General features: G+C 58.9%; 50 protein-coding genes and 1 pseudogene (2 of these 51 cut by a window edge). 28 read left to right on the plus strand and 23 right to left on the minus strand.

Annotation, left to right across the window (positions count from 1 at the left end; all coding sequences use genetic code 11):
* From R8871_RS05365 to R8871_RS05380, 4 genes are all read left to right on the plus strand, one after another.
* Positions 1 to 631: the 3' portion of a LysR family transcriptional regulator gene (locus R8871_RS05365; protein WP_175049379.1), read on the plus strand. The gene continues 287 nt to the left of window position 1, outside the view; 631 of the gene's 918 nt are visible here — the last part of the coding sequence; its start codon lies off the left edge, out of view; its stop codon occupies positions 629 to 631.
* Positions 632 to 851: 220 nt separating this feature from the next.
* Complete coding sequence (locus tag R8871_RS05370) at positions 852 to 1,901, plus strand: Ldh family oxidoreductase (RefSeq protein WP_175049380.1); 1,050 nt, start codon at positions 852 to 854, stop codon at positions 1,899 to 1,901.
* Between the two features lie 141 nt (positions 1,902 to 2,042).
* On the plus strand, positions 2,043 to 3,323 hold the full coding sequence (locus R8871_RS05375; protein ID WP_175049381.1) for an MFS transporter: 1,281 nt from the start codon (positions 2,043 to 2,045) through the stop codon (positions 3,321 to 3,323).
* 49 nt (positions 3,324 to 3,372) lie between these two features.
* Positions 3,373 to 4,104 (plus strand): ABC transporter substrate-binding protein, encoded by a 732-nt coding sequence (locus tag R8871_RS05380; protein WP_175049382.1) that lies wholly within the window; start codon positions 3,373 to 3,375, stop codon positions 4,102 to 4,104.
* 457 nt (positions 4,105 to 4,561) lie between these two features.
* On the opposite strand, the gene R8871_RS05385 is transcribed toward R8871_RS05380, so the two are convergent.
* Both R8871_RS05385 and R8871_RS05390 read right to left on the minus strand, forming a co-directional pair.
* On the minus strand, positions 4,562 to 5,161 hold the full coding sequence (locus R8871_RS05385) for an NADPH-dependent F420 reductase (RefSeq protein ID WP_175049383.1): 600 nt from the start codon (positions 5,159 to 5,161) through the stop codon (positions 4,562 to 4,564).
* A 103-nt stretch (positions 5,162 to 5,264) separates the two neighbouring features.
* Positions 5,265 to 5,999, minus strand: coding sequence for an SDR family NAD(P)-dependent oxidoreductase (locus R8871_RS05390; RefSeq protein ID WP_175049384.1), 735 nt, complete (start codon positions 5,997 to 5,999; stop codon positions 5,265 to 5,267).
* A 130-nt stretch (positions 6,000 to 6,129) separates the two neighbouring features.
* Here R8871_RS05390 and R8871_RS05395 point away from each other — a divergent pair, with 130 nt between their 5' ends.
* From R8871_RS05395 to R8871_RS05405, 3 genes and pseudogenes are all read left to right on the plus strand, one after another.
* Entirely contained in the window at positions 6,130 to 6,705 is a 576-nt protein-coding gene (locus R8871_RS05395) for a TetR/AcrR family transcriptional regulator (protein WP_175049385.1), read from the plus strand.
* Between the two features lie 580 nt (positions 6,706 to 7,285).
* Complete coding sequence (locus tag R8871_RS05400; protein WP_407673103.1) at positions 7,286 to 8,809, plus strand: sensor domain-containing diguanylate cyclase; 1,524 nt, start codon at positions 7,286 to 7,288, stop codon at positions 8,807 to 8,809.
* A gap of 143 nt (positions 8,810 to 8,952) precedes the next feature.
* A pseudogene (locus R8871_RS05405) lies at positions 8,953 to 9,580 on the plus strand (tyrosine-type recombinase/integrase).
* A 695-nt stretch (positions 9,581 to 10,275) separates the two neighbouring features.
* Here R8871_RS05405 and R8871_RS05410 read toward each other — a convergent pair.
* From R8871_RS05410 to R8871_RS05420, 3 genes are all read right to left on the minus strand, one after another.
* Positions 10,276 to 12,573: an NADP-dependent malic enzyme gene (locus tag R8871_RS05410; RefSeq protein ID WP_175049386.1), complete on the minus strand. Its 2,298-nt coding sequence runs from the start codon at positions 12,571 to 12,573 to the stop codon at positions 10,276 to 10,278.
* Positions 12,574 to 12,609: 36 nt separating this feature from the next.
* Positions 12,610 to 13,971 carry a C4-dicarboxylate transporter DctA gene (gene dctA / locus R8871_RS05415; protein ID WP_175049387.1) on the minus strand — a complete coding sequence of 454 codons (1,362 nt, stop codon included), beginning with the start codon at positions 13,969 to 13,971 and terminating at the stop codon, positions 12,610 to 12,612.
* Positions 13,972 to 14,146: 175 nt separating this feature from the next.
* The gene (locus R8871_RS05420; RefSeq protein ID WP_175049388.1) at positions 14,147 to 15,313 is read right to left on the minus strand and encodes a mandelate racemase/muconate lactonizing enzyme family protein; all 1,167 of its coding nucleotides are present in this window, start codon (positions 15,311 to 15,313) and stop codon (positions 14,147 to 14,149) included.
* A 129-nt stretch (positions 15,314 to 15,442) separates the two neighbouring features.
* Between R8871_RS05420 and R8871_RS05425 the strand changes: the two genes are divergently transcribed.
* The 6 genes from R8871_RS05425 to R8871_RS05450 all read left to right on the plus strand — a co-directional run bounded on the left by R8871_RS05425 (position 15,443) and on the right by R8871_RS05450 (position 20,552).
* Complete coding sequence (locus R8871_RS05425) at positions 15,443 to 16,402, plus strand: LysR family transcriptional regulator (protein WP_175049389.1); 960 nt, start codon at positions 15,443 to 15,445, stop codon at positions 16,400 to 16,402.
* 413 nt (positions 16,403 to 16,815) lie between these two features.
* Positions 16,816 to 17,106: a hypothetical protein gene (locus R8871_RS05430; protein ID WP_175049390.1), complete on the plus strand. Its 291-nt coding sequence runs from the start codon at positions 16,816 to 16,818 to the stop codon at positions 17,104 to 17,106.
* Between the two features lie 366 nt (positions 17,107 to 17,472).
* Positions 17,473 to 18,300: a hypothetical protein gene (locus tag R8871_RS05435; RefSeq protein ID WP_175049391.1), complete on the plus strand. Its 828-nt coding sequence runs from the start codon at positions 17,473 to 17,475 to the stop codon at positions 18,298 to 18,300.
* A 433-nt stretch (positions 18,301 to 18,733) separates the two neighbouring features.
* Positions 18,734 to 19,168, plus strand: a complete 435-nt coding sequence (locus R8871_RS05440) for an ArsR/SmtB family transcription factor (protein ID WP_246287403.1) — start codon at positions 18,734 to 18,736, stop codon at positions 19,166 to 19,168.
* A complete protein-coding gene (locus R8871_RS05445; RefSeq protein WP_217468885.1) occupies positions 19,165 to 19,647 on the plus strand; it encodes an SRPBCC domain-containing protein in 483 nt (160 codons plus the stop codon). The genes R8871_RS05440 and R8871_RS05445 overlap by 4 nt, the downstream gene beginning before the upstream one ends.
* A 455-nt stretch (positions 19,648 to 20,102) precedes the next feature.
* Positions 20,103 to 20,552, plus strand: coding sequence for an ester cyclase (locus tag R8871_RS05450; protein WP_175050008.1), 450 nt, complete (start codon positions 20,103 to 20,105; stop codon positions 20,550 to 20,552).
* A 200-nt stretch (positions 20,553 to 20,752) separates the two neighbouring features.
* Here the strand turns inward: R8871_RS05450 and R8871_RS05455 are convergent, their stop codons facing one another.
* Positions 20,753 to 21,646, minus strand: a complete 894-nt coding sequence (locus R8871_RS05455; protein ID WP_175049392.1) for a LysR family transcriptional regulator — start codon at positions 21,644 to 21,646, stop codon at positions 20,753 to 20,755.
* 115 nt (positions 21,647 to 21,761) lie between these two features.
* On the opposite strand from R8871_RS05455, the gene R8871_RS05460 reads away from it, so the two are divergent.
* Positions 21,762 to 22,592 carry an SDR family oxidoreductase gene (locus R8871_RS05460; RefSeq protein ID WP_175049393.1) on the plus strand — a complete coding sequence of 277 codons (831 nt, stop codon included), beginning with the start codon at positions 21,762 to 21,764 and terminating at the stop codon, positions 22,590 to 22,592.
* Positions 22,593 to 22,745: 153 nt separating this feature from the next.
* On the opposite strand, the gene R8871_RS05465 is transcribed toward R8871_RS05460, so the two are convergent.
* Positions 22,746 to 24,029 (minus strand): adenylosuccinate synthase, encoded by a 1,284-nt coding sequence (locus R8871_RS05465; protein ID WP_175049394.1) that lies wholly within the window; start codon positions 24,027 to 24,029, stop codon positions 22,746 to 22,748.
* Positions 24,030 to 24,173: 144 nt separating this feature from the next.
* Between R8871_RS05465 and gcvA the strand changes: the two genes are divergently transcribed.
* Complete coding sequence (gcvA, locus tag R8871_RS05470; RefSeq protein WP_175049395.1) at positions 24,174 to 25,073, plus strand: transcriptional regulator GcvA; 900 nt, start codon at positions 24,174 to 24,176, stop codon at positions 25,071 to 25,073.
* Positions 25,074 to 25,278: 205 nt separating this feature from the next.
* Here gcvA and R8871_RS05475 read toward each other — a convergent pair whose 3' ends face one another.
* Together R8871_RS05475 and R8871_RS05480 are read right to left on the minus strand one after the other, a co-directional pair.
* Positions 25,279 to 25,737, minus strand: a complete 459-nt coding sequence (locus R8871_RS05475) for an MEKHLA domain-containing protein (RefSeq protein WP_175049396.1) — start codon at positions 25,735 to 25,737, stop codon at positions 25,279 to 25,281.
* Positions 25,738 to 25,861: 124 nt separating this feature from the next.
* Positions 25,862 to 26,839: a helix-turn-helix transcriptional regulator gene (locus R8871_RS05480; protein WP_175049397.1), complete on the minus strand. Its 978-nt coding sequence runs from the start codon at positions 26,837 to 26,839 to the stop codon at positions 25,862 to 25,864.
* Between the two features lie 195 nt (positions 26,840 to 27,034).
* Here R8871_RS05480 and R8871_RS05485 point away from each other — a divergent pair, with 195 nt between their 5' ends.
* The gene (locus tag R8871_RS05485; RefSeq protein WP_175050009.1) at positions 27,035 to 27,742 is read left to right on the plus strand and encodes a glutathione S-transferase family protein; all 708 of its coding nucleotides are present in this window, start codon (positions 27,035 to 27,037) and stop codon (positions 27,740 to 27,742) included.
* Here the strand turns inward: R8871_RS05485 and R8871_RS05490 are convergent.
* Positions 27,724 to 29,664, minus strand: coding sequence for an SMP-30/gluconolactonase/LRE family protein (locus R8871_RS05490; RefSeq protein WP_175049398.1), 1,941 nt, complete (start codon positions 29,662 to 29,664; stop codon positions 27,724 to 27,726). The genes R8871_RS05485 and R8871_RS05490 overlap by 19 nt on opposite strands.
* A 268-nt stretch (positions 29,665 to 29,932) precedes the next feature.
* Between R8871_RS05490 and R8871_RS05495 the strand changes: the two genes are divergently transcribed.
* Entirely contained in the window at positions 29,933 to 30,472 is a 540-nt protein-coding gene (locus R8871_RS05495) for a hypothetical protein (protein WP_175049399.1), read from the plus strand.
* A gap of 105 nt (positions 30,473 to 30,577) precedes the next feature.
* A complete protein-coding gene (locus tag R8871_RS05500) occupies positions 30,578 to 31,309 on the plus strand; it encodes a hypothetical protein (RefSeq protein ID WP_175049400.1) in 732 nt (243 codons plus the stop codon).
* A 140-nt stretch (positions 31,310 to 31,449) separates the two neighbouring features.
* Here the strand turns inward: R8871_RS05500 and R8871_RS05505 are convergent, their stop codons facing one another.
* Positions 31,450 to 33,213, minus strand: a complete 1,764-nt coding sequence (locus R8871_RS05505) for a serine hydrolase (protein WP_175049401.1) — start codon at positions 33,211 to 33,213, stop codon at positions 31,450 to 31,452.
* Between the two features lie 5 nt (positions 33,214 to 33,218).
* Between R8871_RS05505 and R8871_RS05510 the strand changes: the two genes are divergently transcribed.
* Positions 33,219 to 33,596 carry a hypothetical protein gene (locus R8871_RS05510; RefSeq protein ID WP_175049402.1) on the plus strand — a complete coding sequence of 126 codons (378 nt, stop codon included), beginning with the start codon at positions 33,219 to 33,221 and terminating at the stop codon, positions 33,594 to 33,596.
* A 263-nt stretch (positions 33,597 to 33,859) separates the two neighbouring features.
* A complete protein-coding gene (locus R8871_RS05515; RefSeq protein WP_175049403.1) occupies positions 33,860 to 34,735 on the plus strand; it encodes a LysR family transcriptional regulator in 876 nt (291 codons plus the stop codon).
* Positions 34,736 to 34,856: 121 nt separating this feature from the next.
* On the opposite strand, the gene R8871_RS05520 is transcribed toward R8871_RS05515, so the two are convergent.
* Complete coding sequence (locus tag R8871_RS05520; protein ID WP_175049404.1) at positions 34,857 to 35,303, minus strand: hypothetical protein; 447 nt, start codon at positions 35,301 to 35,303, stop codon at positions 34,857 to 34,859.
* Between the two features lie 727 nt (positions 35,304 to 36,030).
* On the opposite strand from R8871_RS05520, the gene R8871_RS05525 reads away from it, so the two are divergent.
* A complete protein-coding gene (locus R8871_RS05525) occupies positions 36,031 to 37,395 on the plus strand; it encodes an alpha/beta hydrolase family protein (RefSeq protein ID WP_175049405.1) in 1,365 nt (454 codons plus the stop codon).
* 690 nt (positions 37,396 to 38,085) lie between these two features.
* On the opposite strand, the gene R8871_RS05530 is transcribed toward R8871_RS05525, so the two are convergent.
* From R8871_RS05530 to R8871_RS05545, 4 genes are all read right to left on the minus strand, one after another.
* The gene (locus tag R8871_RS05530) at positions 38,086 to 38,739 is read right to left on the minus strand and encodes a hypothetical protein (RefSeq protein WP_175049406.1); all 654 of its coding nucleotides are present in this window, start codon (positions 38,737 to 38,739) and stop codon (positions 38,086 to 38,088) included.
* Positions 38,740 to 38,978: 239 nt separating this feature from the next.
* A complete protein-coding gene (lhpH, locus tag R8871_RS05535; RefSeq protein WP_175049407.1) occupies positions 38,979 to 39,986 on the minus strand; it encodes a trans-3-hydroxy-L-proline dehydratase in 1,008 nt (335 codons plus the stop codon).
* A gap of 315 nt (positions 39,987 to 40,301) precedes the next feature.
* Positions 40,302 to 41,255 carry a PDR/VanB family oxidoreductase gene (locus R8871_RS05540; protein WP_175049408.1) on the minus strand — a complete coding sequence of 318 codons (954 nt, stop codon included), beginning with the start codon at positions 41,253 to 41,255 and terminating at the stop codon, positions 40,302 to 40,304.
* 1 nt (position 41,256) lies between these two features.
* On the minus strand, positions 41,257 to 42,306 hold the full coding sequence (locus tag R8871_RS05545; protein WP_175049409.1) for an aromatic ring-hydroxylating dioxygenase subunit alpha: 1,050 nt from the start codon (positions 42,304 to 42,306) through the stop codon (positions 41,257 to 41,259).
* Between the two features lie 100 nt (positions 42,307 to 42,406).
* Between R8871_RS05545 and R8871_RS05550 the strand changes: the two genes are divergently transcribed.
* The gene (locus R8871_RS05550) at positions 42,407 to 43,342 is read left to right on the plus strand and encodes a LysR family transcriptional regulator (RefSeq protein ID WP_175050010.1); all 936 of its coding nucleotides are present in this window, start codon (positions 42,407 to 42,409) and stop codon (positions 43,340 to 43,342) included.
* A gap of 96 nt (positions 43,343 to 43,438) precedes the next feature.
* On the opposite strand, the gene R8871_RS05555 is transcribed toward R8871_RS05550, so the two are convergent.
* Both R8871_RS05555 and R8871_RS05560 read right to left on the minus strand, forming a co-directional pair.
* Positions 43,439 to 43,894 carry a cupin domain-containing protein gene (locus R8871_RS05555; RefSeq protein WP_175049410.1) on the minus strand — a complete coding sequence of 152 codons (456 nt, stop codon included), beginning with the start codon at positions 43,892 to 43,894 and terminating at the stop codon, positions 43,439 to 43,441.
* Positions 43,891 to 44,163: a DUF2164 domain-containing protein gene (locus tag R8871_RS05560; protein WP_175049411.1), complete on the minus strand. Its 273-nt coding sequence runs from the start codon at positions 44,161 to 44,163 to the stop codon at positions 43,891 to 43,893. The genes R8871_RS05555 and R8871_RS05560 overlap by 4 nt, the downstream gene beginning before the upstream one ends.
* A gap of 395 nt (positions 44,164 to 44,558) precedes the next feature.
* Here R8871_RS05560 and R8871_RS05565 point away from each other — a divergent pair, with 395 nt between their 5' ends.
* Together R8871_RS05565 and R8871_RS05570 are read left to right on the plus strand one after the other, a co-directional pair.
* The gene (locus tag R8871_RS05565; protein ID WP_175049412.1) at positions 44,559 to 45,404 is read left to right on the plus strand and encodes an MBL fold metallo-hydrolase; all 846 of its coding nucleotides are present in this window, start codon (positions 44,559 to 44,561) and stop codon (positions 45,402 to 45,404) included.
* A gap of 246 nt (positions 45,405 to 45,650) precedes the next feature.
* Positions 45,651 to 47,621, plus strand: a complete 1,971-nt coding sequence (locus R8871_RS05570; protein WP_175049413.1) for an alkaline phosphatase family protein — start codon at positions 45,651 to 45,653, stop codon at positions 47,619 to 47,621.
* 116 nt (positions 47,622 to 47,737) lie between these two features.
* Here the strand turns inward: R8871_RS05570 and R8871_RS05575 are convergent, their stop codons facing one another.
* The 5 genes from R8871_RS05575 to R8871_RS05595 form a co-directional block, all read right to left on the minus strand.
* A complete protein-coding gene (locus R8871_RS05575; RefSeq protein WP_175049414.1) occupies positions 47,738 to 49,165 on the minus strand; it encodes a purine-cytosine permease family protein in 1,428 nt (475 codons plus the stop codon).
* A gap of 251 nt (positions 49,166 to 49,416) precedes the next feature.
* On the minus strand, positions 49,417 to 50,577 hold the full coding sequence (gene argE / locus R8871_RS05580) for an acetylornithine deacetylase (RefSeq protein ID WP_175049415.1): 1,161 nt from the start codon (positions 50,575 to 50,577) through the stop codon (positions 49,417 to 49,419).
* Positions 50,570 to 51,247: a DUF1028 domain-containing protein gene (locus R8871_RS05585; protein ID WP_175049416.1), complete on the minus strand. Its 678-nt coding sequence runs from the start codon at positions 51,245 to 51,247 to the stop codon at positions 50,570 to 50,572. The genes argE and R8871_RS05585 overlap by 8 nt, the downstream gene beginning before the upstream one ends.
* A 10-nt stretch (positions 51,248 to 51,257) precedes the next feature.
* Positions 51,258 to 51,695: a RidA family protein gene (locus R8871_RS05590; protein ID WP_175049417.1), complete on the minus strand. Its 438-nt coding sequence runs from the start codon at positions 51,693 to 51,695 to the stop codon at positions 51,258 to 51,260.
* A 53-nt stretch (positions 51,696 to 51,748) separates the two neighbouring features.
* Complete coding sequence (locus R8871_RS05595; protein WP_175049418.1) at positions 51,749 to 53,107, minus strand: flavin-containing monooxygenase; 1,359 nt, start codon at positions 53,105 to 53,107, stop codon at positions 51,749 to 51,751.
* Between the two features lie 272 nt (positions 53,108 to 53,379).
* Between R8871_RS05595 and R8871_RS05600 the strand changes: the two genes are divergently transcribed.
* The 4 genes from R8871_RS05600 to R8871_RS05615 all read left to right on the plus strand — a co-directional run.
* Positions 53,380 to 54,306, plus strand: coding sequence for a LysR family transcriptional regulator (locus R8871_RS05600; RefSeq protein WP_093646132.1), 927 nt, complete (start codon positions 53,380 to 53,382; stop codon positions 54,304 to 54,306).
* 183 nt (positions 54,307 to 54,489) lie between these two features.
* Entirely contained in the window at positions 54,490 to 55,656 is a 1,167-nt protein-coding gene (locus R8871_RS05605; RefSeq protein ID WP_175049419.1) for an SRPBCC family protein, read from the plus strand.
* 32 nt (positions 55,657 to 55,688) lie between these two features.
* A complete protein-coding gene (locus tag R8871_RS05610; RefSeq protein WP_175049420.1) occupies positions 55,689 to 56,870 on the plus strand; it encodes an ABC transporter ATP-binding protein in 1,182 nt (393 codons plus the stop codon).
* Position 56,871: 1 nt separating this feature from the next.
* Positions 56,872 to 57,671: the 5' portion of an ABC transporter substrate-binding protein gene (locus R8871_RS05615; protein WP_175049421.1), read on the plus strand. It continues 247 nt past the right edge of the window; only the first 800 of its 1,047 coding nucleotides appear in the window; its start codon is at positions 56,872 to 56,874; its stop codon lies off the right edge, out of view.

The raw sequence follows: 57,671 nt of genomic DNA on the forward strand, positions 1-57,671 counted from the left end.
GATTGCGTGCGTGCCCTCGGCCGTGCGTTATTTCCTTCCCGAGGCCATTGCGGTCTATCACCAGCGTTATCCCGGCATCCGCCTGCGTTTGATCGACGAGCCGTCGTCGATGGTTTTTCTCGCTGTCGCGCGCGGCGAAGCCGATTTCGGTCTGACTTACGTCGGCACACAGGAGCCGGACATCGAGTTCACGCCGCTCCTCGACGACCCTTTCGTCCTCGCCTGCCCGCGCGCTCATCCACTCGCCAGGCGCAAGTCCGTCGCCTGGGCGGAACTCGCCGGCCTCGACTATCTGGCGATCGCACAGGGCAGCGGCAATCGCGCGGTCATAGAAGAGGCGCTGGCGGGCGTCACTGACAGGCCGAAATGGTTCTGCGAAGTGCGTCATGTGCCAGCTCTCGTGAGCCTGGTGGAAGCAGGACTTGGCGTGGGCGTCGTGCCTCGCCTCGCCATGCCTCGTGGCCCTCACAAGGCGCTCACGAGCGTCACGCTCGTCGATCCGCCAATCCGGCGCACGCTGGGCGTACTCCAGCGTCGCGGACGCGGCTTGTCTTCTGCCGGACGCTTCTTCCTTCAATTGTTGACGGAGCTTCGCGCATCCGATGCGCTGCCCGCAAACACTGGCGCCTAACGGACGCTCCACGGGCTGAACCGCTTTCAGTTGCTGTGACCGGCCACGCGTGCGTTACACCGGTTGCAGCCCGATTCGTGCATACGACGCACCAATCGAACGAAAATATGCGTTTGTCACGCGGGTGGCGCCTGCCCGATCATGTGTGAAACACAAGCGCTGTGCTGTCGCAGCCGCTTGAACCGCACTGTTTTTTTGATCGAAGGAGACGACCCGTTCCATGACTCAACCCACCACCACTTCTGGCATAGTCAGCAAGGCGCAATTGACCGAGCTGACAATCGAAGCACTCTGCGCGCTCGGCCTCGATCGCGCCGATGCCACCGACACCGCCACCATCCTTGTGCTCGCCGACCTGTTCGGTTTGCGCACCCACGGCACGAGCCGAATCGAATCGTACGGCGCTCGTCTGCGCATCGGCGGCATTAATCCCAAGCCGTCGATCAGTTCCCAACAAGTCGGCCCGGCGCTTCATCGCCTCGACGGCGACAACGGTGTCGGTCCGCTCATCGGCTATCGCGCACTCGATCTGGCGATGACGGCCGCGCGCGAGAATGGCATCGCGTGCGTGTTCGTGCGAGGCAGCAATCACTTCGGCCCGGTGTCGCCGTATTCGTACCTCGCCGCCATGAACGGGTTCGCCAGCATCATCGGCAGCAACGCGACGACGACGATCGCGCCGTGGGGCGGCACCGACGCGCGCCTGGGCAACAGTCCCGTCGGCTTCGGTGTCCCGAACCCGGAAGGCCATCCGTTCATTCTGGATATGGCGATCAGCGTCGCAGCGCGCGCAAAGATTCGCAACGCCCTCAAGCGGGGAGAACCGATTCCCGGTGACTGGGCGACCGACGCTCAAGGCAAGCCGACCACCGACCCGAAAGCCGCGCTTGATGGCTTCCTGCTGCCGATCGGCGGCCACAAGGGCTACGGCCTCGCGCTGGTCGTCGATCTGTTCGCGGGGCTGCTTTCAGGAGCGGCCTATCTGACGCACGTGAAGTCGTGGGAGGATGACCCTGAACAGCCGCAGAATCTTGGCCACTTCTTCATCCTGATCGATACAGCCAGGCTTGGCAGCGGTACGTGGCTCGCCGCACGTATGGCCGACTATGCGGCAATTCTGCACGGCTCCAAGCCCGCGAACCCGGATGCGCCTGTGATCGTTCCCGGCCAGATCGAACTTGGCCAGTTAGAACGCCAAACGGCCGCAGGCATCGACATCGGCGCGGCGCAGCTCGCGATGTTGCAAGCGGCCGCGCGGCCACACGACTGAAGCGGCGATTCGTCCGCTATGCCGCACTCCTGCGACTTTCCCAACGCGCAGGTTGCCGGCGAGCAATGAGACTTAACGGGCCGGACAGCGCTATCGGGCGCGCGGTCCGTCTAAAACATAAAAAGCTCGAAGGAGGGACAGGTGACAAACATTCGTTGGCGTATCGTCTTGCTGCTGTTCATCGCAGGCTTCATCAACTATCTCGACCGATCGGCTCTATCCGTCGCTGCGCCCGCCGTGATGCAGGAATTGCATTTGTCGCCGAGCAGCCTTGGACTGTTGTTCTCGACGTTTTTCATCGGCTACGCGGTCTTCAATTTCATCGGCGGCTGGGCTGCGGATCGCTGGGGCGGCAAGCGCGTTTTTTCAGGAGCAATCCTGACGTGGTCGTTGTTTTGCGGCGCGACCGGCCTCGCGACGGGCTTCGGGTCGCTGCTGGCGATCCGTACTCTTTTCGGCATGGCCGAGGGACCGCTTGCGACGACGATCAACAAGATCGTGAACAACTGGTTCCCGCATAAGGAATCGGCGACCGCATTCGGCTTTGCGAATTGTGGTCTGCCGCTGGGTGGCGCGGTTGCGGGGCCGGTGGTCGGCCTGCTCACAGCGGCCTACGGCTGGCGCGTCGCGTTCGCGGGAATCGCGTGTCTCGGATTGCTTTGGCTGGTTTTCTGGCAGTTCATGGCGACCGACAGGCCGCACCAACATCCGCGCATATCCGATGAAGAACGACGGCTGATCGAATCCGACCGCAGCGTCCCGGAAGATCCGTCGGACGTCAAGCACCTTGGTTTCTACCTCAAGCAACCCGCCATTCTCGCGGCGATGATTTCGTACTTCGGTTACAGCTACATCCTGTTTTTCTTCCTGACATGGTTCCCGAGCTTTCTGATGCTGGATCGTCATTTGAGTCTGAAAAGCATGAGTCTCGCGACGGTGTTGCCTTGGGTGCTGGGATTCGTCGGGTACGGACTGAGCGGTGTGCTGTCCGATCTGATCTTTCGCCGCACAGGCAATGCGCTGCGCGCCCGCAAGTGGGTGCTGATCGTATGCCTCGGCACCGCGGGTGTCTGCGTCGCGCTTGCTGGCGCCGTGACCACAACCGTCAGCGCGCTGGTGCTGATGGCCATTGCCGTGTTTGCACTATATTTGAGCGGCAGCACATACTGGGCGCTGATTCAGGACACGATTCCCGGTCCGAAACTCGGCAGAGTCGGCGGATGCGTGCATGCCATCGCGAACTGTGCCGGCATCGTCGGTCCGACTGCAACCGGATTTCTCGTCCAGCAAAGTCATACGTTCTTCAGCGCGTTCGTCCTCGCTGGCGGGATAGCGCTCGCCAGCGTGCTCGCCGTGACGATACTGCTGCGTCCGCGATCGTCGGCTCGCATCGAGTCGAACAGCGCGCGCGTCTGCGGCTGAACGTCCATGTCGATACACGAAGTCCCAATTCCTAACTCTATTCGTCTCCATGAAACCCGATCCGTCCATCATTCGTGCGTTCATACCCACCGGCAAGCTGCGGGCATCGATCAATCTCGGCAATCCGATTCTGGCGGCCAAAGACCCATCAGGCGAACCGACCGGTGTTTCGGTGGATCTGGCGCGAGCGTTTGCGGCAACGCTCGGTGTAGAACTGGAGCTCGTGGTATTCGATGCGGCGGGCAAGTCTGTTCAGGCGGTCAGCGATGAGCGAGCGGACCTCGGCTTCTTCGCCGTAGATCCACGACGAGGAGAAACCATCGCGTTTACCGAGCCGTACGTTTTGATCGAGGGCTATTACCTGGTCCGCGATGCATCGCCGATCCGCCGTAACGAGGACGTCGATCAGCAGTCAGTGCGTGTGGCCGTCGGAGAGGGAAGCGCTTACGACCTGTTCCTGACTCGCGAGCTGAAGCATGCGCAGATCGTGCGCGCACCAACGTCGCCGACGGTCGTCCGAACATTCCTCGAACAGGACCTCGAAGTCGCGGCAGGCGTCAAGCAGCAGCTCGAGGCCGACGCACGTCAAGCGCCCGGCCTGCGTCTGCTCGACGGGCGCTTCATGGTGATCCGCCAGGCGATGGGCGTGCCGAAGAGCCGTGGTACAGCGGCCGCAGATGCATTGCGTGCCTTCGTCGAGGAAGCGAAAGCATCCGGGCTCGTCGCTCAAGCACTCGCTCGGCACAAGATCGCCGGCGCATCAGTTGCGCCCGCGGCGTAAGCGAGCTCAGGCGCGCTACGTATGCGGGAAGGCGGTTCGATTCCGCGCGCCTAACGCGCCAGTCTGGGTCGGCCCATTCTTGACGTGGCCGGCAGACACGCCCCGTTGCTGCGGATCGCGCCGCCTTGGTTTCAACGGCAGGTATCAGGGGCGTACCTGACGCTCAAACGTCGGCACGCTGCGGACGATGGACAGCCGCTTCTGGCCGAACAGAGCCTGACGACGATCGGCTTAGTTCGACCCCGAGCCGTCATTCGGGTCACCATGTTGACAACGGCCACTTTCCAATTCCGAACGGACATCTGCCCGCATCACGTCTGCAGTACGGGCGCTCGCGGCCGACGGGTCGCGAGCGGCCATCATGCACTCGCTCAGAAGTACCAACGGAATCTCGGTCAAATCACCAGCACGCGTTTGGCGATGCGCGTGGCCGCTGTGACTTCGTTGTGAGGCGCCGCTATTTGAACTTGACGAGATCCTTGAAGATCAGTTGACCCCATGTATTCCCCCTGCCTTGGACAAGCAAGCCGCCATCCTTGAGCGGTCCTAGCGCAATCGGCGCGAAACCGAGTTGTTCGGCCAAAGCAGCGACCGGTGCCACCGCATTTTCGTCATCGCTCGACAAAAAAACGACGCGGCTTCCGCCATTCACGCTCGGATCAGCGGCCAGGACGGCAGCAGGCAGATGGTTAAAGCCCTTTACGAACCTGGCGCCGGTAAACGCCTTGGCGACAACCGCGGCCGGCGGCTGACCTTCCAGGTCTTCAACGGGAACACCAAAAGCATTTGTCGTGTCGATGATCGTCTTGCCCTGCCAGGTCGTGATCTGCTTCGCGACTTCGCGGTGTTCCCAAAACGGAACCGCCAGGAAGATCGTGTCGGACGCGATTGCATCCTGCAGCGTCCCGGGAACAATGGTGGGGCCGATCGCTCGTGCCTGCTGCATCAACGTCTCGGGAGGGCGCCGGCTGGCGACGGTCACATTGATGCTCTTTCTTGCAAACGCTCGGGCGAGCGCCTGGCCTACCGCGCCAAAGCCAATAATCGAATAGTTCATGCGAACTCTCCATTCAGTATTATAAGGAATCCATATTTATCGACAAAAATCAGATCACCTTCATCGAGTTGACAGGTCCTTCTACACGCTTTTCGGCGCGATTTCAGATGGCCGAGAAGCCGCCGTCGACGGACAACTCCACCCCATTCACGAAGCTCGAATCGTCTGAAGCAAGAAACAGCGCGACCGTCGCAATTTCCTCAGGACGCCCCATCTTTCCCCGCGGGATCAGGGATTCGAACATGCGCTTCGCCTCCTCGGTGAGAACCTGGTCCTGCATCGGTGTGGCGATCGGCCCCGGGCTCAGCACGTTCACCCGGATATTCCTGCCCCTCAGTTCGTTAAGCCAAGTGCGTGCGAATGAGCGCAACGCCGCCTTGCTCGCCGCATACACGCCATAACCAGGGAAACCTTTCACCGAAGCAACTGACCCGGTCATGAAGATCGACCCGCCATCGTTGAACAGCGGCAACGCCTTCTGAACCGTAAACAGCGTTCCGCGCGTATTCAGACTGAAGGTCGCATCGAAGTGCTGCTCGGTAATCTCGCCCAGAGGGACGGCTTCGCCCGTGCCGGCGCTCGCGAACAGGATGTCGATCTTGCCCTTTTCCCGCTTGACTGTATCGAACAGGCGGTCGAGGTCGTCTAGATTGGCCGCGTCGCCACGTACGCCGGTCACGTTCCGGCCAATCACCTTGACGGCCTCGTCGAGCGCCTCCTGCCTCCGGCCCGTGATGAAAACATAGGCGCCTTCTTCCACAAACCGCGTGGCGCTCGCCAGCGCCATGCCGCTCGATCCACCCGTGATGACTGCAACCTTACCCTCAAGCTTTCCCATGACATCTCCTTTCGTGGTGTCAGACAGCGCCTCTGTTCCAATCTGCACAAATGTGCTGTATCTTGTGGATCACTGATCCGGATACAGGTTCATTATATTCGGATCGCCGATCCGTTTGTCAAGGCAATTTATGCGAGCTGACGCCAGAAAGAATTACGACCATCTCCTTGCAGTCGCGCGTGACGTCGTCACCGAGCATGGTGCCGACGCGTCCATGCGAGATATCGCCCGCCGGGCCGACGTCGGATTGGCCACACTATTTCGCCATTTCCCGACACGAGAAGCCTTGTTCGAAGCGTTGCTGCGCATGAACGTGGACGAACTGATACAGCAGGCAGCCGAACTCGAAACGTCGAATCCACCTGACGAAGCGCTGGTGTCCTGGTTTCGCGATGGGGTGGCATTCGTTCGCAGCTATAGCGGTATTTGCGCCTTGTTTGCGACCGCGCACGCGGACCCGGACTCCGCGCTTCACGCTTCGAGCACAGCGCTGCGTTCGGCGGGCGCGCGACTACTGCTCCGCGCTCAAGCCGAGGGAACGGCGCGCGCCGATATTGATGGGGTCGACCTGTTCGCCCTGATGTCGGCGCTCGGCTGGCTCGTCGGCCAGCCCGGATTCGCGCCACGGGGGGATCATCTCTTTCACGTTATTACGAGCGCTATCCTGACAAATCGGCCTGGCAACGATATCAAGAAGGCAACGTAACCGAGTCCAACGAATTGTTGTCTGCATTGCGTCGGATGGCGTCCTCTATGACCGACGCCGGCGACACTATGCGCAGAAGTCTTGGCAAAGGTGACGAATGCAACTGATCGTATCGGGAGTTTTGAGCGGCTGTTGACGAAGGCGATAAGACGTTGGAGCGGCTGAGCTGTCGCACTACCCAGCGACCGCACATGACCGAACTCGTGCATTCGTACTGTGCACCACCGGTTCATTCAATCCTGGCCGTGCTGCAGCGTTCTCTGGACCTGAGAAAGAAGCCAGAGGACAATCCAGATCCGCGCGAGGTACAGCGTGTGTTACTCAGTTGGGGCCGAGCGACGGCCAAGCCTGCCGGGGCAGATCTCTAGTTGCTCCCACCGGCACATAACCAATGTCAACGGCAGCGGTAAAAGTGGACCAAGGCCTCTACTTTTTGCTGTCTTTGCCGTAAACCCGGTCATCGGCTATCCACGACACTCGGGCATTCCTTTGCCGCAGGACTCCCTACACCGAGTCGATAATCTCGCCACGACTGCGGGACGACGACGTTTGGACCGAGCGCACCCACCACAACGTGACCGTGTCTGTTTCTATTACCACCGGAAAACTGGCTGTTCTCGCAGGCCGACATCCCTTGATTGTCGGTGCACTAGGTAGCCTGATGGCACTAGGCGTGATGGCAATCAGTCTGGTCACACTTCTGGCCTCTCGTGACGCCGCTGTCGAACATGCTCATGAAACCTCCAGAAACGTTACCGCCGTTCTGGTCAGCAACATCGCCCGGACGATTGAAACGTCAGACAATTCACTCCGTGCCTTGATTGCCGCGCTGAACAAGCCCGCTGTCCAAAGCATGGATGCGGACCTGCGTCACGAATTGCTGTTTGACCGGACCGCTGCCGAGTACGTTACCGGTATGGGGGTGACGGATAATAAGGGACGATTAATCGACGGCTGCTGCTCCAGCTCCCATACTTGGGATTTCAGCGACCGGGATTACTTCATTGCTCATCGCCAGTCGGCGAATGTCGGACTGTATGTGTCATCAGTCTACCGGGCACGGTCGCGGCCTGGCGCGCAGTCAATTGCGATGACGAGAAGGATGAGCCAGCCCGACGGGTCATTCGGCGGAGTAGCGATTGTTGCCATTGATGTCGAATACTTTAAACAACTTCTTGCAAAACTGGACGTGGGGCCAAACGGCATCACTGCGATCGTTCGTACGGACGGTACGCTGGTGGCCAGAAATCCCCCAATCAGCCAGTCAAGGCTGGTCAATCTGGGTAAGTCACCGACGTTTCCGCGTATGGTGAACCATGATTCCGGGTTCTATTCTGCTCCCTCGATCTCGGACGGGGTCCTGCGCCTGTATACATTTCAACGTGTTCCCGGGACGCCGCTCATCGCCGTTGTCGCGCCGGCGGAAAGCGACGTGCTGGCGTCCTGGAAGCGACTGTCATGGATAGTCGGAGTCTCAGCCTCGTCGCTTAGCCTTGCGTTCTGCACGGTGGTCTGGCTCCTTGCTTTTGCGCTGCGGGACCACGCAAAGACTCAGGTACTGCTTACGGAGCTAACGCAAACCGATCCGCTGACAGGGCTCAGGAACCGCCGCGCCCTCGACGAGGTCCTCGAAAACGAGTGGCGAAGACTGCAGCGCAGCGATGGTTCCTTGTCGCTGCTGTTCGTCGATGCGGACAACTTCAAACAGTACAACGACAGGCATGGTCACGCTCAAGGTGACATTGCACTGAAACATCTCGCGGAATGTATCAATCGACACGTGCGTCGTCATGGCGATCTCGCCGCGCGATACGGCGGGGAAGAGTTTGTTGTCGTGCTGCCCGATACGGACAAAACGGGAGCGGCTCAGATCGCTGAAGCTATACGTCAGGAAGTTGAGCATGGGCGACCGACAGTACCATCTGGGACAATTCCACCGTTCACGGTCAGTATTGGGTGCGCGACCGGTCGACGCTCACTTCCATCGTCAGTGGATGAATTAACGAATTCAGCTGATCTGGCGCTGTACGCGGCCAAAAGGAGCGGGAGGAACGCCGTCGTCTCCGCAGGCGATACTGCTGCATCGCCTCAGCCGCAGAGCTGATTGCACTCCTTGACTGTGCCTGTCTCATTCTGACGTCCGAGCGGTCAGTCGTGGAAGAATCGCGACCGACCGATTAGGGTCGGGTAGTGACCGTTCGCAGCCAGCGCGGACTGATCCCTCCCTTCACTTGAAAGGAGAGGATCGTGGAAACCGCTAAAGTCACTTGTACGGCGAGAGTACCGTGGAACAAGGGTAAGCTCACAGGGCAGAAACCTCCGCTCAAACTGCCGGAAATCTGGGCGATTCGTGTCCGGCTCCAGCTATCCGGGCAGCCTCGCGACCTTGCGATGTTCAACTTGGCAATCGATAGTAAGTTGAGAGCTTGCGATCTGGCCAAGCTGCGGGTCCTTGACGTATGTCACAGCCAACATGTTTCGCCGCGGGCAAGTGTGATGCAGCAGAAAACGCAGCGGCCGGTTCAGTTCGAAATCACCGAGCAAACCCGCGAAAGCGTCGAGGCCTGGATCAAGGCAGCGAAGCTGGCGGGTTCAGATTTTCTCTTTCCCAGCCGAATTCACGGGTCACCACATATTTCAACACGGCAATATGCGCGTGTCGTACATCTTTGGGTCGCGCCAATCGGACTTGATGACGCAGCCTACAGAACGCACACCATGCGCCGCACCAAGGCGTCGTTGATCTACCGGCGCGCCAAAAAATCTCAGGGCGGTGCAACTGCTTCCCGGCCACACCAAACTTGAAAGCACGGTTCGATATCTGGGCATTGAAGTCGACGACGCGCTTGAAATGGCTGAACAAACCGAAGTGTGAGCCGCCCCCGGCGAGCGAACGGACGCTTGCCGGCCAAGAGGCGACATTCGCCGGTCGCGATCCCCGGACGTTCAGAAGTCGGCTCCACCCACTAAACAGTCGCGCGATCGGCTACGGTGAACGTTGCTTCATTGACTCCAGCGGATTTAACACAAATGGACACGACGCGCATTGGCGCGGTATGGTGCATTGCCTGGATTGAATAGGCAACAAGTCGTTCGGGTAAGCATCCTTCAATGCGGCTAGGATTCCTATGAGAATAACGATGAGTTTTTGGAATGGGGTCGCCACGGCTTTGGTTCTGGCGTCGGTTTGTTGTTCGCCCTTGATTGCAACGCACAAAAGCGTGTGGGTGTCTGCGTCGCAATTCTTTTTAGGGGCGGGATTTATTGTCCTGGGAGCTTCCGAGGATCGCCTTACAAAATTACTGCGAGCATTGCTAGCCTGCTTCGGAATTTTTTATATTGGGGTCGCGATTTATCGATGGGCTGGCATTTCGTGAAGTAACAATCCTACTTTCTTGATGGGCATATCGGCCGGTTAAGCTTGTAAAGCAGTCGTTGCGAGCTGACTCGATGAATGTTCGAAACGGGTCGAACTGAGCCCGACGAGGACCGGCTCTAGTCGACCCTGAGCAGCCCATCGGAGTCTGCTCCCCGAACGGCCAAAGTTGAGGTTTGACCAGACCGTCGCGCCTACTTGAGCGCAATCACATCCGCTACCAGCAGAGCCGTCATATTGACGATTCGACGCACCGTTGCGGAAGGGGGTAGCACATGCACCGGTTGCGCCGCACCCAACAGGATCGAGCCAATTGCGACATTGTTGCCCGCAGCCGTTTTCAGCAGGTTGTACGAGATGTTGGCCGCGTCGATGTTCGGCAGCACGAGCAGGTTCGCGTCACCTTCGAGCGTCGAAGCCGGCATCACTTCGCGGCGCAGCTTGTGGTCGAGCGCAAGACCACCATGCATTTCCCCGTCCACCTGCAAGTGTGGCGCGCGTTGGCGCAGGATTGCCAGCACGTCTCGCATCTTCTGCGCCGACGGCGCGTTACTCGTGCCGAAATTCGAATGGGACACCAGTGCGATCTTCGGCTCGATGCCGAAGCGCAGCACTTCGTCGGCGGCCATGATCGTGATTTCGGCGAGTTCCTCGGCTGTCGGATCGACGTTCACGTGCGTATCGACGAGGAAAATCTGTCGACCCGGCAGCACCAGTGCGTTCATCGCTGCGTAGACACTGCAGCCTTTCTTCTTGCCAATCACCTGATCGATGAAGTGCAGGTGCCGGTGCGTCGTGCTCACCATGCCGCAGATCATGCCGTCCGCCTCACCCCTCTTTACCAGCATGGCGCCGATAAGCGTCGTGCGGCGGCGCATTTCGAGCTTCGCCATCTGCGCCGTGACGCCTTTGCGCGACATCATCTTGTAGTATTCCTGCCAGAAATCGCGGTAACGCTCGTCGTGGTCAGTATTCACTACCGTGTAATCCTGCCCCGCGACCAGACGCAGTCCGCAGCGTGCGATGCGCTGTTCGATCACCGCCGGACGGCCGATCAGAATAGGCGTGGCCAGCCTTTCGTCGACGATGATCTGCACCGCGCGCAGCACGCGCTCTTCCTCGCCTTCCGCGAACACAATACGCTTCTTCTCCGGCTCGACGCCGCGCGCCAGCTGGAAAATCGGCTTCATGATCGTGCCGCTCTGATAGACGAACTGCTGCAGATGCTGTTCGTAGGCGTCCATGTCCTCAATCGGACGCTTGGCGACGCCTGAATCCATCGCGGCCTTCGCCACCGCCGGCGCGAGCTTGACGATCAGGCGCGGGTCGAACGGCTTCGGAATCAGATATTCCGGCCCGAACGATAGATCTCGAATGCCGTAAGCCGTTGCGACGATATCGCTCTGCTCCTGGCGCGCCAGTTCAGCAAGCGCGTTAACTGCCGCAATTTCCATTTCACGTGTCACTGTCGTCGCACCCACATCCAGCGCACCGCGGAACAGGAACGGGAACACCAGTACGTTGTTCACCTGGTTCGGAAAGTCGGCACGTCCCGTAGCGAGGATTGCGTCCGGACGTACCTCCAGGGCGAGTTCCGGCAGAATTTCCGGCGTCGGATTGGCCAGCGCTAGAATCAACGGCTTCGCAGCCATTTCCCTGACCATCCCAGGCTTGAGCACACCGCCCGCGGATAGACCGAGAAAGATGTCCGCGCCCTTGATTGCTTCCGCAAGCTTTCTGGCAGAAGTTTCGCGCGCAAATCGCTCCTTGTCTGGGTCCATCAGCTCGACGCGGCCTTTGTAGACGACACCGGCGAGATCCGTCACCAGAATGTTGTCGAGTGGCAACCCGAGGTCGACAAGGAGATCAAGACATGCAAGCGCCGCCGCACCTGCGCCCGACGCCACCAGCCTCACTTCCTTGATGTGTTTGCCCACTACCTTCAGGCCGTTGATGATCGCCGCCGCGACGACGATCGCCGTACCGTGCTGGTCGTCGTGGAAGACCGGGATCTTCATGCGCTTGCGGCATTCGCGCTCAACGATGAAGCAGTCCGGCGCCTTGATGTCCTCGAGGTTGATCCCGCCGAACGTCGGTTCGAGCGCGGCGATCACGTCGACGAGCTTGTGCGGGTCCGACTCGTTCAACTCGATATCGAACACGTCGATGCCAGCAAACTTCTTGAACAGCACCGCCTTGCCTTCCATCACTGGCTTGGACGCCAGCGGCCCGATGTTGCCGAGACCGAGTACCGCCGTGCCGTTCGTCACGACGCCGACCAGGTTGCTGCGCGCGGTGAACCGTGCGGCATTCAGCGGGTTCTCCACGATTTCCTCGCACGCGAACGCGACACCGGGGGAGTAAGCCAGCGAGAGGTCGCGCTGGTTGATCATCTGCTTCGTCGGAGTAATCGCCAGCTTCCCGGGCGCCGGGAACTCGTGGTAGTCAAGGGCGGCTTCGCGGAAGCTCGTCGTATCAGATTGCTTGGTCATGGCTGCGGTGCTCGGGAAAAAGGTTGACTGGACGACTCAATGAGTGTGGGGCCGGACAATGGAATCTTTCGTGGACGTCGCCCCAACTGTCGGCTCCAGATCGGTGGCCCCAAAAGCATCAATGCTGGTGTCGGCGGTCCGGTCAAGCATCGCTCGCGCCCTGTCCATATCGAGAGCGCCCTCCCATCGAGCCACCACAATGGTCGCAACCCCGTTGCCGATCAGGTTCGTCACCGCCCGGGCCTCGTTGAGAAAACGATCAACGCCCAGCAATAGCACCAATCCGGATACAGGGATTTTGTGCATGGTAGCCAGCGTGGCGGCCAACGCCACGAACCCGGCTCCGGCCACACCAGCAGATCCCTTGGACGTCAGCAACATCACGCCGAGCAGCAGCAACTGGTCCCAGATCGTCAGATGGATATTCATCGCTTGCGCAATGAACAGCGCGGCCATCGTCAGGTAAATCGCGGTTCCATCGGCATTGAAGGTATAGCCCGTAGGCAATACCATCCCGACAACCGAGCGAGAGCACCCCAGCTTCTCCATTTTGATAAGCATTTGCGGGAGCACCGCTTCCGTTGAGGCTGTGCCAAGCACGATGAAGATTTCATCCCTGATGTAGCGGAGAAACTTCCACAACGACAACCCACACATCCGCATCACGATGCCGAGGACAACGACCACGAAGATGACACAAGTCAGATAGAGGCAACCCATCAACTGACCAAACGACGCCAGCGTGCCAATCCCGTACTTCGCGATTGTGAATGCCATGCCGCCAAAGGCACCGATCGGTGCGACATACATGACGATTCGAACAACGCCAAACATGCCCTGAAGGAACATGTCGAGCATGTCAACGAACGGCGCCGTGCGTGGTCCCAGCTTGGCGAGAGCTATCGCGAGCAGAAGCGAGAAGAAGATGATGGGCAGAATATCTCCATTCGCAAATGCCCCGACGATGCTGTTCGGAACGATGCTCATGAGGAATTCAAGCATCCCATGCTGCTCTGCCGCGTGGGTGTAGGTGGCAATAGCTGAACTGTCGATGTGCGTGGGATCGATGTTCATCCCGCTGCCGGGCCTGACGATGTTTACGACCACGAGACCAACCAGGAGCGCAATCGTCGATGCGACTTCGAAGTAAAGGACTGCCTTGACGCCAACCCGGCCGGCCTCATGAAGGTCATTCATGCGGGCAATGCCAACGACAACGGATGCGAAAATAATCGGGGCAAGCAGCATCCGAATCAGTTTGATGAACAGGTCGCCGAGTGGTTTAAGTTGAGAACCGATGTCTGGGAAGAAGTGACCGACGAGGACACCGGCAATAATGCCAATCAGAACCTGGACGTAGAGCTTGGAAAGAGATTTTCCGATCTTTGAAACCCGCATGACTGTCTCCTATGCGTGGAATCTTTTCATGAAAGTCGGGGCGACCGCCCGCAGCGGGTTTTACCGCTGCGGTGAGCACGGACCGATTTCGCCTGCGTTCCTTTTATCTGTATTTGTGAACGCTGCGCCGACGCTTTTGTCAGCGTGTTTTGCCGCGAGTTAGCCGGTTGACGGCTTATGCGGACAGCTTTTGCATCTCGGCGAAGAGATCGGCTTTTCCTTCGAAGCCGATGCCTGGCAGATCGGGCATGGTGATGAAGCCGTTTTCCACCTTCACACCGTCAGGGAAGCCGCCATAAGGCTGGAACAGATCAGGATAGGACTCGTTGCCGCCCAAGCCGAGGCCGGCCGCGATATTCAGCGACATCTGGTGTCCGCCGTGCGGGATGCAGCGGCTCGGCGACCATCCGTGCTGACGCAGCATGTCGAGCGTGCGCAGGTATTCGACGAGGCCATAGCTCAGTGCGCAGTCGAACTGCAGCCAGTCGCGATCCGGACGCATGCCGCCATAACGGATCAGGTTGCGGGCATCCTGCATCGAGAACAGGTCCTCGCCCGTCGCCATCGGTTTGTCGTAGTAGTTGCGAAGCGTTGCCTGCAATTCGTAGTCGAGCGGGTCGCCCGGTTCTTCGTACCAGAACAGGTCGTATTGCGACAGCGCCTTTGCGTACTGGACCGCCGTGTCGAGGTCGAAGCGGCCATTGGCATCGACGGCAAGTTTTTGTCCATCACCGAGTATGCTCAGGATCGAGTCAATGCGGCGCAGATCCTCGTCAAGTGAAGCGCCGCCGATCTTCTTCTTCACAACCGTGTAGCCACGGTCGATGTAGCTGCGCATTTCGTCTTTCAGCTTCTCGTGATCCTGGCCGGGATAGTAGTAACCGCCGGCGGCATACACGAAAATCTTGCGATCGGGCTGACCGTTGCCGTAACGATCGGCCAGCAACTGGAACAGCGGCTTGCCTTCGATCTTCGCCACCGCATCCCAGATCGCCATGTCGATCGTGCCGATTGCGACCGAGCGCTCGCCGTGACCACCCGGCTTCTCGTTCGTGAACATGGTCGCCCAAATCTTGTGCGGATCGAGGTTGTCGCCGGCGTCGTTGACGAGCGTAGCGGGATCGGCTTCGAGAATGCGCGGAATGAAACGCTCACGCATCAGCTTGCCCTGGCCATAGCGGCCGTTGGAATTGAAGCCGTAACCGACTATCGGCTTTCCGCCCCGGATGACATCCGTCACCACGGCGACGAGACTCAGCGTCATCTTGCTGAAGTCAATGTAGGCATTGCGGATCGGGGAACTGATCGGAATGGTCTTTTCGCGTATTTCAACGATTCTCATGACACTGTCTCCTGAGTTTGGGCACGTATTGCATGCGTCTGGCTGCAATGGAAGCTAGGTTATCCGCGAAATGAGGCGTTAGAATTCGCTTAGATTCATTTCATTTTTTACTTTAGGTGAATAATCGAATTGACAACAGACACGGCATCCGATTTCGAGTTTTTCATCCTCCTCGCCAAGCTGAAAAGCATGTCGGGAGCGGCGCGTGCGCTCGATCTCACCCCGCCAGCTGCGACCAAACGACTGGGGCTGATCGAACAGAAGCTAGGGGCGCGGTTGGTCAACAGGACAACGCGGAGTGTCAGCCTCACGCCGGAAGGTGAGACCTACCTGCGCTACGCGACGCAGATCGTCGGACAGGTCCGGCAGATGGAAGATGAGATATCCGGGGCCAGGTCCGACCCGCATGGTCTTTTACGGGTCAACGCAACGCTCGGCTTCGGACGCACGACCATCGCGCCGCTGGTCTCTGACTTCGCGAAACGGTATCCCAATGTCGAAATCCAGTTTGAAGTGACTGATCGACCCATCGATCTGGTTGAGGAAGCGTTCGATATGGCAATCCGTTTTGGCGAGCTTCCCGACAGCCGGCTTAGTGCTCGACGCATCATGAGTAACCGTCGTTTCCTCTGCGCGTCGCCAAAGTACCTTGAGCGTTTCGGGACGCCAGAGCGCGTAGAGGACCTGGTTCGGCACCGCTGCATCATTCATCGCCAGAACGACGACGCCTACGGCGTCTGGAGGTACATACAGGGCGATCACACCGAAGCGCTGAAAGTAAAAGGCGCGCTTTCAAGCAACGATGGCGATATCGTGCTGCGGTGGGCGCTCGACGGGCATGGGATATTGATCCGTTCTGAGTGGGATCTGGCGAAGTACGTTCAGAGCGGTCGGTTAAAACTGGTGTTGCCGGATACGCTCCTGCCGTCAGCCGATTTGTATGTCTACTATCCCAGCCAGCGAAACCAGACAGCACGCGCCCGGGCATTCATTGATTTTCTGATCGACCATTTTCAGGCGCCGTTCATCCCGGTCGAAACGGGAGCTTTGATTTACGCTCAAAAAAAGAGAGCGGCCCGCAAGCCATAAGCCGTCCCTCGCGGTATGCGCGACGGTCCGTTATACGTATGGCTTGCCGCCATTCGCGTCGCCCCCTCGAAAGACTCTTGATGGCCGAACTCAGCCCGGCGACGATCGGCTCAGTTCGACCCGTTTTAGACATTCACTTAATGTCAGTCGAGCGACTGCTTAAGCGCGCGAGTGGGACATTCGGACGACCGTAAATTCAAGGGAAATCGAAAACGGCGCTGGGCGACTGCTTCCGTGGGCATCTGACCCACCGCATGGCCGGTCCGAGCGTTTCGTAAGCGCCATAGTCGGTCCGGATGACGGTTGCTGTTGGTGGGAATGTTGTCGCGTGCAATGGAGCGAAAAATTGGGATTACTTATGGTACTTTGTACCGGTGATAGGGATTGCTTGAACGTAGAACGGTGGAGCTGAAATGCTGAAGAAAACTATCTCCGATGCTGCGATGGCGCTGGGCCGTATGACATACATGCTGGAACTAGCAAGGGGTAGTTCGCATATCGCCAGCACGCGCAAACCGGAGACATTGACCGGTGCCATCGCCGAGGTTCTTGAGGGGTTCTGCAAGTTGCACGGCGTGTCAGGATTGTGCGTTTTCCGAGAGGTCCTCGCACAGGACGTCGAGCGCCGGGGGAATCTGGGTGCCGCTTCCGCTGTACGCAGTTTTAGTCAGGAAGAGTGGACGAAGCGGACATCCACGTCCTGACATTGACCGACTCTTGATGGCCAATCCCGGAAGTTCGGCCTGCGTCCGTCAGTCACCAGATCGGCCTCGGCGCGAATTTCCCCTATCGACCCACAAGAGACCTCCAGTATTGGAAAAGCGGCCGTTCGCTAAGGATCGACGCTTCATCGCGTCAGTAACAACAATCGACGTAGTCGACAACATGCCGCGCTGAAATTCATCGGCTATCATTCGCAGCAGCCATGAAATACAAACACTATCAATCTCGGGATATCTACATTGACGCATTTATTTTCAGCCGTTTTAAGTGTGCTAGTGATGGCTGCTTGCACACCAGCACCGTTAGCAGGTGTCGCGTCCTCCGGGAATAGCGGGCGCAGAATCCTCTTGGAGCAGCAAAACGGCAATCCGATGAAATCGTTGCGTGAGAGCACTTTGATGGCCGCAAATGCGAAGCTGAGCATTGCGAAATCCCGTGACGACAAGGCATCGGCGTTGCAACTTAAGGCAGATGCGTTAGCCGACCTCGGCAAAGGAATAGATGCATGGCCCTATATGATGCAAGCCGCCGCACTACGAATCCAGCCGACCGATATCGATTTCGAAATCGACGAGTCCTACATTATGTTTGCCGCTGGGATGCTGCGAGAGGCACGAGATATGGCCGACCTGGCGCTGAATCATGCTGAGCAGAAAGCGCGACAATCGAGGGACGCCCAAATACCTGATCTAATATATGGAGCTGCGCAGATGGCCGCCTGGACTAATGTTCAGATGAAGGATTGGCGTCATGCACAGAACTCCTTGGTCACAATGGCGAGTGCTTCAGAGTCCAATACTACTCAGTTGGAATATACAGCGCTACTCTACGTCGTCGTTCAAGCCGCATCTGACGGCAGCCTGCCTAAAGACCCAAGTTTGGAAGCGTTATTGTCCCGACTGGATCAAGTTGTAGTCCCGCGAGACGTCCAAAACGCGCTACTGCGCTATTTTCGCGGGTTCGGGACAGAGGCAGGAATTGAGACAGCGGTGGAAAAATGTTGCGATGTCGTTGGACGTCAAAACGCGCTCGCCGAAGCCATATTCTTTCTAGGAGCACATGAAAAGTTCGTCAACGGCGTGCCGGTGGGCGGAAGGCCTTATTTGGCAAAATTAAACGCTTTGGCTCCTTACGGTGTAGTGGAGTGGTCGCTCGCCCAAGGCTTATTGAACTGAGAGACGCGACCATACTCTGGGCATAAGAAGCAGCATGCGCCTATCAAGCATGCGTTAGTTTGCGGATCCACGCACGGGCGAGCGTCCGCTTACGATCACGCTGTCGACTGGCCGATCCTGGCCGAACTCGGACGTACGTGGTGCCTCCGGCGCGGTTTCCCCGCCCATGACGGACTGACCGCGATCCGACAACGATGGCGGGACGGATATACCCCCCCGTCGGTCGTACGGGCCTTGAGTGATCCCGGCGTCTTCAGAATCGCAGCCCCCTCCCCGCCTACCCTCCTCGTGGGTAGCTTGTTTTGATGCAGCCTGCCATAACCTGCCGATGCGCCAGGCTGCGCACGGTCTGTGACGCTTGAGAGCAGCCTAAGTGATCCGGCGTAACGCGCGCGGCGCGCCTTAACGGCCTCCCCCGAAAACGACGTAGTGCTTGACACACGCACAGATCGTATTTAACTTACCAGTTATCAACCAACAGGTTAAATACAACGTGCAAATCGACCAACTCAGCGTGACGCTTTCCGCACTCGCTCACCCCATACGGCGCGACATGCTCGCCCGCCTCGCTGCCGGCGATGCGTCGGTCACTGAGTTGGCCGAACCTCATGACATGAGTCTCGCAGCGATCTCGAAGCATCTGAAGGTTCTGGAAGGCGCCGGCCTCATCTCGCGCGGTAAGGACGCGCAATGGCGCCCTTGTCACCTTGAGGCCGGTCCTCTCTCCGCTGTACTCGCCTGGGTCGAGGATTACCGCAGTTTCTGGGAGCGCAATGCAGACAGCCTCGGAGACTACTTGAAGACGATTCAGACGGGCAGCACCAGCAGTAAAACCAGCACCCGTAACCTGAAAAGGAAAGCACCGTGAATACGAATACGAAGATCCCTACCGATGAGGCAGTGATTTCAATGAGTCGAATCTACGAGGCACCGCGCGAAGTCGTGTGGGCGGCGACGACTGAGGCCAAACATGTCGCGCAATGGTGGGGTGGCCCCGGAGTGACCAACCCGGTGTGCGAAATGGACCTGCGTCCTGGCGGCTCCTGGCATCATGTCATGCGTTTTCCTGACGGAACCGAACTTCGCATGGAGTTCGTCTTTATCGAGGTCGAGAAGCCGAGGACACTGAGCTGGCGCAACGCGAGCAAAGGGAACCTGCATGATGCCCATCCGTCGGCCGTCATCACCGTCACGCTTAACGACCTGGGCGAAAGAACCGCATGGGAGATGGTCGCGCGATTCGAGTCGATCGAGGATCGCGACGCCGCGGTTGCTTTTGGCTTCAACAAGCCTATCGAAGCGAGCAGCGATCGTCTCGTAAAGTACCTGGAAACCTTCAAGGAATAGAACAGCGCGCGAGAATCTCCGTTCTGGCCATGGAAGTTGGAGTTTTACTCTGGTGCGGAAAAACTTGTCGGGGACTCTCTTCAAAGCGCGAACTCATGCGCACGACCGCGTGTGTTACGCGAGCCGTTTGCGAATGGCTGCAGCCTTTGCCTGCGAGCATCCAAGGTGCTTGCGAATCTCAGTCACTGTACCGAAGCGACTTTGAACGTTTCAGTTCGACCGGTTTGAGTCGCTCAGAACTCTGGACCTACTGTCCGCTCCAGCGGAAGCATGAGACGTTCGCCGACGCTTACAAACAACGCGCGTAATGACCATCGCCCCTAAAAGACGCGTGTCGGTTTATCGAGTATTGCAGCAAGAAACGGGGGGCGGCTGACTGCTGGCGCCAATATTGTTCATACAGGGGGAGGCGATTGCGTTTCCCTCTTTCAACCACAGTCAATGAGGAATTCACCATGTCCAGGGAAGATGACAACAAGGCCGTCGTGGGCCGCTGGTTTACTGATTTCTGGGGCAAGACATGCAACCTCGACATCGTCGACGAACTTGCTGCTCCTGACATGCTGCTTCAATACTCGCTGCACGAGCCGCGCCGTGGCCGCAAGGACATCAAGGCATTCATGACCGATTTCCGCCGAGCGTTTCCGGATCTCAACTTCTGGGGCGCCGCTGATCTCATCGCCGAGGGGGACTATGTAGTCGGCCGTTGGGAAGGTGGAGGCACGCATACCGGTCCGGCATTCAGCGATTTCCGCGTTGGATCGTTGCCGGCCGCGACCGGACGGAAAATGCGCTTCACTGGCACAACCGTGCTACGGCTGAACGGTGGCAAGATCGTCGAAGAAATCGGGCTGGACGACGGCGTGACGGCGCTGCAACAACTTGGACTTCTCAAGGCAGCGTGATCGAAGGCACAGCGATTCTTCAGTTGTTCAGTAATACTGTGCATATCTAACGCCATAACGGGCCGGGAACACACCGGCTCGTTGTGGCGTTATCTGTCCACTGGGCGACCGAAAACGACCGGTCACTGTCCCGTCGTCGATTGACCGCATGGGACCTGAACAGTCAGGCCAGAATGCTCGACAACGTACAGTCACATGCGTCAATGATTGACCTCCCTAAGCACGTCTATGAACGCCCGCAGACCAGCAGGCACGTGACGATGCCCAGGATAGTACAGGCAGAGCCCCGGGATGAATGGGCACCAATCTTCCAGCACGGTAACCAGCCGGCCATCGTCCAGCCAGTCGCGGGCGGTGGACTCCGGTACATACGCGAGGCCCAACCCATCGGACGCGGCCTCAACCATCAGACCGTTGTGATCCAGCGTGAGCACCCCGGGAACATCGATTGCCATTTCCTCCCCGTGCTTGCGGAACTCCCAGCGGTAGCGTTTGCCGCTCGGTAGACGTTGGCGAATGCAGTCGTGGTTGCGAAGGTCGTCGGGCGTGATGAGTGGTGTGCGACCCGAGAGATACGAAGGCGCTGCAACGACCACGAAGCGAAGATCATCGCTGATGCGCACCGCCACCATGTCGCGCGGGACCGACTCGCCAAGCCGTACTCCGGCATCGAAACCTCGCTCGACGATATCGACAAGCCGTCCCTCCGCGACGAGATCGAGCGCCATACTCGGAAAGCGCTTCAGAAAAAGCGGCACCACTGTTTTCAATAGCAGCCGCGCCGCACTCTCATTGGCATTGATCCTGAGCGTGCCGCTCGGATTGCCGCGCGCATCAGCGACGGCATCCAGTGCGTCGTCGAGATCGCGGAGCACGGGTGCAAGCCGAGCGAGCAATGCTTCGCCGGCCTCTGTCGGCGACACGCTGCGCGTCGTGCGATTGAGCAGACGTACGCCCAAATCGCGCTCCAAGGCGAGCATGGCATGACTTAGCGAGGAGCGCGAAACGCCGAGTGCGTCGGCGGCACGGCGGAAACTCCGATGCGTTGCGACGGCGGAAAACGCGGTGAGATCGGCAAGTGTCGGCTTGGTCATTGGTGGCGAATTTTCACGGGGTCATACGTACTATAGAGACTTCTCTGACCAATGACGGGTACCTAAACTGTGAATCAGGCAATGCCATTCCATCCACTTTATGGAGAGACGCATCATGGTGAAGACCTGGTTTATCACCGGCACGTCGTCAGGCCTCGGCCGGCTACTCGCCGAGCGCCTGCTGCAACGCGGCGATCGGGTCGTTGCGACGCTTCGGCACGAGGGGGCGCTCGATGAACTGAAACAACGGTACGAAGACCGGTTGCATGTGCTGACTTTCGATGTCACCGACATCCGCGCGGTGCACTCGAATATCACAGCTGCATTCGAAGCGATGGGCCGCATCGATGTGGTCGTGAACAACGCGGGCTACGGGCTGTTCGGTGCAGCCGAGGAAGTGACTGATGAACAGATTGACCGGCAGATCGCCACCAATCTCACTGGATCGATTCAGGTCATCCGTGCGACGCTGCCTCACCTGCGCCGCCAGGGTGGCGGGCGGATCGTTCAGGTCTCGTCCGAAGGCGGACAGATCGCTTACCCGAATTTCAGCCTCTATCACGCTACGAAATGGGGCATCGAAGGTTTCGTCGAGTCAGTAGCAAAGGAGGTGAGACCATTCGGCATCGACTTCGTGATCGTGGAGCCGGGGCCGACGAGCACGCAGTTCGGTGCCGGTCTCGATCACGCGGTGCCGATGCCCGAGTACGACGATACCCCGGCGGGCGACGTCAGGCGGGCGATCGCGTCCAACAGCTTTGCAATTCGGGGCGATGCCGGCAAGACAGTCAACGCAATGATCGTCGCGGCGGATTCGGCACATCCTCCGTTACGCTTGACGCTTGGCGGCGGTGCCTGCGACTCGATCAGGGCCGCGTTGGCTGAACGCCTGAAGGTGCTCGAAGCACAGAAGGACATCGCGTTTTCAGTCGACTCGATAAGCTAGGCGGACGGGCGCGCTGACGCAATAGCTGCGTGATGGCGGTCCCCGATCGGCCCGGAGCGCTCCGTCCGCCTTCCCGACAACGGCCACTCGCCAAAGCTCACTTCGCCTGTCTCACTCGTCGGCATGAGTCAATCCGATTGGTATGTCGTCCATTTACGTGAATGGAGATCGCAAGACAATCGCGTCATCACGTTCGGGGCCCGTGGTAACCATCGACACCGGAATACCGACCTCCTGCTGAATCGCTTCAATTAGCGCCGCAGCCTCGCGGGGCAGATCGCTATAAGAGCGAATGCCCCGGGTCGAACCCTCCCAACCATCAAAGCGCTTGAGAACCGGCCGCAGGCGCTGCTGCTCGGCGTTAGTGGACGGCATGTAGTCGATGCGCTTCCCATCAAGCTCGTAACCTACGCACACGTAGATCGAATCGAAGCCATCGAGCACATCCAGCTTGGTCAGCGCCAGCAGGTTGATGCCGGCGACCTTGCTGCTCTGCCGCAGTTGCACAGTGTCCAGCCAACCGCAGCGACGCGGGCGGCCGGTATTGACTCCATACTCGCCACCGCGCTGTCTGAGCACGTCACCGAGTGTTCCCTCCACTTCGGACGTGAAAGGGCCTTCGCCAACACGCGTTGCATAGACCTTGCTGACGCCTAGTACCTGCCCCAGATGCGAAGGGGCGATGCCGGTGCCACTGGCTGCGCCAGCGGCCACGGTGCTCGACGACGTCACATAGGGATAGCTCCCCCAGTCCACGTCAAGCATCACGGCTTGCGAGCCTTCGAATACCGTGCGCTTGCCTGATGAATGGGCCTTGTCGAGTTGTTCCCAGACGCGTCCCACGAACGGCAGGATTCTTGGCGCTATGGCAAGCAGGCCCCTCAACACCTGGTCTCGCTGGAAAGGTTCCAGACCGAGGCCGCGGAACCACGCGTTATGGTGCTCAAGCAATACGTCGAGCTTTTGAGCCAGCAGTTCCGGTTCAGCCAGATCGCAAACGCGCAAGCCTCGCCGCCCAACCTTGTCTTCGTATGCCGGACCGATGCCACGCAGCGTGGTGCCGAGCGGCTTGGCGCGCAAGCGTTCCTGAGCGGAGTCGATCGCGCGGTGGACCGGTAGGACAAGCGTAGCCGTCTCGGCGATCTGCAGCACCTCTGGCGTGACGCGGATGCCCAGCGCGGCCATGCGGTCAATCTCCGCGAGCAGCGCCTCGGGGTCAAGGGCGACGCCGTTACCGATCAGACCAAGTTTTCCGCGCACGATACCGCTGGGAAGCAGCGCCAGTTTGTAGGTTTGACCATTCACCACCAGCGTGTGACCGGCGTTGTGGCCACCGTTGTAACGGGCGACGATGTCCGCCTTCTCGGCAAGCCAATCGACAATCCGGCCTTTCCCCTCATCGCCCCACTGCGCGCCAATCACAACAACATTCGACATACGGTAGTCTTCCTGGTGACTTAATCAAACAGATCCATAACCCGATCTGCGGCCAACCAGCGCAATATATTGGACTACGGCCACCACGAAAATCGATATAAACTCATCAGATCTGTCAGGAAAACTCACATAGAGATTCGCCGCATGCCACGTCGTCTGCCACCATTGAACGCATTGCGCGTATTCGAAGCCGCCGCCAGGCTCGAGAGCTTTTCAGCCGCAGCTGATGAGCTTTGCGTCACGCACGGGGCCGTTAGCCGGCAAGTGGGACAACTGGAGGCCTGGCTCGGACACAACCTGTTTGAACGCCGCGGCCGAAGGGTCGTGTTGACCGCGCCGGGGCGCGCTTACCTGTCGGAGATATCGGCGGCACTCGACCGCATCGCGCTGGCCACCAATGAACAGCTCCGGGTCACGCGACAGCAGATCATCAAAGTCAATGCGCCAACTACTTTCGCGTTGCGATGGCTATTGCCACAGCTTTCCAACTTCCAACTGACCAACCCGGCGGTGGAAATCCGGCTGACGACTTCGGACGAACCGATCGAAAGGCTACGCGACGAATGCGATGTGGCGATTCGCGGCGGCGAGCAGAAAGCGGCAGGGTACGTGGTCAACGAATTTCTGTCGGAAGTCCGACTGCCGGTGTGCTCGCCCAAGGTGCTGGAATCTCATCCGATACACGATGTTTCAGACCTGGCGCATCACACCCTGCTGCACACGACGACCTATCCCGGCCTTTGGGCCGAATGGCTTGCGGCGTGCGGCAATCCTCGGCTTGCTGTACGCCATTCCCAGCAACTGGACCACTTTTATTTGACCCTGCAGGCCGCCATTGATGGCTTGGGTATTGCGATGGGCCCGACCGCGCTTGTAGCGCTCGATGTCGAAGAGGGACGCCTCGTGTTTCCGTTCGACGGCCCAGCGTTGCCGGCATGGCGCTATTGCAGCTACGTCCACCATGCACGCCTTGAGGATCCTGCTATCAATACCTTTCTAACGTGGTTGCGTGAACTGGGGCATCGTTTCTCACGCAATGCATAGCGAATGAAACTCAACGATCTGGGCGAAGATGCCGAACGACCGTTCCTGGCCGCGTGCCGCCTACTTCACGAGATATCATTCCCGCGGCACGCAATGCGGCGACCTGCAGCAGACGACCACGAACTCAACCATCGTCCGAACCACCCTCTTCGAAACGACTGTTTTCAAACACCAACTGCTGCTCGTCCCAGATTGATATACGCGATCAGAGGTCACGCGTGCGCGGAACGACAACCGCCTGGCCGTGCAGCTTACCGTCCGTGTCGAGAAGCTGCCACAGCGTGGCTTCCTCGATCATGAAGCGCTGGCCCGACTTGGTGATACGCACACCCTTGTAGCCCGCCTCGTAGCCGAGCCGCTGTACGCGTGCGAGAAATTGCTGCCGCTCCTCGCGATTCGGAGCCTCGGCCGAGAGTCGGGACGGCAGTCGGGTGATTTCATCCCAGCTATATCCAAAGCGGCGCTGAGCGGCCTTGTTGCCGTATATAAAGAGTGGGTCGGGATCGGTGTTGTGCGCGAGTACCGCGAACGGGGCATGCTCGTAGAGCCATTCGGTAGCTTCGGTCACGGGCATGGCCTGTTGCACCAGCGGTCGACCAAGTAGCCGGGCATAGCTGTCTGCAAGGAGCTGATAGAAAGCTGGATCGCGGTAGAGGGGAATCATCGGGAGCATTTCGACGGAGATCGTGGAGTCTGTGCGACTGCGATGGCGCTCACGATACAGCATTGTCAGTGAAGGTTTCCACCTCTCGAACCGTCCAGTTTCCTGACGTCATCTCTCACCAAAATCATGCTCTCCTCTTATAGAGCGCCTTCAACTGCGACAACTCTTCCATAAATTGATTCTTAAGTTCCTGCGGCCCTACGATTTTCAAATTCGATCCGTATTCCAGCAGCTTCCGGGCGCCGTGCTCGATGGATTCGATAGGCATCAAAAACTCTTTCCATCCTGATGGCACCTCCGCACTACCCGCACCCCGCAAAACTGGAGCGGTTTTAATACGTGCGTTGGCCAACCAGTTCTCACCACGCGGCGACACGGCGATATGTGCCGTCAGCCGATAAAGATCAGTCTCGTACCGGTTCATGGCGTCACGCCAGTGCTTCACCAGATCAAATCGCGCCGGACGCTTGAAACGACGGCGGGAGGACTTGAGTTCACTAATATTCGCCAGCCGAAAGGTCAGCGCGCCGGGCTTGCCCACCATCTTGGCAATCAGGTACCAGGTACCTCCCTTGAGCACCAAACCGAGCGGCTCAAGTTCGCGGCGAGACAAACCACGCCAACTCTCGTACTTCACTTCGATACGGTACGAGCCCCAAACGGCATTGGCGACTTCACGCAAAAATAACGGCGTTTCTTGCGCACGATACCAATCCACAGTGTCGATGTGCAGTCGGCTGGCGACACGATCAGCCTGCTCACGCGAGTCCGGCGGCAGACTGGCGATCATCTTTAGCCGCGCCGAGGTTGCCATGCCATCCAAGCCCAGTTCTGTCGCGGGCCCAGGCAAACCTGCCAGAAACAGCGCGTGCGCTTCGTGCTCCGTGAGCCCTGTGAGATCGGTACTCCAACCCTCGCGCAATTGAAATCCCCCATTGCGACCTCGATCTCCCCAAATGGGCACGCCAGCAGTGGAGAGCTGATCGATATCGCGCAAGATCGTGCGCTCGGAAACCTCCAGTGCTTCTGCCAATGCCGGTGCGGTCATACGCCCGCGCGCTTGCAGCATCATCATGATCGACAAAAGGCGGCTGGCTTTCATAAACGACACCTACCTGAAAAATACATGACATAAGGTGTCATGTTAACGGACTTATTATCTGCCACATCCCTAATCTGCTCGATCAATGCGAAGTGATCGTGGAAGACGGATAGCATTATCGTTGCCGATAGATATCAAGGCGAACCCCGAAGCCAATCAGGGTTGCGCCGCATGAAATCAATTGAAGAGAGACAAATGAAAATAATTTCCGGACCGCTGAGCATGTTCGGCGCCAAGGTCGAGATCGCGGCGCACGAGAAGGGCATCGACTTCGAACGGGTGATGGCTCCGTTTGACCAGTTGCGCGGTTACAACCCCAAACATCCGGATGTATTGCGAGTCAATCCGAAACGTCAGGTGCCGGTACTGATAGACGGCGACCTGGAGATTTTCGATTCCACGCAAATATTTGAGTATCTAGAAGACCTGAAGCCCAATCCTGCCTTATGGCCCGCGCATCCAAAGGCGCGCGCCATCGCGCGTCAGCTCGAACACTGCAGCGATGAAATCTATTTCCCCCACATTATCCGACTGATGGGTCTTGAAGATGCGCCGGACGATCTTGCGGCGCAGACTGCGCGCAACGAAGCGTTTCAATACTATCGGCGCATGGAACGCGTTCTTGCGAATCGAGAATTTCTGGCCGAGACCTATTCCTATGCCGACATCGCGTTTTACATGGCGCAGTTGTTCGGCGCGCGCAAGGGCGCGCCCATGACAGGAGAAACGCCCAACCTGCTGGCCTGGCGTGAACGGATGACAGCACGTCCTGCCGTGCGAAAAGTTGCCGGTGCTATGGCGGGATATCTTGCCTCGATTGGAAATGCGGTCCCCGATTTCCTCCAAGGACTTAACCGGCAGCCTGTTGAAAAACCTCGTGCTATTCAGGGCGTCCAGCGATAAACAGTAATACTGGACCCCTTAACGTTGTTCTTCGTAACCACGTACTCGCCCGTCGATCGAAGGTATGCCCTTACGCCGTACATCGAATCGATTGCGCTGCTGGCATCGACGGTAGCGGTACTGGTGTTGACCAGCGTGGTGTCGAGGTTGCCTGTAGCGAGATTGAAGGCGTCGATGTTCGGCAACGCTTGCCCGGTGCCGAACCAGTAGCCGACGAAGAGATAGCTGCCGGCCGCGTCAATCGACTTGGCGCCGACATGAGGGAGCTTGATCACCGGATTAGGCGTCGTGGTATTGCCCGCGCTCCAGCCGTGATACACCTCGATCCGCGTGCCTATCGCCGTCCAGTCCGTACCCCCAACAACGCCCTGTCCGAGAATCATGGTGTCGCTGTCCGCGAGGTAGACGATGCGCGTCAACGGCTTGATGCTATCGGGAATGCGGATGGGAATACCGGGTCCCCATGTTGGCTTGCCGCTGGCGTCGAAGCCGATCAACGGGTAGTGGTAGATGTAACCGGTCTTGTCGAGGCCGGCCCACACGCCCCCTTTGCTGTCGATGCAGAATCCGTCCCTGACCGATGCGGTCGTCTTGAACGCCGGACCGGGAAGCGTGGCGTCCGGTATTGCAATGTAGCCATTCGCCGCATTGAAGTGGAAGAAGTAGTAGATATCGGGATTCTGGCCCGACGCCACGAGAATCCGGTTGGCGCCGACAGTGGCAAGTTGACCGAAGTGCTCATCCCGTGAGCGATCGTCAATGTTGATGCGTGGATCGGATGGATAGGCGATCGGATCGACCGTGTTCGCTACGAACGTACCCCCAGCGGTGCCTGTATAGATGTTGGTGCCGCCATAGAAGTAGAGGCCGTCAGTACCCGGGTCCGGAGCGGCAATCCCCTCAAAGTTGAGAGACTGAAACTTCCATTGCAGGCGACCCGAACTGTTGTAGGAGTGAATATCGGTGCCGCCGTCGCGGCCGAGGTCCCAGCTTCCGCCCCACGGGTTGTTGAGCACATAGAGGTTGCCCGCGGTGTCCTTGCCGATGCCAACGACGCGAGTGAAGCGCTTGTCACCCACCTGCCCTTTGATGCCCGTCGTGGTGTCGAGATAACCGCCCTGAATGCCGAACGTACCGGCCAGCGTCGGCGTACCCGAGACCTTGTAGCGCTTGATGTTCATGTCAGGACCTTCGTCGCCAACCATGAGCTGCCCCGACGACGCATCGAAAAAGAGCGACGATGGCAGCGACCCACCTGGCATACGGATGGTGTTCAACAGGGCGCCCGTCGGACTGAACCCGACGATCGAACCCTCACTCTTCTGTGCGACCCAGACGTTGCCTGCGCCATCCAGTGCGAGAGCGCCCGGGCCCGTAATGTTGATGTCCCGCTGCCAGACACCGGCGGTCGTGAAGATCCGGACACGATTGCCGTAGAAGTCGCTCGCGTAGAGGAGCGTGCCCGCCGTGGCGAGTCCAGTGACAACATCGACCCGAGGCTGGTTGCTTAACGCAGTGATCTGAATCAATAGATCACGAGCCTTGGTGGTGCGGTTGTATCGTCCCACTGCACCACTTCCATAGGTCCCACCAGGCTGCAGTGCCACGAAGATCGACGTCGCGTTGCCCGTGATCGCGCTGCCCTGAAACTCGCCGTGCGCGCCCATCGAGCCGAGGCTCTTGCCGGCCTGATAGATAGCGACGCCGCCCTCGTACTCGTCCCACATGGAGGCCGTATAGATGACGCCTTCGGGCGCGACCCACATGGAACGCGCAGTGTTACCCACGTGGGCTGCGAGGGTGCCATAGGTGTTCGCCAGCCAGTCCGTGGTGTTTTCCGCCTGACACGCCGGCGCAATTGTTGCGATGGTGGCGATCGCTGCGGCGAGCAGCACAGCATGAATTCGTTTTTTTTCAATCATGACTGATGCTCTCCAGAACGTAGTGATCATTCACGTGAATACTCGGCCAGTCAGATTTCAAATTCATGATCGGTGACCCACGTATGACCATATGCAACGCATTGCGCCTTTACAAGCCGCACTGCGACTTTGCATGCGGGCATGAATTGATCTCCCCTCTCCTTCTCGCGCAACAGGTAATATTTCGCCTTATCCTGGCGTATCGCTATGCATAGCGAATGAATCAGGGCGTTTTGACCGTTACCAAAAAAACATAGGGGTGGAGTCAATGAATCGAAAAGAAATCAAAGCTCAGGTCGTGCAGCTTCTGTCGGATGGGGTTGCGAAATCCGAAGTGTTCACCAGGTTGACGGGACAAGGCGTCAAAGATCGTCTGCTTGCATATTTCATCGCTGCGCATGCAGATCCTGAACGATGTCGTACAAACCGCGGCCATTTGATCGTCGTTCGGGTTATCGCGTGGCTGCAGGTGCTTGTTGGTTTGTTGGCGGGATATGCCGTCGGCAGCGAGATATCCGCGGTGGCGGGGTTGATCGTCGCAGCGATCGCTGTGGCGATTTCCCTGTTGTTCGTCTGGGGTTTTACGAAGAACAATGTCGGCGCCTACAACGCCTATCTGATCCTGGCGATTACGCAATTGCCAAGGCAGTTCACGGACTTTGCGGAACATCCAGAGTCGACGTTGATTGGTTGTCTGATCGGTGTGGGGTTGTTCGCCTACATCTGGTACGTCAGAACCCGGATCTTTCCAGATTTCAATTTCATTGCACCTAAAAAATTGAATGGGAAGTACGTCTTCTCGGAGTAACCCATCGGGTAGTAACAGTAACCGCGAGACGCCGTCTTTTTGGACGGCGAAATTTCTACCGATATGTGACGCGTTTTATTCGTCCCGGAACGGTTGATTTTGCAAATGGTCGAATTCGATTCGCGCCTGTTCAACCCGAATCCGTCAACACGAGGGGTAGACATGAAAGCAATCGAAAGCAAGCGCTCTTCCATGCATATTGGCTCGCGGGCGGCCGCGTGCCTGCTGGCAGCGGGATTTGCCGCTTCAACCAGTTCCGCGGCCGGTGCTGAGTCCGCCCTTCTGCCTCAGGATGCGCCGCACTACAGGACCGGAGACAGTTGGACCTATCTGTGGTCCGACCTGCTGTCTGGAAAGAGTAAGACCATCACGCAAACCGTGACGTCCGTCAATGCGGATGGGAGTGCATCTCTTCAGATAGGATCCGGAAGCGGGCACGTAGAGCTGACCTCTGAAGCAAACGTGATTCCCAATGCAGCCGCCCAGCACGCCTGCGGTATCGCGCTTCATTTTCCGCTGCGAGCCGGAACGCGCTATGAGGCGGACTGCCAGGCCGCCGGCGAAGCGAGCACGACTGTGCTGCGGCGCGCCCAGTGCGAAGTGCAAGGTGTTGAGGAGATCAAGACAAGGGCAGGCTCATTCTCCGCGATCAAGATCAGGATGACGGGAGTCTGGTCGCCGCAATCTGGCTTTGGGGGTGGACCGATGGAGGAGACATTGTGGTATGCCCCGGCCGCCAAGCGTATTGTCCGCGAGGAGTTTCAAGGCCGTATGGCAGGAAAGGGTGCGCCTGCGACGACCGCAACTGAGTTGGTGCGTTACGCGGTGAAACCGTAGCCTCGGTTGTGCGCACAACTCCGCCCCCAATCCCGTGCGGTTCCTTCGACGCTTCGTGACTGGCAAGACAGTCTCACGATGCGACGGCCGGTAGCCACGTGTCGGACTGGAATCTGGACGTCTCCGCATCGGGCGCGTTGCTACTCATCGGCCGGATCGTCTTCCTCCATTGTGTCGATCGTGTCGTCATCCTCGGAACGCGTCAGGACAAACTCAGCAATCGCATCCCAGTGCCGCAACGCTTTGACGCGATCACCGTCCATTACAAACTCGAACGTCGTATCCGGGCTCAGGTAACTGCGGAACTGAAGGTCTTTGAACGGCACCAGAACTTCAGCAGGTCCGTTTGGAAAGCGCAGCGTGAGCTTCTGTCCACGGTTTAGCCGCACTACCGCTTTGATCCCAATCGCCGTTACGTAGGTACCCGTGATTTTGTCGATGACGGATTGGGGCACGGCATCGGGTACCCGCTTGAATACTGCGTCGGCTTGATCGAGCCAGATCACCACCCGATCGATGTCACCCAGCGAACTCGTCTGGAAGAGGACGGACCATGCGCCGTCGACTTCGTCATCAGGGGTGTCGAAACGATCGTAATGGAAATGGTTCAGCGGAAGAGAGATCTTGCGGAATGCCAACTGCAACTGATCATTCTCGAGCGAGATCGTCAATGGACCATACGCCGGGTGTTCGTATCGGCCGACATAGCCTGCCAGATCATGCGACGGGCATGTATTCGGTACGGGGTTCGGCACGACCCTTTGGCGAGCTTCCTGAAGGCTGCTCCTCGCCCGCCTGGTGAAGTCGAAGAGCCGTTGAGTCCAGTCCGTTGGCGGCAGACCCAGCAGACGGTCATAGATTTCATAGCCCACGGCGTTGCGCAGGATCGCGCAGTGGTCGCCGATAACAAAGACGTTTACGCCGATCTTCTCGTTCGGCAAATATGAAACTTGCGAATGGAATGCGCGAAGATCTCCACCGTGACTTGCCAACAGGTGTCCTCTGTACGACGCCGTTTGCCGACCCATGCCATAGATGCCATTCAGTTCCGGCGTGAATCCCAGAACTTCATTCATCGCATCAGGCAGTGCAACGCCCGGTGCCAGCGTTGCCTTGAGAATACGCCCGGGAATCACCTGCTTGCCGGCCACCCGGCCGTTGTTCATCAGCATCAGCAGCCAGCGCGACATATCATCCATTGTGGCGACAATGCTGCCTGCGGGACTTGACTCGTCGGTGTCCATGTACGGTGGCTGCCACAGTTCATCGCTGTCGCGCTTCTCCAGAAACGGCACCGCAGGTTCTGGTCGCGTGAGCATGTCAGCTACGGTGAATTCCGTGTCAGTCATGCCGAGCGGCGTAAGTATCTCGTCACGCACGAAGTGATCCCAGCGCTTCCCGCTCAGCAGTTCGATGATGTGACCGACCGCTTCGTACATCATGTTGTTGTAGATGAATTTCGAGCGCAGCGGCGCAGTCGGCTTCATGAAACGAATTCGCTCGAACAATTCCGCCTGCGAAAGGCGTGCTTCGTACCAGATCATGTCGTGCCGCGGTACGCCCGTCCGATGACTCAGCATATCGCGCAGCGTGACGGCTTCATCAAGCGCCTTGTCATAAAAGCGCAGGCTGGGGACAAATTCGCGGATCGGTCGATCAAAACCGAGCAGGCCACGATCGACGAGGAGGCCCGCCGCCACAGCCGTAAACAACTTCGTGTTCGATGCAATTGGAAACCACGTGGCGCCCGTATACGGCAGCTTGCTGGCGTGGTCGCGATACCCGTAACCCTTCGAGAAAACGACTTCGTCGTCCCTGGCGATGCTTACGCCGATGCCCGGCACGTTCCAGTCGCTTATCAGCGTCTCCATGAAACCGTCAAAATCACCCAGTTCTCTCAGCATCGAATTTGTCCTTTAACGGCAAGTTGATCGTCGGAAAACGTTTTTTGCGGCTTTCCAAAGCATTCGATATGAAACCGATGGAGATTGTGAAGCAGAAAGGGGAAGTAAAGCAGAGTTGCCTGACACATGACTTTCATACGTCAAAGCAGGCAGTCATCCATATTACTGAACTGGTCCGTCGTTCGGGAGACGCCGCGCCGTTCATTTACGAGTCTTTTGGCGCTTTAGATGCGTTCGGCATAAATCCGAAGCCCCAAGGAAAATGCTTCCAGCAAGCGCTTTCACATCTTGATGCCGATGAAGTCTGGACCGTTGATGCTTTTCAGCGCGGCCACCGTTTGCGAGAGACGACGGCGAAGCTCACCGCGATCGCGCCCGTCTGAACCTGCCGATCGTCTGCCGAAGATACCCCGGCAAAGCGCGGGCGACGCGGGCGGCGCTCCCTATCAACTAAAGCATCCGGCGCAGGTTCAGGATCGTCGGCGTGGTCAGCAACCGGGACCTCTGTGCGACCCAGCCAGTGTGGGTGACGCTTAGGGCTTGTAGAGGTCATGGGTAATCGCTTGTGAGAAGACATACCCGTATTGAACAACTCGACCATCGATTAGTAAAATGAATGATTCGATCAATACGATAACGATGCGGAATGGAACTCAAACTGCTGAGAACGTTTTTGTCGGTCGTCGAACTGCGTCATTTCGGGCGTGCGGCGGACGCTCTGCACATGAGTCAGCCGGCATTGAGCAAACAGGTCGGCGCGCTGGAGGGGAGTCTGGGCGCGAAACTGTTCGAGCGGGGTCGACATGGCGCGGAACTGACGCAGTTCGGGGAAATTTTCCTGCCCGATGCGCAAGCACTCGTCCACGATGCGGACGAGATCCTCGCGCGTGCACGAGAGGCAGGCAGCGGCAGGCGTGGGCATTTGCGGATCGGCATTTGCCTGTCCGTGCTGACGATCGCGCCGCAAATCATTGCCGACTTCCGTCAGCAATATCCGGGCATTGCCGTCGCGTTGAGCGACCTGTCTTCCGCTGAGCAAACTCGCCGCCTTCTGGCGGGGAAGCTGGATGTGGGCTTCATGCGTGCGCCCTCGGTCGACCGCCTCTCGTCGCTTCCTGTGATGGAGGAGACACTGGCACTGGCGTTACCCCCACGCCTCGAGAAAGTGCGTATTCCCTCCGATTTTGGCAAGCTGAATGAAATAGGCTTCCTGGCCTTGCGGCGTGCGCGTGGACTCGGCCTCGCTGCTCAAGTCGAAAGCTGGTGTCGCGAACAGGGCTTCGTACCAAACGTGACGCAACAGGCTGATGATGTGCAGTCTGTCCTGGCATCTGTCGCTGCTGGAGTCGGCGTCGCGTTCGTTCCCTCGCGTGCGCAATATCTTCTTCGGGACGCTACCGTCCTGCCGCTTCGCGGAAAGCACGCGAAGTGGCGTGTAGGACTTGTGTGGGCGAATGCGCAGAAGAATCCGGTTACTTCACGGTTTGTCTCGTTTGTGCGCGCTGCGTTGAAAGGCGTCTGATTCTTCTTTTCGGCGACAACATACCTGAAAGGCGAGTCGTAGTCGGCGTGACAACGATTCGGACGCACCACGCTACTACTCGCCCGCCCTTCTTGATTGCCTGGTGCTGCGCGACGACGGGTTACTGCACCGTGTCGGCTCTTAACTCAGCAGCACTTTTCTCTGCCGGGCTTTGGCGTTGCGGCACATTTTCGGTGGCTATCGGTTCGCCTGCTCGTTGCAACACTTCTTCTGCAAGCAGGTCCGCTGCGTGGCGGGCCGTGATGCGGCTTTGCGGAACACCCTTCGCATCGAGCGCAATCACCTTGTACAACTCGCGGTCGCATTCGAGTTCCTGCTGATACTGCTCAGCCGTGTCCACCAGCAATTCAAGAAGCGTCTGACGACGTCGTCTTTCCTCAAGCGTGACGGAAGGATTCCTACATATCGAGGACGCAAGTGTGATCAAGGTATCCAGTTGAGCCAGGTGCCGGTCGCATAAATCGAAGGCGGACAGGGCAAGCTTTTCGTACTGGGTTGCGTCGACAGGCGGACGTGAAGCGGGTTGATTTTTGTTGAACTTGCTCATGGTGCGATCTCCCTGTTACTTCTAGGATCGCCCGACACTCGCTGGAAACGTGGGTGAGCGGGCACGAAGTAGGGTTGACAGACCGGTGTTCTAACGAGCCGGCGAGCCTTGCGGCTCCCCCACCACGGCCCGCCCATAGGAATATAGACGTGCAGCAGCAGACGCACTCCCGCGTGAGCGGGTGTGCGGTTAGAACAATCAGGCTGTCAAACCTGGCCGCCGGGTGTTTCCCGACGACTTGGTAATTATAAGGGAGACCACCGAGGTTGCCTTCAACCTTGTAGGCCAAATGTTTGATTTGACCGAACGGACAAGGGGGAGATAGGACGATAGAGCGAATGTTCACGGCAAAACACTGTTACCAACCGATAAATCAGCCCGCGTTACAACAGACGTTCAAACACACGTCATGAACGTCCATTCCTGGCCGATCACTGCCTGACGGCGACCGGCAGTACGCGACCCCGAGCCCGTTTGCAACGGCAAGCCGAACGGCGGCTGATCCAGCGTTTTCGGACACTCGTATCGGCACTCGTGTGACAGCGGGGCGCGCGCAGACCAAAGACATATACGGTCAACTTTTAAAGTTTTTTGTGTGATGTGCCGTTGACCACGACGTACCGACGTGTTGCCATAAGGTCAACCCGCAGCGAACTTCCTAACAAAAAAAGAATAGATGCCGCTACGACTAAAGTTTTCGCTTTCCTTTCTTTCGAGTGCTTTCGTTTTGCTTGCCGCGCTGCCGCAGGCCACATGGTCGGCAGACCGCAATACAGCCGAACCGGAGGCGCCGCTGAATGAAAAAATCGTGCGCGTACCCGTTCAATCGTCGCCGTTAGTCACACTGGAAGTGACGGTGTATATGCCCGCACACTCTGCGGGCGGTGGCCCCTTTCCGCTTGCGCTCATCAATCATGGTGCGTCCCACGATCCGATGAACGCGCCGCGCGTGGCCGATCAATTCATACCGTGGTACTTCCTCTCGCGAGGCTACGCTGTCGCCATGCCGATGCAGCGCGGCTACGCACAGTCCTGGGGCCATCTCACACCGCACGGCTGCGACGTAATTGCCATCGGCAACGATGCTGCCAAGGACATTCGCAAGGTGCTCGATTATGTGAAAGACATCAGGGGCATTGACGCGAGGCAGATCGTTGTCGCGGGCAAGAGCATGGGCGGGTGGGATACGCTTGCATTCGGTGCACAGAATCCTGCGGACGTGAAGGGAATGCTCAATTTCGCTGGTGGCGTGAAAGAGTCCGATTGCAGCAAGCCCGACGAAAGCCTGATTATGGCTGCCGGTGAACTTGGCTCGCACACGCGCTTGCCATCGATCTGGTTTTACGGCGACAACGACCAGACTTTCTCCAGTGCAACGTGGAAAGGCATGTATGCCCACTACACTGCCGCGGGCGGCCACGCGCAACTGGTGGACTATGGTGACTTCCAGAAGGATGCTCACGCCATGACGGCCTCAGGTGCGGGGCTTCCGCTATGGATTGCAAAGGCCGACGCCTTTCTGGCGAGCATTGGCATGCCGGGCAACGAAGTCAATCCTGAGTACCTTCCTCGTCCTGCGCTGAAGGCCAGCGGCTATGCGAGCATCAACGACTTCAGTGCGGTGCCCTATCTCAATGCACGGCAGAAAACTGCAGTCTATGCGAGCTATTTGGCGGCGCCGCCCCCTAAAGCCATTGCAATCGGCAGCACGAACGGCATGTGGGCTTCCGGTGGTTTCGATCCTGCGCGCAGCGCGATGCAGCAGTGCTGGAAGGTCTCGCAGTATTGCCAGCTCTACGCGGTCGACAATACTGTGGTGTGGCCGCGTCAGGAGTCAGCTCCGCCCCGTACGGATTTTGCATCACTTCAGGACGTCAACGCGGTGCCCTGGTTACACGCCGATGGGCGACAGGCCTACACGCATTATCTAACTACGACACGACCGCGGGCATTTGCGATCGCACGCGATGGCGGGTGGGGGCAGGCGTCCGGGATTGATGCGATCAACGCGGCTTTGGTGCAGTGTGCAAACGGTCATCAGGAATGCCGCGTTTATTCGGTCGACAGTGATGTTGTATGGGCCACAAAGTAGTTTGCGCATTCACCAGCGCAAGTCAACGAGCTAACCGCCGGTAGCTCGTTCCGTTTTGATCCCAACGCAGCGCTTGAATCAGAATCCTTGCCACGTAAAGGACTCTCCCGATTGAACGTCGACGCCTATCGGGCCGGCCTGTGAGTGGTGACTGAACACGATCGCGCGTGAGTGTGCCCCAGACAACCTTAAGAAAGTAAGAATTGCATCGCGCTGCCGCTTGCCACGATAAGGAGAAATCTTCATCTTCTGTTCGTCTGATCGCACGATTACCACGTCGTTATGTTTAATAAGTCTCTCGATCTCATCGAATCTGAACGATGCCACGTTGACCCCCATTAGCTGCAATCAGCCACATGAATGATCGCTATATCGGTCATCGCTCCAATCGGCTTGAGCAGTCGAAAGTTGCCGTAATGATGTTCTCCGAGGGAATATTCGAACGATCCCAATCGCTTCGTTACGTCCGCGATAGGGTCGGCTGAAATACAGCCGCTGATCTGTCAGGTGATGCCCAATTGAGCAGGCGATTGTCCCGTGTAACTCCCCCAATAGCGGTCATTCCACAGCGCTCAACTGTAGAAGGCGACACCAATTCGCTTGCTTCGGGCGCCTTACACCAGGCGCCGGAGCGCCGTGCTCAAGTACCGTGAGACTGCATGCAGCAGCACGTGCTGCCGAAAAAATCAGTTACTTGGGCGGCGGCAACGAAGGATCGAGCTTCGCCGATTCCTTGACGAGCTGATCCGTCATCGCGGCCGCGACCGGATTCGAGCCCTTGCCAGGCTTGGAGCTATTTTGGTCCGTGGCGGCGCGAGCGGCCGACATATCCGGCGGAGGCAACGAAGGATCGAGCTTCGCCGACTCCCTGACCAGTTCGTCCGTTTCCGGCGTCGCGCCTCGAGTCGTTGTCGCGCGATGGTCCAGACCGTCTCGTTCACGCGGGGCGCGCTGCGCCGGAACCACCTTCGGTGTACCCGAGTCCTGCACGTTCACCGACGCGACTGCCGTCGACGGCGCCTGCTTCGGTTGCACGGTGACTTGCGCAGCGGCCGGATTGGATGCGGGCGCTACGGCCACAGCAGGAGCAGGAGCCACCGGCTCCTGCGTGATGCCAGTGCTCTTTGTGATCGCGCCGGACGGCTTCGATTGATCGATGCTGCCTTCCGTCACTTGATCGCCTGCGCGCGAATCGGCGGCGGCAGGGTGTGCGGACTCGTGCATGGCGGCCGTGACTTCGGCCATTGAGCGGCGGTCCGCCTGAAGGAGCATCAGGTACGAGATCCCTGCTGCTACGAGCAGGAGCCCCCCAACAATCATCAAAATCTTTCGGGTGTTCATCATGCTTTCTGACCGATCCTGCAAACGACGTGAACTGGTCATGGTAAACCATTGATCAGGTTATTCGTCAGACGAATAACGTCAATGGCGGATCTGACGAGCAGGAATTGGCCAGCGAGATCCAGAGAATTGTCCGGAAGACCGCAACTGGCCGAGGAAGATGTAACGATCTTGACCCCGCAGTAGTCCGACTCCTCCTGGACGGGCATCAGCAGGTACGTGCCAACGTGAGCGAGCACCGCTCAACGCACCAGGAATCCATACTTGAGCGGATCCCGCTCGTCGATGATCCAGTTGGCGAATCCACAAACGTGGGCTGAGCCTTCGATCTCGGGAATCACGGCGGGGAATTCGCCAAGCTGCGTTTCACCGACAACACGCGCACGAAACACCGTGCCGATGATCGATTCATTCACGAGTACGTCGTCCCGACCAATCTCACCACGCAGATACAGTTGCGCCACGCGGCCTGCGGTGCCCGAACCCGTCGGAGAGCGGTCCACTTCCCGGTCCGCGAAAATGCAGCAGTTCGCCTGGGTGGATTCGGGAAATCTTGGCGCGCCATGAATGATCGTGCCGTAGATATGGTTGATTTCCGGAATCTGCGGATGCACAAGCGGAAACGCGCGATTGGCGGCGATCTTCACTTCCGCGCCGAATTGCTTGAGCACGTCGACCGACGACTCACGAATCGCGAGACCGTGCGGTGCGCCGTCGGTGTAGAAATAAAACGCCCCCCCGAACGCGATATCGCCCGTCACCGTTCCGTACGTCGGCGTCTCGACGCTCACGTCGCGCTTGTAAATGAACGATGGCACGTTAATGAATCGCACACCGTTGGCGTGCATGCCATCCCACTTGACGAATGCTTCGATGAAACCACACGGTGCGTCGATGCCAACCCGCGTCTCGGGCGACTCGCGCTGCACCCAGCCGAGCTCCACCGCGGCGGTTGCCAGTGCGATCACGCCATGTCCACAGTGGTCGCTATATCCTTCGTTATGCAGGAAGATGACACCGAAGTCAGCCGTGGGTGAAACGGGCGGCGTGAGATACCCCCCGTACATGTCCGCGTGCCCACGCGGTTCAAACATCAGGGCCTGGCGAATATTGTCCGCATGTTCGCGTACCCAGGCACGGCGCTCCACGATCGAGTTGCCCTGCAGGCGGGGAAGACCTGACGTAACGATCCGGAACGGCTCACCGCCGGTATGAACCTCGACGGTACTGATTGTGCGACTGACCTGCATATCCTTATATCCTCCACGTGATGTCTGCGCGCCACTACGAACGCCATGCGACGTGCGTTATGCTGCCACGGGATCGAGCAGTTGTCCTGCCTGTTTGAAGCGCCCCCGCCGCCTTGATCGTTATCGGGAATCCGAGTGGTGGCAGCAGGGTTAGTGCCATGAGTCGTGGTCCTTGACTGGGCGGATGGTAGCGGGAGTATGCACTTCTTGATCCACGCAGCTGGAACCGCACGAAATCTGCAGAAAGTGTTCGTTTCGTGATCACGTGTCGAAGATCGCGACGCTGTACGTAGCAGCGAGGTAGATGTGCAGGAACTAAAGGTCGATCACCAGTTCGTCAGATTTTGCGCGCGACACGCAGATCATCAGCGAATTGCTGGACATCTGTTCGTGTTCACTCAACACATAGTCGCGGTGCTCGACTTCGCCCGATAACACCCCCACCTCGCAGCTGCGGCACAATCCTTCCCGGCAGGAAAACGGTGGGCAGACGCCGTGACGTTCGAGGCTCTCCAGAATCGACTCGTTGCGTTCGACCACGCATCGCATTCCGAGCCTCGCAAGCACGATCGTGAACACCCGCTCGCTCTTATCGGCGACTTGCACAGGCGATGCGGTAAACCGCTCGAAATGCAGATTCTCGCGCGGTATGCCGGACTGCTGGCCGTGATGCGATACGGCGTCCATCAGTCCACCCGGTCCGCAACAATAGACGTGCTCGCCAGGCTTTACGTCACCGATCAAAGTCTGAATGTCAGGCACCCCGCTGCCTGATTCGTCGTTGACGTGCAAATGAACCTCGCCACCGAAAGCGCACAATTCGTCGAGGTATGCCGCGCACATCCGCGAGCGCACGCAGTAGTGCAATTGCCAGGGTACGCCATGGCGGACGCACCATCGGATCATGCTAAGGATAGGCGTGATGCCTATACCGCCTGCAATGAAACGATGAGATGTCGCCTCGCGCGACAGACCGAACAACGTGCGAGGTTCACTGATCGTAAGCATGTCACCCTCGCGAAGCGACTTGTGCAGATAACTCGATCCACCGCGCGACGTCGCGGAAAGCCCGACGCCCAGACGATAACGATCCGTTTCTGACGCATCGTTGCAGAGCGAATATTGTCGCGTGAGGCCGCCAGCCAGATGGACATCGATATGTGCGCCGGGCTCGAAAGGGACAAGCGTCGCGCCGTCTGCAGCCCGCAACTCGATGCCTAGTATTCCTTCCGCCTCACGCGTCAGTTGCGTCACTTTCACCTGAATCATCTCAGGCTCCTCGCACTGCTTCCGGCATCTGCCGTTTCTCTTCTTCAAGCCGTTGATTGACTGTCCAGCGAAACTGGGACAGTGCAGCGTCGATGCCGAACGGCATCATCCTGAACCCAGGATCCAGTGCAAGATTCCTCTGCTGCGCAGTGATGATGTCGCGGTCCTCGTCGAATGCATCGACAACCGCCTGATGGATCGCTCGCGTGACGTCGGGCTGATCGATTGCAAAGTTGTGCGGATGGCCGAAGAAGTAGTGCGTGGAGTTTTCCGTTTCGGGCGTGAGCGCCTGGCAGCCACGGAATTCCGCCGCGTCGACACGCGCACCTTCTTGTGCGCCGGTACCGACCGGCGCCATGCCGGAATCCATTCGCAGAATCGCTGGAATCGTGAAGTCGTAGAAATTCCAACGGTCGACCTTGCCAGGCCAGTTCTTGACGGCGGCGGCGAACGGAGGCGCATCCGTATTCAACGTCCAGCGCGTGATGCGAACGCCGCCGTCAATCCGCTCAACCTTGGGCTGTACCTTTGCATAGTCTTCGGGGCCGCCGAGCGTGGTGGGATGCACGAATGGAAGATGCGAGAAGTCCAGCAGGTTGTCGCAGATCAGCAGGTAGTTCACGTTGTAGTGAATGTAACCGGGCAAGCTGCGCCACTGCGGATCGTCAAGCCAATGGGTGTCAGGAATCGTCTCTGGGTCGGCGAGCGAAGAGTCGCCCATCCAGATCCAGATCCACTGGTGCCGCTCGACAACCGGGAATGTTCGAACCTTCGCCTGCGGCGGAATGCGCTGTTGAGCAGGCGCTTCAACGCAGGTTCCGGTGCTGTCGAATTTCAGACCGTGATACATGCAGCGGACGCAATCGCCCTCGCGCCGGCCAACCGACAGCGGCGCGCCGCGATGACAGCAACGATCCTCGAGCGCAACAACACCGCCGCCTTCCTCGCGATACAGCAGAACCGGGATACCGGTAATGACGCGAGCGAACAGCGCTTCGCTTTCCACCTCATGCGACCAGGCGGCTACATACCAGGTGTTTCTGATAAACATCCTTGTCTCCATCATGTGGGCGCGGCCTATCGTTGGCACGCTTGACCTCAAGATAGATTCGGCACCATCATGCGTCAAGTCAATGGGACTAATGCAAGGAATGCACGCCGTGCATATACGTGATCTCGATCTGAATCTGCTCGTGGTGTTCGATGCGCTGCTTCGCGAACGCAGCGTGACGCGAGCGGCATCCGAAGTGGGGCTGTCACAGGGGGCTATGAGCCACGCGTTGAATCGCCTGCGGGCGTTCTTTGAGGACCCGCTGTTCGTCAAGACGCCATCGGGCATGGAGCCGACGCCGAAAGCCGCCATGCTTGGCGTTTCGATCGTTGAAATCATGACGACCTTGCGTCAGGACGTCGTCTCGCAGGCGCGTTTCGATCCTTCAACAGCGCGGCGCACCTTCGTTCTTTGCATGACGGACATGGGCGAACTGGTATTTCTGCCACCACTTATCCGGCGGTTGCGAGAGGAAGCGCCGAACTGCACGCTGCGATCCGTGCAAGTTCCAATCGAGCAAATCGAGGGATTGCTTGCGTCTGGAGACGTGGATCTCGCGCTGGGGTCGATCCGTGCCGCGCCTGATGATCTCTACCAGCAACAACTCTTCTTGCACTCTTTCGTGACGATGGTGAGCGTGCGAAACAAGGACGTCGGCGAATCGATTACGCGTGAACAGTTCGAAACGATGCCGCAGATTGTCGTTTCCCTGACTGGGCGCGCGGGCGCCGCTTACGACAGTGCGTTCGACGAGTACGGCATCCATCGAAATGTTTATCTGACGACACCGCATTTCCTCGTCGTGCCGCTATTGATCGACGAACATCCTGAACTGATCGCCACGGTGCCGCTGGAGCTTGGGAATGTCTTCGCCAAGCTCGGGACCGTTAAGATTGTTCCGCCGCCGGTGCCGCTTCCACCGTTTGCGCTTCGCCAACTCTGGCATCCCCGATTTCACGACGAGCCAGCGAACATCTGGCTTCGACAGCTTATCAAGCGCACGTTTGAGCACTATCCCGACTTACCGGCCAGATAGTGGCTGGTTGGGGACACAGGTATTCCTAGTTATTGCTGACACCGGATTGACTGCAGATATGTTGTACCGGTGAATTTGTGAACATCTCCGGATGGGCTACCCGTCCTGATCCACGAAGACCTTGTTGACACCGGCCTTGTACAGCCGCTTGCCCTGCTTTGGATAATCACACACATCGTGTTCCGGCCGGTCGCCCGCAACGATGTAAACCAAAGGTACGTCGCCTGTGTTGAGCATCGTGTGTGCGGCACCGCCACGCTGGAACCCCATGAAATCGCCAGGACCAATTGGATACGTGCAGTCGCCAACAGTTGCAGCGCCGATGCCCGAAAGAATGTAGACGCATTCTTCCGCATAGAGATGCCGGTGATATTCGGTCGATTCGTGTCCCGGCATCAACGTCATCAGATGGAAACCGAGTTGCGTCAATCCCGTCGCGTCGCCAAGCGACCTCTTCAGGCGGACGGCATTCTCGTTCAAAGGATGGACGGAACGCTCCGGGTCCATCGCCGCGATGTCAGCGGCTGTCAGCAGTTCACGTGTCTTGTTCATCGTCTTTTCACGCTCCCCTCATACTTTTTCCAGTATTGAAACTCTTCTTCATGCACCTCGAAATCAAGCTCCGAGACGCGCTGCAGGAGTCGCTCTTGCGCGTCAGCCACGGCGTTGTTGTAGATACTCGGGCCGATTTCTTCCAGGAAGAAGCCGAGGAGCGCGCCAGCAGCGATGTTGCCGATAGGCTCCTCCATATTCTTCTCGAAGTACCGCTGAATGGATGCAATCGCATCGGCTCGAACTTCTTTGGTCAATTCAATTGTCATGGAAGCTGTACCCGTCAAAGTTTCCGTTAAACGCAATGACTGAACCGTCTGCGCGACTCCCTGTGTACTCAACCAACAGTTCACCGCTTGATAGCCGCACGTGATTTCAAATATTACGCAATCGGTTCGGCGCTATCCAGTGCCGGTCTTCGGTGCGTAAGAACCAATAGCAGAATCAATGCAGTGCTCGACACGCATTGTCGATGATCCGGAAAATCGTGTCGAACGACTGAAATCGACCGGCCTAACGCGCTGGTGCTAGCAAAAACCTCGCTGCCAGCGAAACGAATCCAGAACGCGTGTCGTCGTAAGGGCAAACCGAACGCACCTCGATTCCCAATCGCGCAAAGGTGCTATCTTTGAACCGTCTACCCAATATCAACCGGGAGCACGCCATGGCGGAGGATAAAGATGACGTCGACGATCATTGGCAAGTAAGCGCAGCTTGCTTCAACTGCGGCGCGGTTCGAACGGCCGCTCCCAATCTGTTCATCGAGCGAAACGGCGCTTCGGCGTTCGCCCACCAGCCCGCCAGTGAACAGGAAATAGAAGATGCGTGGCGAGGCGTGCTCCTCTGTCCGGCGGCTGCCGTTCGGGCGCCAAAAGGTTTGAAGATGCCGACAGGCCTCTTCCCGCAAGCCTTGACTCCCGGCGTGTGGCGGCTCGGGTATAACGCCCGCTCCTCGTACGGCGCTCACAGCTACATCACGCTCGCAGGTGGCCTGCGTCTGATGATCGACGGGCCGCGCTGGTCCGGCCACCTCGAGCGCTGGATCGCAGAAGCCGGCGGATTGGATCATATCCTGCTGACCCACCGCGACGATGTTGCGGACGCCGGCCTCTATGCGAAGCGCTTTGGCGCGCGCGTCTGGATCCATGCAAACGACGCCGACGGCGCGCCATTTGCCACTGACGTAATCACCGGTGATCTGGCGCATGAGATGTTGCCGGGCGTTCGGGTCATTCCGATGGCGGGACATACACGGGGAAGCGTCATGTTCCTCGTCAACCACGCCCTTTTTTCTGGGGACTCACTGCGTTGGGATTTTCGCGGGCACGCTCTGCACGCCTTTCGAGACGCCTGCTGGTACGACTGGCCCACCCAACTCCGCTCCCTCGAGCGCCTTGTTCACGAAAGCTTCAGTAGCGTGTTCGCAGGACATGGCGGAAGTATCGTTCTGGATGCTCCGACTATGCAAAGCGAACTGCGAGCATTTCTCGATACGACAAAGGCGGACTGAGGCCTTTCCCGTAGGTTGATCGCAGTGCCACTGCTGTGCGCGGGCGAACTATGCAATGTGGATCGCATTGAAAGTAATTCGTTAGAAGATCCACACGCCGTCGACTTTTTTCTGTCCTTGTATTGTCATTCCCTCCCGATAATTTCTTCCCGTCGTAACGCTTTGTAATAGAGGCCGCATCCCCACGCAGGGAGCTGCCCGTCGTTTCCACACGCCACATTACCGCTTGCTCGTCCGAGTAACGTCATGGAGGCGTTCGTGAACAAAATTGCCAATGTAATTAGTACACCAATATTTCGAGGAAGCCTGCTTTGCGGCGCCGTTTCAGTCGCGCTTGCCGCGGCTATCTGGCCGACCGTCGCGCAAAGCCAGCAGCAGGCCGCGATAGCGGCTGCGACAGTGAACACGGCGTCGCCGATCAAGCATGTCATTGTGGTGGTCGGAGAGAACCGCACGTTCGATCACGTATTTGGCGCTTACACACCACGCCAGGGACAGACGGTGGCGAACCTGCTGTCGAAGGGCATCATCACGGCCGACGGCCAACCAGGTCCGAACTTCGCGCTGGCCGCGCAATATACGGCCAGCGCCACGGACCCGAACCGCTTCGAGATGGCGCCTGGCGGCAAGCAGCCGTATCCGGTGCTGCCGGCGCCAAATACCGGCTCTACCGCAAGCACACCGAGCGATACCAGTCCGCCGCCGTTCGCCACGCTCGCAGCGGCGCAGGCCGCCGAGGGCACGATGATAGAACCTTGGGACGTCGTGCATTTAACCACTGGCGCGACCGGCTTGCCGACGCATAGCGTCGATACGCGCTTCGGCTCGAACACGTATAACCTGCCGAACGGACCGTATCAGATCTCGCGCGTCGGTCCCAACTATGACCAGTACATCAACAGCCCGGTGCACCGCTTCTACCAGAATTGGCAGGAGGCCGATTGCAGTCTCGATCACGCTACGCTCGATAATCCAAGCGGCTGTCAGATGGATCTGTTCGCCTGGGTGGAGACGTCGGTGGGTGCCGGTTCGAACGGCCAGCCGCGGCCCGCGAACTTCAACGACGAGACGACCGGAGAAGGCGCGACCGCGCTCGGCTACTACAACGTGAATACCGGCGACATGCCGTATTTCACGCATCTCGCGCGCGAGTTCACGATCAGCGACAACTATCATCAACCGGTAATGGGCGGCACCGGCGCTAACAGCATCATGATCGGCACCGCAGATGCGCTCTACTACACGGACGGCAACGGCAATGCCACGAAGCCGCCGCCGGATCAAATCGAAAACCCGCTGCCACTGGCGAACACCAACAACTGGTACAAGCAGGACGGCTATTCGGGCGGCACGTACAGCAACTGCTCGGACGGTCATCAGCCCGGCGCCGGCGCACTGCGGCAGTATCTGAACCGCCTGCCGTACAAGCCGGACGCGAAGTGCGCGCCGAACACGTATTACCTGCTGAACAACTACAACCCGGGCTACAACGGGGACGGCACGGTCAATACGAGTACGTTCACGATCCCGCCGTCGCCGGTGCGAACGATCGCCGATACGCTGATCGAGAAGAACATCTCGTGGAAGTACTACGGCGAAGGTTGGAATACGTTTGTGACGACGCCAGCCACGAGTGTCTACTGCAATATCTGCAACCCGTTCCTGTATGAAACCGCGATCATGACGAACCCCGCACTCGTCAAGGCGCATCTGCAGGACACGACCGATCTGTACGCGGACATTGCAAACGGCACGCTGCCCGCGGTTTCGTTCGTGAAACCGGGCGGTCTGCTCGACGGGCATCCGGAGTCGTCCAAGTTCGGACTCTTCGAATCGTTCGTGCACAAGCTGGTCGACACAGTGCAGCGTGACCCGAGCCTGTGGGCTTCCACCGCGATCCTGGTCACGACCGACGAAGGCGGCGGCTACTACGACTCAGGCTACATCCAGCCGCTCGACTTTTTCGGCGACGGCCCGCGCATTCCGATGATCGTGGTATCGCCCTACTCGCGCGGTGGCCGTGTCGTGCATCAGTACGCAGATCACGCGTCGATCGTGAAGTTCATCGACCGCAACTGGCATCTCAAGCCAATCACGCAAAGAAGCCGCGACAACCTGCCGAATCCGATCCAATTGCAGACGCATCCGTACGTGCCGGTCAATGCGCCCGCAATCGACGATCTGTTCGACTCGTTCGAGTTTCCACGCACGCCGTAACGGTGTGACATGGACGGCAGAGCCGGAACGGCTCTGCCGATTTCGAGGATTGCGCCGTGCGATCGGTGATTACTTGCCAACCGTGTCGCCGCTCCGACGCAGAAGAAGTCCAGCGGTCATGACTGTCTCGCCGGACCACGCGTAACACCGGCGCCGGACTGTCTACGCCGATAGTCGGTGTCCCGCGACGCGAGCCAGTAATACAGCGGCGAAGTCAGAACCAACCCGATCACCCACGAGAGATCTGCACCGTCGAGATACTTCGGCACGGGGCCCGTATACATCGGCGTGCTCATGAACGGAATCTGCACAACGATGCCGATTCCATAGGCAATCAGCGCCTGCGGATTGAAGCGGCCGTAGATTCCGCCGTCCACCTGAAAGATCGACTGGATGTCATATTTCCCCTTGTGGATCACATAGAAGTCGATCAGGTTAATCGCGGTCCACGGCACCAGCACGACCAGCAACGCGAGCACGAGATCGACCAGATTGCCGACGAAATTCGTCGAAGCGCCGATCGCTCCATAGCAGGATGCGAGGAGAATCGCAGCCGACAGCACCGCACGCGCCTTCGCCGTGGGAATCCAGCGATAGGCGAATGTTTGCAGCGAGGTGATGGCCGCGAGCACCGCGCCGTAAAGATTCAGCGCGTTATGGCTGATCACGCTCAGCAGGAAGAGAACGAGCATCGGCAGCCCGAGCGGTCCGGTGGCCTGCTTGACGGCGTCCATCGCGTCGGCGCCGGGCGGCACCGCGAGCACGGCTACCGCGCCGAAGACAAACGCGAGCGTCGAGCCAATCGTGCAGCCGAGGTAGGTCGCCCAGAATGTCGACGCAACGCGCACGTTCTGCGGCAGATAGCGCGAATAGTCGGACACGTACGGAGCGAACGCAATTTGCCAGAGCGCCGACAGCGAAACGGTCGCGAGCCAGCCGGCGAAGTTGAATCCGCCACGCGTCAGGAAATCGCCTGTGGAGATATGCGTGAGGATATAGCCGAAACCAATGAAAATGCCGATTCCGAGCACCCAGGTTCCGATGCGATTCAAAATATGAATGAGCCGGTAACCGATGACTCCGATCAACCCCGATCCCATCGCGCCGATCACGATGCCGACAGGAACCGGGATGCCATGTTCGATACCATGAAGAGACTTCCCGGCAAGCACGATATTGGACGCGAAGAAGCCTACATACATTACGCCTGCGATCACGGTGACGAGCAACGCGCCCCATGAACCGAATTGCGCGCGGCTTTGAATCATCTGCGGGATGCCCATTTGCGGGCCTTGCGCCGAGTGCAACGCCATCAGCACGCCACCCACGGCTTGACCGACGATGATCGCGACAATGCCCCACAGCAAGTTCAAGTGGAATATCTGCACGCCAAGCGCGCCTGTGACGATAGGCAATGGCGCGATGTTGCCGCCGAACCAAAGCGTGAACAGGTCACGCACCTTGCCATGGCGATCTTCTGGCGGCACGTAGCCAATGGTGTGTTTTTCGATCAACGGCGAAGCGTCGCGTTCGGAAGTATTCATGTTTGTCTCCAGTGTCGACAGGACTTAGCGCTTTAGCTGTCGACCAGAGTTCGCGCTTTAGCGCGTTACTCTGGCCCCATGCAAAGCGCTTACTCCTGTCCCATGCTCTGCGCCTCATGCGTAATCAGGCGTGTTCGGTCTACCGAATCGCCATGCCTGGCATTCGAAAGTATTTGGGCTTCGTGGTCTTGCTGATCATCTGACTTTGGCGCGAGACAGTGGTCTCGCTAATTGAGGACGCACACGTCTCACTACGCGGCCGACATGTAATCTCCCAACCGAGCCAGCATCGCGTCGCACTTATGCAATTGCTCGACGGTGACGAATTCGTCCGGCTTATGCCCCTGGTCCATGCTGCCGGGTCCACAGACCACCGTTGGAATGCCCGCCTGATCGAAAAGCCCGCCCTCGGTGCCGAATGCGACCGTGCCAAACTCAACTGAACCGCTCAGCAGCGCCAAAAGACGCGCCGCTTCGCTGTCGGGCGAGGTGGCCAATCCCGGATAGGCCGAAAGCGGCTGAAGACGGATGTCGGTGTCTGACTGCACTGCGCGCATCTTCGGCAACAACTCGGCCTGGGCGTAGGTCAGCAACTCATCCGCTACCTGGTTTGCGTCGAAGCCAGGCAGCGCGCGCACTTCGAAGTCGAACTCGCATTCGGCTGGCACGATGTTGAGCGCGCGGCCGCCTTTGATCACGCCCGTCTGCACGGTCGAGAAGGGCGGATCGAATCGCTCGTCGTGATGCTCGGGCTGCGCCAACTGCTCGCCGATCTCTTCAAGACGGCCGATCATCCGCGCCGCGTATTGAATGGCGTTAACGCCATACGGCGCGTAGGCCGAATGGCAAGGCGCGCCTTTCACCTGACAGCGCATCGCCAGCTTGCCCTTGTGGCCCAGCACCGGCTTAAGCTCGGTCGGCTCGCCGATCAGGCACAGGGCCGGCTTGTGCGCACGTCGCTCCAGCTCCGCCAGCATCGGCCGCACGCCGAGGCAGCCGACTTCCTCGTCGTACGAAAAAGCGAGGTGCACCGGCAGCTTCAGCTCGCGCTCGAGAAACCCGGGCACCGCCGCCAGCACCGAAGCGATGAAACCCTTCATGTCGGCCGTGCCACGGCCATACAGCCGCCCGTCGCGTTCGGTAAGACGGAATGGATCGACGGTCCACGCCTGGCCATCGACAGGCACCACGTCGGTATGGCCCGACAGCACGATACCGCCGTGCCCACGCGGACCGATAGTCGCGAACAGATTCGCCTTGGTTCGCTCGGCGTTGTAGAACAACTCGCTTTCGACATCGAGTTCCTCCAGGTAAGCCCGAATGAATTCGATCATGTCCAGATTGGAGTCCCGGCTGACCGTGGCAAAGCCGATCAACCGTTCGAGCAGTGCCCGGCTGGATCGATCATTCATTGCCGGGCACTCCGTAGCTGGGCGCGGCGGTCGGATTCAAGGCCCGGGTCAAGTAGTCCTGCATCTGCGGCCGGTACGCCTGCCATAGACCGTCGAGATGGTCGATGGGGTCGTCATCGATCCAATCGACCCGCAAATCGACGATCGGCCAGCTCACGTCGCCCACAATCTTCAGCGCCGCTGAATGCACGGGCCCCGCTTCGCCGCCGGCCGCGATCGCGGCATGCATGGCCGCGAGCAGGCGATCGGCCAGCGTGCCGGATGCCTGTTCGAACGCTGGAAGCATTGCCTCGATCACCTCAATGCCGGCGAGCATGTTGCCTGCGGCTACGCACTGCTTGCCGGCGACAGCGTGATACGTGCCCAACGCTTCCTTGCCGCTGAAGAACGCCGTGCGGCCCTGGCCATCGATCACGGTCACCTGTCGATACTCGCTCCACTCGCTCGCGCCAAGCACACGGTCCAATGCGGCGGCGGGATCGAGTTGCCCGTTCTCCAGGAGATCGAGAATCTGCGGGCCGAGTGCGGGCAGCGTGACGTTCTGCGTCGCCACCGCGCCCACGCCTGCGCGCAACCATGGGCATCGCGCACCCACCGCGATGCTGGACGAACTGATCGCGATGCCAAGCTGCCCGGATTCCGGACAACGTCCGACAATAGAGAATGTCATGTCCCGCTCCTTAGGCCGCCGGCGGCGTCCATCCATCCGGAATGACCGCGATAACGTCGATTTCCATCAACCACTGCGGCTGACCCAACGCGACCACCACCAGGCCGGTCGAAATAGGAAACACGCCCTTCAACCACTTGCCGACTTCCTGATAGACCGGCTCGCGGTAGCGGATATCGGTCAGGAACGTCGTGGTCTTAACGATGTGAGACAGGTCGCTACCGGCTTCTTCGAGCAACTGCTTGACGTTCTTCATCGCCTGCTCGGCCTGAGCGCGTGGATCACCAATGCCGATCAGGCGGCCTTCGAAATCCGTGCCCACCTGGCCGCGTACATAGACCGTATTGCCGGCGCGTACGGCCTGACAAAGATCGTTGTCGAGCGTCTGGTTCGGATACGTATCCTTCGTGTTGAACATGCGGATACGGGTATGCGTAGGTTGGCTCATCAATGCACCTTAATGTAGGAGGAAATGGATCGCGGATTAAAGAGGCGTACGCATCAATTCACGCCCATCTCGCTGACTTTGTGGATGCGTGAACCGGTCGCGGTGTTTTCGACGCTTTCAATGTGTTCCTCGCCGCGGCCTGGTGCCTGACCTTGCGAGTCGTCGTAATAAGCCAGGTATTTACGCTGCGTAACGATGTGATCGGCAATGTGCTTCGCGTCGTGCCACACGCCCCAGATGAATGCGGAGCCTCGGCGTGATAGCCAGGGCAGGCCAATGAAATAGATGCCAGGTTCCTTCGATACGCCGCGCTGATGTTTCGGCTTACCCTTTTCATCGAAGGCGTTGACGTTCAACCAGCTGAAATCGACTGCATATCCGGTCGCCCAGACAATCGATGTCACGCCGGCTTTCGCCAGATCGAGATCGTGCAACGGGTGCGTCACGCATTCCGGATCCGCGGGAATGACGCGGGCTTCAGGCTCTTCGGGAAGATCGAGACCGTTACGCTCGGCGTACGCGTCGGCCGCGTCCAGCAGCGACAGATAGTTTTCGTCGCCGCGCGCGATGTTCTCCGCAAGATCGGCTTCAAAGGTCACCACGCCGTCATCGAACGATTTCGTGAGACCCACGAGCGTGATGCCCTGGTTCGCGAGACGCCGGAAGTCCACCGTATGGCCGCCACGCGAACCGCTCACCGCGATGGTGACGTGCTCCCTGCCAGGCTTCATGACCTCTGCATCCCATTCGCCGAGCACGCCGAGCCACCAGCAGAAGTCGCGGCCGCGATAGGCACGCGGCGGACGATCGTGCGCTCCGACCGACAGATAGACGCGCTTGCCCGCGCGCTGCAATTCGTCGGCGATCTGCACGCCTGACGATCCGGCCCCCACCACCAGCACGCCCCCTTCCGGCAATTGGCCGGGGTTGCGATAGTCGGCGGAATGAAGCTGCGTAAGAGTCGAATCTTGCGGCGCAATCGGCGGAATAACGGGGCGCTGGAAAGGTCCCGTCGCGACCACCACGCGATTGGCCTCGATCGTGCCCTCTGATGTTTCGATGGTGAAGCCTTGGCGCCCCGCATTGCGTACGACCTTCTTCACTTCCACGCCGGTGCGGATCGGCGCTTCAAACTTCTGCGCATAAGCGACGAAGTAGTCAGCGACCTGCTCCTTCGACGCGAATGCGTTGGGGTCAAAGTCGGCGAACTCGAGATTGGGGAAACGATCGTGCCAGGCGGGACCATTGGCAACCAGTGAATCCCAGCGTCCCGTGCGCCAGCGCTCGGCGATACGAGCACGTTCCAGTACGAGATGCGGCACGCCAAGCTTGCTCAAATGTTCGCTCATGGCGACGCCGGCCTGGCCGGCGCCGACTACGAGCGTGTCGATTGACGTTGTTTCCACTGTCATAGCTGTGTCCTTCTGAAAAGGCGGAATGTTTCGATTCGATCGCGGTGTCATGGCGGAGCGGCCTGCGAACGCTCGCGATCGTGACGGACCCGGCAGAGTTTTCCGACAGCGCGTCGCCGCCGGGTCCGTTCGTCTTTCGTGAAAATCTACGCGCCCCATCAGAATCTGAAAAATATATTTAAAAAATGCATAGCATCGGATTTACCTATGCAAGCCTTTTTGACCGCTTCACAATGCCGCCCATTGAGGACTTTGAACACGGAGCGTTGTCGATGGAGAGTCAACCGTTGCGCTATTCGTTGCGCCAGTTGCGCTATTTCGTGGTCACCGCGGAAGCGCTGTCTTTCACCGCCGCCGCGAAGCGCCTGCACATCTCGCAGCCGTCGATCTCGACGGCGCTCGCGGATCTCGAGGTGTCGTTCGGTGTGCAACTCTTCATACGGCATCACGCGAGCGGTCTCTCGCTCACGCAGGCCGGTCGCGATCTGCTCGGGCAAGCGCGCAATCTGCTGAAGATTGCAGAGGAATTGCAGACGACCGCGAAGGAAATGGACGGCGGCATGACGGGCGTCATCACGCTCGGCTGCCTCGTCTCGCTTGCGCCGCCGCTCATGCCGCGGTTGATCAGCCGATTCGTCGACGAGCACGCGGGTATCTCGTTTCGCACTGTCGAGGCGCATCAGGACGGCCTCTTGCGCGGCCTGCACGACGGTTCACTCGACATTGCGCTCACCTACAGCCTCGATTTGACAGAGGAAATCGCCTTCACGCCGCTGCTCTCGCTGCCGCCTTATGCAATCCTGCCGAGAACGCATCGTCTGGCACGCGCGCGCAAGGTATCGCTCGCGGATCTCTTGCCCGAGCCTTACGTGATGCTCGACCTGCCGCACAGCCGCGAGTATTTCGCCGCACTCTTCGACGCGGTGGGCAGCCGCCCCGTGCCCGCGTTCCGTTCGTCGCAGCCGGAAGTCGTACGCGGCATGGTGGCCAACGGTCTCGGCTATAGCCTCCTGAACTTTCCACTCAAATCGAACCGCACCGTGGATGGCGAAGAGTTCGTCATTAAGCGTTTCAAAGACAACGTCAACGCAACCATGCTCGGCATCGCGCAATCGCGCACCATGAAGCCGCGCCAGGTCGTCCATCGCTTCACGTCGTTCTGCGAGACCTATATCCGGCGCCTGCATATCGACGCATGATCCGGAAAGCGCGATCGTCTGCTTTAAGCGTGCGTGCGCTGCATAGGCAAAAGCTTTGCTTTGTATCTAAAAACAATATTTTGGCTTGCAATTTGGCTTGATAGATTGGTGTCCATGTTGAGCGCTACGCCGTAAAGCCTTGCGTTGCCGCGCTTTCACCGTGAAGAATCAAAGGGGGACACCATGGCCAACCCGGCAAGGACGATCGCAGTGCAAGCGCTGGTCGACGAACTGCAGACGGGTTGCGAACGGTCATTCGGCGATGCGCATGCAATGCCGCCCGGTGTCTATACGTCGCCCGAATTCCTCACACTGGAAGAGCGCGCTATCTTCGAGCGCGAATGGCAATGCGTCGGCCGCGCCAGTGCGCTCAAAGTGCCTGGCGACTACATGACGGCGCGACTCGGTGCGCAGCCGATCGTCGTGTTGCGCGACGAACAGATGCAGCTCAAGGCGATGTCGAACGTGTGCCTGCATCGCATGTCGGTGCTGCTCGAAGGACGCGGCAACGTGCGCCGCATCGTCTGCCCCTATCACGCCTGGAACTATTCGCTGGATGGCGCCCTGCAAGGCGCGCCGCTCATGGATCGGCAAGAGGGTTTCTGCAAGGAAAGCTACAAGCTGCCCGCCGTGCGCTGCGAAGAATGGCAAGGCTGGATCTACGTGACACTCGACGAAAACGCGCCGCCCGTTCACGCGCAGCTCGCCAAACTGAACGAGCTCATCGGTGCGTACGGCATGTCGGACTACATCGAAACTTTCAATGAAGAGCACGTGTGGGACACGAACTGGAAGATCCTCGCGGAAAACTTCATGGAAAGCTATCACCTGCCCATGCTGCATCGCGCGACGGTAGGACCGCATTCACGGCTCGATGAAATGGAATGCCCGCCGGGCTACCCAGCTTTTAACTATCACTGGATCACAAAGGAAGCGTCCTTGCCCATCGGCAACGCGCATCCGGACAATACGCGGCTCACGGGACATTGGCGCAAAACCACAGCGCTGCTCGCGATCTACCCGACACATCTCGTCACGCTGACGCCGGGCTACTTCTGGTATCTCGTGCTGCAGCCTCACGGTGTTGACCGTGTGCATATCAGCTTCGGCGGCGGGCTTGCGCCGGAATTCGTTGCGGACACCGAGGCCAACGCGCACATGACGACGTTGAAAAAGCTGCTCGACGACGTGAACGCGGAAGACAAGCGTGGCGTGGAAGCCGTCTTTCGCGGCGTGCATGCGCCGCTCGCGAAGCCCGGTCACTTGAGCCATCTCGAACGCCCTAATTACGACTTCGCACGCTATATCGCTAGCAAAATCGCCGCGGCGCAGCTCGCGAAAACGCATTGATCAAGACGCATCATCGACAGGACGCGATCACGATGTCAAACCCCTCCTTCATTTCGTTCTCGGGCGTGAGCAAGTCGTATGACGGCGCGCAATACGTCGTCGATGACTTGAACCTCGACGTGAGCAAGGGAGAATTCCTGTCGCTGCTGGGTCCGTCCGGTTCGGGCAAGACGACGACGCTCATGATGCTTGCGGGATTCGAATCGCCCACGCGTGGCGAGATACGCCTCGACGGGCGGCGGCTCGACGACAAGCCTCCCCATCAGCGCGACATCGGTATGGTGTTTCAGAACTACGCGCTCTTTCCGCATCTGACGATCGCAGAGAATGTCGCGTTTCCGCTCTCCGTGCGGCGCGTAAGCCGCGCCGAGCAGAAGACGCGCGTGAAGCGCGCGCTCGAGATGGTCGAACTGCCGCATCTGGCGAACCGGCGCCCCGCGCAGCTTTCCGGCGGACAGCAGCAGCGCGTGGCGCTCGCTCGCGCGCTCGTGTTCGAGCCGAGCGTCGTGCTCATGGATGAGCCGCTCGGCGCGCTCGACAAGCGTCTGCGCGAAACCATGCAATACGAAATCATGCGGCTGCATCGCGAGTTGTCGCTCACGATCGTCTACGTGACGCATGATCAGGCCGAAGCGCTGACCATGTCGGACCGTGTCGCCGTATTTTCCGATGGACGTATTCAGCAAGCCGCCACGCCCAGCGAACTCTACGAGAACGCACAGAACGCCTTCGTCGCCAACTTCGTCGGCGAAAACAACGGGCTGACCGGGCGCGTCGTCACCACGAGCGAGGAGTGGGCCACGCTCGCGCTCTCGGACGGCAGCGTCATTCGTGGCCGTTGCGAACCCGGCCTGCGCGTGGGCGACGAAGCGATGCTCGCGCTGCGCCCCGAACGCGCACATATCCCGAGCGCCGAAGGCGCGCACGTCGACGAACACAGCAACGTGGTGCGCGCACGCGTCGAGGAACTGGTGTATTGCGGCGATCATCATCGCGTGCACCTCGCGCTCGGTTCACACGATTCCTTCGTCGTGAAAGTGCCCAATACGCAGCGTCATGCGCTGCCATCGCCCGGCAGCGCGATCGATATCGCATGGCGCCACGACGACTGCAAGATTCTCGCGATGAGCGTGCCACGCAGCGCGCCCGTGATTCCCGCATCCACACCGCTCTCACCCTCAATCATCACGACCGCACCAGCAGGAGCCAACTGACATGCGCACTCTCATCAAAGCACAAAGCGCCGCACTCGCCGTTCTCGCATTCGCCAGCGTCACCGTCCAGGCAGCGGAGACGCTCTCCGTTGTGACCTTCGGCGGTGCATACGAAGCGGCAGCGAAGAAGGCCTATTTCGAACCGTTCACGCAAGCCACCGGCATTGGCTTCTCGACCGAATCGTATGACGGCGGCCTCGCGAAGCTCTCCGCGATGGAGCAGGCGAAAAACACCACGTGGGACCTGATCGACCTCGAAACGAACGATGCGATCACTGCCTGCGACGAAGGCCTGCTGCAGAAGTTCGACAAGAAGACGCTCGGCAAGACGAGCGACTTCATCCCCGGCACGATCAGCGATTGCGCCGTTGCAAGCATGGTCTGGTCCACGGTCTACGCGTACGACACGAGCAAGCTGAAGACCGCGCCGACCACCGTCAACGACTTTTTCGATCTGCAGAAATTCCCCGGCAAGCGCGGCCTGCGTAAGTCGCCGAAGGTAACGATGGAATGGGCGTTGATTGCGGACGGCGTCGACCCGAAAGACGTCTACAAGGTGCTCGCTACGCCCGCCGGTGTGGATCGTGCGTTCAAAAAACTCGACACGATCAAGCAGAACATTGTGTGGTGGGAGTCGGGTGCCCAGGCGCCGCAGCTGCTTGCAGACGGCGCGGTCGTGATGACGCAGGCCTACAACGGCCGCATTTCCGACGCCGCGAAGAAGGACAACAAGCCATTCAAGACCGTCTGGGACGCGCAGGTTTACGACTTCGACTGGTGGGCCGTTCCGACGGGCGCGAA

This window comes from Paraburkholderia sediminicola, assembly GCF_902859805.1.
GTDB lineage: Bacteria > Pseudomonadota > Gammaproteobacteria > Burkholderiales > Burkholderiaceae > Paraburkholderia > Paraburkholderia sediminicola.

Excerpts from the sequence above, each read along its gene's own strand:
- R8871_RS05570 (WP_175049413.1), top strand. The coding sequence starts at position 45,651 with ATGGAGGCGTTCGTGAACAAAATTGCCAATGTAATTAGTACACCAATA.
- R8871_RS05550 (WP_175050010.1), top strand. The coding sequence starts at position 42,407 with ATGCACGCCGTGCATATACGTGATCTCGATCTGAATCTGCTCGTGGTG.
- R8871_RS05490 (WP_175049398.1), bottom strand. The coding sequence starts at position 29,664 with ATGATTGAAAAAAAACGAATTCATGCTGTGCTGCTCGCCGCAGCGATC.
- gcvA (WP_175049395.1), top strand. The coding sequence starts at position 24,174 with ATGCCACGTCGTCTGCCACCATTGAACGCATTGCGCGTATTCGAAGCC.
- R8871_RS05385 (WP_175049383.1), bottom strand. The coding sequence starts at position 5,161 with ATGAACTATTCGATTATTGGCTTTGGCGCGGTAGGCCAGGCGCTCGCC.
- R8871_RS05585 (WP_175049416.1), bottom strand. The coding sequence starts at position 51,247 with ATGACATTCTCTATTGTCGGACGTTGTCCGGAATCCGGGCAGCTTGGC.
- R8871_RS05380 (WP_175049382.1), top strand. The coding sequence starts at position 3,373 with ATGAAACCCGATCCGTCCATCATTCGTGCGTTCATACCCACCGGCAAG.
- R8871_RS05495 (WP_175049399.1), top strand. The coding sequence starts at position 29,933 with ATGAATCGAAAAGAAATCAAAGCTCAGGTCGTGCAGCTTCTGTCGGAT.
- dctA (WP_175049387.1), bottom strand. The coding sequence starts at position 13,971 with ATGCGGGTTTCAAAGATCGGAAAATCTCTTTCCAAGCTCTACGTCCAG.
- R8871_RS05455 (WP_175049392.1), bottom strand. The coding sequence starts at position 21,646 with ATGACCAAGCCGACACTTGCCGATCTCACCGCGTTTTCCGCCGTCGCA.
- R8871_RS05475 (WP_175049396.1), bottom strand. The coding sequence starts at position 25,737 with ATGATTCCCCTCTACCGCGATCCAGCTTTCTATCAGCTCCTTGCAGAC.
- R8871_RS05560 (WP_175049411.1), bottom strand. The coding sequence starts at position 44,163 with ATGACAATTGAATTGACCAAAGAAGTTCGAGCCGATGCGATTGCATCC.
- R8871_RS05595 (WP_175049418.1), bottom strand. The coding sequence starts at position 53,107 with ATGACAGTGGAAACAACGTCAATCGACACGCTCGTAGTCGGCGCCGGC.
- R8871_RS05370 (WP_175049380.1), top strand. The coding sequence starts at position 852 with ATGACTCAACCCACCACCACTTCTGGCATAGTCAGCAAGGCGCAATTG.
- R8871_RS05480 (WP_175049397.1), bottom strand. The coding sequence starts at position 26,839 with ATGAAAGCCAGCCGCCTTTTGTCGATCATGATGATGCTGCAAGCGCGC.
- R8871_RS05430 (WP_175049390.1), top strand. The coding sequence starts at position 16,816 with ATGCTGAAGAAAACTATCTCCGATGCTGCGATGGCGCTGGGCCGTATG.
- argE (WP_175049415.1), bottom strand. The coding sequence starts at position 50,577 with ATGAATGATCGATCCAGCCGGGCACTGCTCGAACGGTTGATCGGCTTT.
- R8871_RS05515 (WP_175049403.1), top strand. The coding sequence starts at position 33,860 with ATGGAACTCAAACTGCTGAGAACGTTTTTGTCGGTCGTCGAACTGCGT.
- R8871_RS05590 (WP_175049417.1), bottom strand. The coding sequence starts at position 51,695 with ATGAGCCAACCTACGCATACCCGTATCCGCATGTTCAACACGAAGGAT.
- R8871_RS05545 (WP_175049409.1), bottom strand. The coding sequence starts at position 42,306 with ATGTTTATCAGAAACACCTGGTATGTAGCCGCCTGGTCGCATGAGGTG.
- R8871_RS05540 (WP_175049408.1), bottom strand. The coding sequence starts at position 41,255 with ATGATTCAGGTGAAAGTGACGCAACTGACGCGTGAGGCGGAAGGAATA.
- R8871_RS05465 (WP_175049394.1), bottom strand. The coding sequence starts at position 24,029 with ATGTCGAATGTTGTTGTGATTGGCGCGCAGTGGGGCGATGAGGGGAAA.
- R8871_RS05410 (WP_175049386.1), bottom strand. The coding sequence starts at position 12,573 with ATGACCAAGCAATCTGATACGACGAGCTTCCGCGAAGCCGCCCTTGAC.
- R8871_RS05565 (WP_175049412.1), top strand. The coding sequence starts at position 44,559 with ATGGCGGAGGATAAAGATGACGTCGACGATCATTGGCAAGTAAGCGCA.
- R8871_RS05530 (WP_175049406.1), bottom strand. The coding sequence starts at position 38,739 with ATGATGAACACCCGAAAGATTTTGATGATTGTTGGGGGGCTCCTGCTC.
- R8871_RS05575 (WP_175049414.1), bottom strand. The coding sequence starts at position 49,165 with ATGAATACTTCCGAACGCGACGCTTCGCCGTTGATCGAAAAACACACC.
- R8871_RS05395 (WP_175049385.1), top strand. The coding sequence starts at position 6,130 with ATGCGAGCTGACGCCAGAAAGAATTACGACCATCTCCTTGCAGTCGCG.
- R8871_RS05500 (WP_175049400.1), top strand. The coding sequence starts at position 30,578 with ATGGTCGAATTCGATTCGCGCCTGTTCAACCCGAATCCGTCAACACGA.
- R8871_RS05520 (WP_175049404.1), bottom strand. The coding sequence starts at position 35,303 with ATGAGCAAGTTCAACAAAAATCAACCCGCTTCACGTCCGCCTGTCGAC.
- R8871_RS05605 (WP_175049419.1), top strand. The coding sequence starts at position 54,490 with ATGGCCAACCCGGCAAGGACGATCGCAGTGCAAGCGCTGGTCGACGAA.
- R8871_RS05450 (WP_175050008.1), top strand. The coding sequence starts at position 20,103 with ATGTCCAGGGAAGATGACAACAAGGCCGTCGTGGGCCGCTGGTTTACT.
- R8871_RS05485 (WP_175050009.1), top strand. The coding sequence starts at position 27,035 with ATGAAAATAATTTCCGGACCGCTGAGCATGTTCGGCGCCAAGGTCGAG.
- R8871_RS05505 (WP_175049401.1), bottom strand. The coding sequence starts at position 33,213 with ATGCTGAGAGAACTGGGTGATTTTGACGGTTTCATGGAGACGCTGATA.
- R8871_RS05390 (WP_175049384.1), bottom strand. The coding sequence starts at position 5,999 with ATGGGAAAGCTTGAGGGTAAGGTTGCAGTCATCACGGGTGGATCGAGC.
- lhpH (WP_175049407.1), bottom strand. The coding sequence starts at position 39,986 with ATGCAGGTCAGTCGCACAATCAGTACCGTCGAGGTTCATACCGGCGGT.
- R8871_RS05600 (WP_093646132.1), top strand. The coding sequence starts at position 53,380 with ATGGAGAGTCAACCGTTGCGCTATTCGTTGCGCCAGTTGCGCTATTTC.
- R8871_RS05555 (WP_175049410.1), bottom strand. The coding sequence starts at position 43,894 with ATGAACAAGACACGTGAACTGCTGACAGCCGCTGACATCGCGGCGATG.
- R8871_RS05420 (WP_175049388.1), bottom strand. The coding sequence starts at position 15,313 with ATGAGAATCGTTGAAATACGCGAAAAGACCATTCCGATCAGTTCCCCG.
- R8871_RS05610 (WP_175049420.1), top strand. The coding sequence starts at position 55,689 with ATGTCAAACCCCTCCTTCATTTCGTTCTCGGGCGTGAGCAAGTCGTAT.
- R8871_RS05460 (WP_175049393.1), top strand. The coding sequence starts at position 21,762 with ATGGTGAAGACCTGGTTTATCACCGGCACGTCGTCAGGCCTCGGCCGG.